This is a genomic window from Catenuloplanes japonicus (assembly GCF_000717135.1).
Taxonomy (GTDB): Bacteria; Actinomycetota; Actinomycetes; order Mycobacteriales; family Micromonosporaceae; genus Catenuloplanes; species Catenuloplanes japonicus.
This window is the reverse complement of the sequence record NZ_JNXY01000010.1, coordinates 113,430-166,717: the sequence shown is the minus strand read 5'-3', so window position 1 is coordinate 166,717 and position 53,288 is coordinate 113,430. Positions and strand designations below refer to the sequence as shown.

General features: G+C 71.6%; 43 protein-coding genes, 1 tRNA gene and 1 pseudogene (1 of these 45 only partly in view). 23 read left to right on the top strand and 22 right to left on the bottom strand.

The genetic code is table 11. The annotated features are described in order from the left end of the window. Nucleotides 1–21: 21 nt before the first annotated feature. The 3 genes from OP04_RS17955 to OP04_RS17945 all read right to left on the bottom strand — a co-directional run bounded on the left by OP04_RS17955 (nt 22) and on the right by OP04_RS17945 (nt 4,356). A tRNA-Met gene (locus tag OP04_RS17955) sits at nt 22–95 on the bottom strand. Nucleotides 96–180: 85 nt separating this feature from the next. Next, nucleotides 181–3,150, bottom strand: coding sequence for a UPF0182 family membrane protein (locus OP04_RS17950; RefSeq protein WP_232323632.1), 2,970 nt, complete (start codon nt 3,148–3,150; stop codon nt 181–183). A gap of 198 nt (nt 3,151–3,348) precedes the next feature. Next, nucleotides 3,349–4,356 carry a YlbL family protein gene (locus OP04_RS17945; protein WP_033340850.1) on the bottom strand — a complete coding sequence of 336 codons (1,008 nt, stop codon included), beginning with the start codon at nt 4,354–4,356 and terminating at the stop codon, nt 3,349–3,351. 119 nt (nt 4,357–4,475) lie between these two features. Here OP04_RS17945 and OP04_RS17940 point away from each other — a divergent pair, with 119 nt between their 5' ends. Continuing rightward, nucleotides 4,476–5,798, top strand: a complete 1,323-nt coding sequence (locus OP04_RS17940; RefSeq protein ID WP_033340887.1) for a zinc-dependent metalloprotease — start codon at nt 4,476–4,478, stop codon at nt 5,796–5,798. 185 nt (nt 5,799–5,983) lie between these two features. On the opposite strand, the gene OP04_RS17935 is transcribed toward OP04_RS17940, so the two are convergent. Further along, a complete protein-coding gene (locus OP04_RS17935) occupies nt 5,984–6,583 on the bottom strand; it encodes a hypothetical protein (protein ID WP_033340849.1) in 600 nt (199 codons plus the stop codon). A gap of 629 nt (nt 6,584–7,212) precedes the next feature. Beyond that, entirely contained in the window at nt 7,213–7,743 is a 531-nt protein-coding gene (locus OP04_RS17930; protein WP_033340848.1) for a M48 metallopeptidase family protein, read from the bottom strand. A 446-nt stretch (nt 7,744–8,189) separates the two neighbouring features. On the opposite strand from OP04_RS17930, the gene OP04_RS55675 reads away from it, so the two are divergent. The 3 genes from OP04_RS55675 to OP04_RS17920 all read left to right on the top strand — a co-directional run bounded on the left by OP04_RS55675 (nt 8,190) and on the right by OP04_RS17920 (nt 11,037). Next, nucleotides 8,190–8,360: a DUF5679 domain-containing protein gene (locus tag OP04_RS55675; protein ID WP_232323633.1), complete on the top strand. Its 171-nt coding sequence runs from the start codon at nt 8,190–8,192 to the stop codon at nt 8,358–8,360. Between the two features lie 213 nt (nt 8,361–8,573). Continuing rightward, nucleotides 8,574–9,680 carry a hypothetical protein gene (locus tag OP04_RS17925; protein ID WP_033340847.1) on the top strand — a complete coding sequence of 369 codons (1,107 nt, stop codon included), beginning with the start codon at nt 8,574–8,576 and terminating at the stop codon, nt 9,678–9,680. Nucleotides 9,681–9,684: 4 nt separating this feature from the next. Continuing rightward, complete coding sequence (locus tag OP04_RS17920) at nt 9,685–11,037, top strand: ABC1 kinase family protein (RefSeq protein WP_033340846.1); 1,353 nt, start codon at nt 9,685–9,687, stop codon at nt 11,035–11,037. Between the two features lie 294 nt (nt 11,038–11,331). Here OP04_RS17920 and OP04_RS17915 read toward each other — a convergent pair whose 3' ends face one another. The 3 genes from OP04_RS17915 to OP04_RS17905 form a co-directional block, all read right to left on the bottom strand. Further along, entirely contained in the window at nt 11,332–11,697 is a 366-nt protein-coding gene (locus OP04_RS17915; RefSeq protein ID WP_033340845.1) for a WhiB family transcriptional regulator, read from the bottom strand. 164 nt (nt 11,698–11,861) lie between these two features. Further along, complete coding sequence (locus OP04_RS17910; protein WP_033340844.1) at nt 11,862–12,242, bottom strand: hypothetical protein; 381 nt, start codon at nt 12,240–12,242, stop codon at nt 11,862–11,864. 129 nt (nt 12,243–12,371) lie between these two features. Next, complete coding sequence (locus OP04_RS17905; protein ID WP_033340843.1) at nt 12,372–14,519, bottom strand: ATP-dependent DNA helicase UvrD2; 2,148 nt, start codon at nt 14,517–14,519, stop codon at nt 12,372–12,374. Between the two features lie 124 nt (nt 14,520–14,643). Between OP04_RS17905 and OP04_RS17900 the strand changes: the two genes are divergently transcribed. The 3 genes from OP04_RS17900 to OP04_RS17890 all read left to right on the top strand — a co-directional run bounded on the left by OP04_RS17900 (nt 14,644) and on the right by OP04_RS17890 (nt 16,720). Further along, the gene (locus tag OP04_RS17900) at nt 14,644–14,886 is read left to right on the top strand and encodes a mycoredoxin (RefSeq protein ID WP_033340842.1); all 243 of its coding nucleotides are present in this window, start codon (nt 14,644–14,646) and stop codon (nt 14,884–14,886) included. 207 nt (nt 14,887–15,093) lie between these two features. Next, the gene (locus tag OP04_RS17895) at nt 15,094–16,032 is read left to right on the top strand and encodes a helix-turn-helix domain-containing protein (RefSeq protein ID WP_051798201.1); all 939 of its coding nucleotides are present in this window, start codon (nt 15,094–15,096) and stop codon (nt 16,030–16,032) included. Between the two features lie 409 nt (nt 16,033–16,441). Continuing rightward, a complete protein-coding gene (locus tag OP04_RS17890) occupies nt 16,442–16,720 on the top strand; it encodes a hypothetical protein (protein WP_033340841.1) in 279 nt (92 codons plus the stop codon). Nucleotides 16,721–17,887: 1,167 nt separating this feature from the next. Here the strand turns inward: OP04_RS17890 and nudC are convergent. The 4 genes from nudC to OP04_RS17870 are packed head-to-tail and all read right to left on the bottom strand — an operon-like array spanning nt 17,888 to nt 22,572. Continuing rightward, nucleotides 17,888–18,820 (bottom strand): NAD(+) diphosphatase, encoded by a 933-nt coding sequence (gene nudC / locus OP04_RS17885; protein WP_033340840.1) that lies wholly within the window; start codon nt 18,818–18,820, stop codon nt 17,888–17,890. Further along, on the bottom strand, nt 18,817–20,163 hold the full coding sequence (locus OP04_RS17880) for a M16 family metallopeptidase (RefSeq protein WP_033340839.1): 1,347 nt from the start codon (nt 20,161–20,163) through the stop codon (nt 18,817–18,819). Before OP04_RS17880 ends, nudC begins: the two co-directional genes overlap by 4 nt. Next, entirely contained in the window at nt 20,160–21,470 is a 1,311-nt protein-coding gene (locus OP04_RS17875; RefSeq protein WP_085066549.1) for a M16 family metallopeptidase, read from the bottom strand. Before OP04_RS17875 ends, OP04_RS17880 begins: the two co-directional genes overlap by 4 nt. 13 nt (nt 21,471–21,483) lie before the next feature. Further along, the gene (locus OP04_RS17870) at nt 21,484–22,572 is read right to left on the bottom strand and encodes an LLM class flavin-dependent oxidoreductase (protein WP_033340837.1); all 1,089 of its coding nucleotides are present in this window, start codon (nt 22,570–22,572) and stop codon (nt 21,484–21,486) included. Between the two features lie 145 nt (nt 22,573–22,717). Between OP04_RS17870 and OP04_RS17865 the strand changes: the two genes are divergently transcribed. The 4 genes from OP04_RS17865 to OP04_RS17850 all read left to right on the top strand — a co-directional run bounded on the left by OP04_RS17865 (nt 22,718) and on the right by OP04_RS17850 (nt 25,939). Continuing rightward, complete coding sequence (locus tag OP04_RS17865) at nt 22,718–23,773, top strand: ABC transporter substrate-binding protein (RefSeq protein WP_033340836.1); 1,056 nt, start codon at nt 22,718–22,720, stop codon at nt 23,771–23,773. 76 nt (nt 23,774–23,849) lie between these two features. Continuing rightward, the gene (locus OP04_RS17860; RefSeq protein WP_033340885.1) at nt 23,850–24,629 is read left to right on the top strand and encodes an ABC transporter ATP-binding protein; all 780 of its coding nucleotides are present in this window, start codon (nt 23,850–23,852) and stop codon (nt 24,627–24,629) included. Further along, nucleotides 24,619–25,500 carry an ABC transporter permease gene (locus tag OP04_RS17855; protein WP_033340835.1) on the top strand — a complete coding sequence of 294 codons (882 nt, stop codon included), beginning with the start codon at nt 24,619–24,621 and terminating at the stop codon, nt 25,498–25,500. Before OP04_RS17860 ends, OP04_RS17855 begins: the two co-directional genes overlap by 11 nt. 10 nt (nt 25,501–25,510) lie before the next feature. Continuing rightward, nucleotides 25,511–25,939 (top strand): RrF2 family transcriptional regulator, encoded by a 429-nt coding sequence (locus OP04_RS17850; protein WP_033340834.1) that lies wholly within the window; start codon nt 25,511–25,513, stop codon nt 25,937–25,939. 36 nt (nt 25,940–25,975) lie between these two features. Here the strand turns inward: OP04_RS17850 and OP04_RS17845 are convergent, their stop codons facing one another. The 5 genes from OP04_RS17845 to OP04_RS17825 form a co-directional block, all read right to left on the bottom strand. After that, nucleotides 25,976–26,215: a hypothetical protein gene (locus OP04_RS17845; protein ID WP_157239961.1), complete on the bottom strand. Its 240-nt coding sequence runs from the start codon at nt 26,213–26,215 to the stop codon at nt 25,976–25,978. A 165-nt stretch (nt 26,216–26,380) separates the two neighbouring features. Further along, a complete protein-coding gene (locus tag OP04_RS17840) occupies nt 26,381–29,848 on the bottom strand; it encodes an ATP-dependent helicase (RefSeq protein WP_033340884.1) in 3,468 nt (1,155 codons plus the stop codon). Next, complete coding sequence (locus tag OP04_RS55670) at nt 29,845–34,311, bottom strand: UvrD-helicase domain-containing protein (RefSeq protein WP_085066548.1); 4,467 nt, start codon at nt 34,309–34,311, stop codon at nt 29,845–29,847. Before OP04_RS55670 ends, OP04_RS17840 begins: the two co-directional genes overlap by 4 nt. Before the next feature lie 418 nt (nt 34,312–34,729). Beyond that, nucleotides 34,730–35,275 (bottom strand): LOG family protein, encoded by a 546-nt coding sequence (locus tag OP04_RS17830; RefSeq protein ID WP_033340832.1) that lies wholly within the window; start codon nt 35,273–35,275, stop codon nt 34,730–34,732. Further along, nucleotides 35,275–36,072 (bottom strand): LOG family protein, encoded by a 798-nt coding sequence (locus OP04_RS17825; protein ID WP_033340831.1) that lies wholly within the window; start codon nt 36,070–36,072, stop codon nt 35,275–35,277. Before OP04_RS17825 ends, OP04_RS17830 begins: the two co-directional genes overlap by 1 nt. 273 nt (nt 36,073–36,345) lie before the next feature. Between OP04_RS17825 and OP04_RS53400 the strand changes: the two genes are divergently transcribed. After that, nucleotides 36,346–36,507 carry a hypothetical protein gene (locus tag OP04_RS53400; protein WP_157239959.1) on the top strand — a complete coding sequence of 54 codons (162 nt, stop codon included), beginning with the start codon at nt 36,346–36,348 and terminating at the stop codon, nt 36,505–36,507. 41 nt (nt 36,508–36,548) lie between these two features. Here OP04_RS53400 and dapE read toward each other — a convergent pair whose 3' ends face one another. Continuing rightward, nucleotides 36,549–37,619 (bottom strand): succinyl-diaminopimelate desuccinylase, encoded by a 1,071-nt coding sequence (gene dapE / locus OP04_RS17820; RefSeq protein WP_033340830.1) that lies wholly within the window; start codon nt 37,617–37,619, stop codon nt 36,549–36,551. 24 nt (nt 37,620–37,643) lie between these two features. Between dapE and dapD the strand changes: the two genes are divergently transcribed. The 5 genes and pseudogenes from dapD (at nt 37,644) to OP04_RS17795 (ending at nt 42,005) form a co-directional block, all read left to right on the top strand. After that, complete coding sequence (dapD, locus tag OP04_RS17815; protein ID WP_033340829.1) at nt 37,644–38,633, top strand: 2,3,4,5-tetrahydropyridine-2,6-dicarboxylate N-succinyltransferase; 990 nt, start codon at nt 37,644–37,646, stop codon at nt 38,631–38,633. A 76-nt stretch (nt 38,634–38,709) separates the two neighbouring features. After that, entirely contained in the window at nt 38,710–39,150 is a 441-nt protein-coding gene (locus OP04_RS17810; protein WP_033340828.1) for a phytochrome family protein, read from the top strand. Between the two features lie 201 nt (nt 39,151–39,351). Beyond that, entirely contained in the window at nt 39,352–40,140 is a 789-nt protein-coding gene (locus OP04_RS17805) for a SigB/SigF/SigG family RNA polymerase sigma factor (protein WP_033340827.1), read from the top strand. A 129-nt stretch (nt 40,141–40,269) separates the two neighbouring features. Next, nucleotides 40,270–41,225 (top strand): annotated as a pseudogene (locus tag OP04_RS17800) (LLM class flavin-dependent oxidoreductase). A 126-nt stretch (nt 41,226–41,351) separates the two neighbouring features. Then, nucleotides 41,352–42,005, top strand: a complete 654-nt coding sequence (locus tag OP04_RS17795; RefSeq protein WP_033340825.1) for a biliverdin-producing heme oxygenase — start codon at nt 41,352–41,354, stop codon at nt 42,003–42,005. Nucleotides 42,006–42,009: 4 nt separating this feature from the next. Here OP04_RS17795 and OP04_RS17790 read toward each other — a convergent pair whose 3' ends face one another. Next, on the bottom strand, nt 42,010–42,594 hold the full coding sequence (locus tag OP04_RS17790) for an LURP-one-related/scramblase family protein (RefSeq protein ID WP_033340824.1): 585 nt from the start codon (nt 42,592–42,594) through the stop codon (nt 42,010–42,012). A 233-nt stretch (nt 42,595–42,827) separates the two neighbouring features. Here OP04_RS17790 and OP04_RS17785 point away from each other — a divergent pair, with 233 nt between their 5' ends. Next, nucleotides 42,828–43,994 (top strand): hypothetical protein, encoded by a 1,167-nt coding sequence (locus OP04_RS17785; RefSeq protein ID WP_051798199.1) that lies wholly within the window; start codon nt 42,828–42,830, stop codon nt 43,992–43,994. Nucleotides 43,995–43,998: 4 nt separating this feature from the next. Here OP04_RS17785 and OP04_RS54655 read toward each other — a convergent pair whose 3' ends face one another. Further along, nucleotides 43,999–44,154, bottom strand: a complete 156-nt coding sequence (locus OP04_RS54655; protein ID WP_198153874.1) for a hypothetical protein — start codon at nt 44,152–44,154, stop codon at nt 43,999–44,001. Between the two features lie 63 nt (nt 44,155–44,217). Further along, entirely contained in the window at nt 44,218–44,994 is a 777-nt protein-coding gene (locus OP04_RS17780) for an SGNH/GDSL hydrolase family protein (protein WP_033340823.1), read from the bottom strand. Between the two features lie 152 nt (nt 44,995–45,146). Between OP04_RS17780 and OP04_RS17775 the strand changes: the two genes are divergently transcribed. From OP04_RS17775 to OP04_RS17765, 3 genes are all read left to right on the top strand, one after another. Further along, nucleotides 45,147–46,361 carry an MFS transporter gene (locus tag OP04_RS17775; protein WP_033340822.1) on the top strand — a complete coding sequence of 405 codons (1,215 nt, stop codon included), beginning with the start codon at nt 45,147–45,149 and terminating at the stop codon, nt 46,359–46,361. A gap of 33 nt (nt 46,362–46,394) precedes the next feature. Then, nucleotides 46,395–47,345 carry a serine/threonine-protein kinase gene (locus OP04_RS17770; protein WP_033340821.1) on the top strand — a complete coding sequence of 317 codons (951 nt, stop codon included), beginning with the start codon at nt 46,395–46,397 and terminating at the stop codon, nt 47,343–47,345. Nucleotides 47,346–47,494: 149 nt separating this feature from the next. Beyond that, a complete protein-coding gene (locus OP04_RS17765) occupies nt 47,495–48,316 on the top strand; it encodes a MerR family transcriptional regulator (protein WP_033340820.1) in 822 nt (273 codons plus the stop codon). A gap of 39 nt (nt 48,317–48,355) precedes the next feature. Here the strand turns inward: OP04_RS17765 and OP04_RS17760 are convergent, their stop codons facing one another. Continuing rightward, nucleotides 48,356–51,634, bottom strand: coding sequence for a galactose-binding domain-containing protein (locus OP04_RS17760; protein WP_033340819.1), 3,279 nt, complete (start codon nt 51,632–51,634; stop codon nt 48,356–48,358). Nucleotides 51,635–52,394: 760 nt separating this feature from the next. Between OP04_RS17760 and OP04_RS17755 the strand changes: the two genes are divergently transcribed. Both OP04_RS17755 and OP04_RS17750 read left to right on the top strand, forming a co-directional pair. Next, on the top strand, nt 52,395–52,883 hold the full coding sequence (locus OP04_RS17755; RefSeq protein ID WP_157239957.1) for a hypothetical protein: 489 nt from the start codon (nt 52,395–52,397) through the stop codon (nt 52,881–52,883). 177 nt (nt 52,884–53,060) lie between these two features. After that, nucleotides 53,061–53,288, top strand: the 5' portion of a protein-coding gene (locus tag OP04_RS17750) for a nucleoside/nucleotide kinase family protein (RefSeq protein WP_033340881.1). The gene runs 396 nt beyond the window's last position; the window shows 228 of its 624 coding nt (coding positions 1–228); the start codon lies at nt 53,061–53,063; its stop codon lies beyond the right edge, outside the window.

Here is a 53,288-nt window from a genome sequence, read left to right as displayed (position 1 = left end):
ACACAAGCCCTTCGACCTTCGTAGCGGGGGCCAGATTTGAACTGACGACCTCTGGGTTATGAGCCCAGCGAGCTACCGAGCTGCTCCACCCCGCGTCGCTCCTAAGACATTACATCAGGGGGTACGGGAGCGGCAAAACGGCCCCCGGCGACGCGCGCCGGGGGCCGTTGAGCAGCGGGATCAGCCTGCGGGGCTGGGGGTGCTGGCCGCTTTCTGGGCCGCGTCCCACTCCTTCATCGCGGCGTCGAGCGCGGTCAGTGCCCGCCCGTACCGGTCGAAGTCGCCGGACTGCTGGGCGGCCCGGACCTCGTTGATCGCGGCCTGGACCTTCTGCGCGGCCTGGTCCAGCGTGCCGGCCGTGGCCGGTGGGCTGGACGACGCGGACGGCGATGGTGTCGCGGATCCGCTGGGTGCCGGCGTGGGCGTTCCGCCACCGGGCTGTTCGGCCGGTGGTGGTGTCGTGGGTTGCCCCTTGGCCGCCGCGTCGACGAGCTGCGTGATGCCCTCGGTGATGCTGTTGGCGAAGACCGAGTAGTTGCCGTCGCCGAAGGAGAGCAGTACGCGTTGCAGCAACGGGTACGCGTTCTCGTTGTTGCCCTGTACGTAGATCGGCTGGACGTAGAGGATGCCGTCGCCGAACGGCAGGGACAGCAGGTTGCCGTACTTCAGCTGTGCCTTGCCGTCCGCGGTCAGCTGGCTGATCGCGGTACGCGCGTTACCTTCCGTCGTCATCCGCTGGAAGATCTGTTCCGGGCCGAGCACGGTCGTCGAGTCCGGTAGTTCCAGCAGTTGGAGCTTGGGATCGCCGCTCGCGTCGTAGTACCCGGAGATGATCGAGGCGAGGTTCTGCCGCCCGTTCGGGTTGAGCGCGGAGGTGAGCTGGAACGTCGGCGTGGTCTGGCCGCCGAGCGGCGTGTTCAGGTAGTACGGCGGCTGGCGTAGCGGCGCCTCGTTCTCCGGCTGGCCGGGCGTGTTCGGCACGGCCCAGAAGTCGTCGCCGGTGAAGAAGCCGCCCGGGTCGGTGACGTGGAACTTGGACAGCAGGTTGCGCTGCACCTTGAACATGTCGACCGGGTAGCGCAGGTGCTCCATCAGGGACGGGCTGATCTCCGCCTTCGGCTTGATCAGGTCGCCGCCGAACGCGTTGTTCCACGCCTTGAGCACCGGGTCCTTGGTGTCGAACTCGTAGAGCGTGACCGTGCCGTCGTACGCGTCGACGGTGGCCTTGACCGAGTTGCGCATGTAGTTGACGTCTTCGCGGGCGAGCTGGAACGTGCCCGCGTTGGTGGTGGCGTCCTGCGTCTCGGTCTGCAGGTTTATCCGCTGGGCGTAGGGATACGTCGCGGAGGTCGTGTAGCCGTCCAGGATCCAGACGATCTTGTCGTCGACCACGGCCGGGTACGGGTCGCCGTCGATGGTGAGGAACGGCGCGACCTTCTCCACCCGGGAGCGGGGGTCGCGTTCGTACATCAGCCGGGAGTTCTCGTTGACCGCGTCGGAGAGCAGGAAGTTCGTCTCCGCGTTCTTGATCGCGAAGAGCAGGCGCCGGGTCAGCGACCCGATCGGGATGCCGCCGGTGCCGGTGTACGTGTAGTACGTGTCGTTGTTCGAGCCGGGCCGGTCGAACTCGCGCTTCTTGTCCGCGGACTCGGAGCCGACGATCGCGTAGTCGTTCGCCACGTCGCGGGTCTGCTCGCCGTAGTAGACGCGCGGCTGGCCGACCTTGATCTCCTCCTCGGCGGAGGAGCAGCCCTGCCGCTGCTGCTGCGCCTGCTCGGGCGCGGCCTCGGAGAGGAAACCGGAGACGAAGTACGGCTGGCCGTTGCACTCCACGCGGTTCGCCGGCGCGGCCACCAGCCCGTACCCGTGGGTGTAGACGGTGTGGCGGTTGATCCAGTTGCTCTGCTGGTCGGTCAGCTCGCTGTAGTTGACCTCCCGGACGCCGACCACGTAGTCCTGGCTCTTGCCGTCGACCGTGTACCGGTCGATGTCGAGCTTCTCGCCGAAGTCGTAGAAGCCGCGGACCTGCTGGAGCTGTGTGAACGTGTCGGACACCAGTTGCGGGTCGAGGAGCCGGATGTTCGGCACCGTGCTCTGGTCACCGGCCAGTGTCGGCGGTGGCGTCAGCGTGCGCGAGTCGAACTTCGTGACCTCGCCGGTCGAGATGTTGAACGCGTCCCGCGTGGCGTTGATGCTCCGCTCGATGTACGTCGCCTCCTTGTCCCGGATGCTCGGGTTGACCTCGAAGGTCTGCACCGCCCACGGGTAGATGCCGCCGATCGAGGCCGCGGAGATGCCCAGCAGCGCCAGCGAGACGCCGGGCCAGGTCAGGTTCCGCATGAAGGCGTTGGAGAAGACGATGATCGCGATGGCGACCACGATGGAGATGTACGCCAGAATCTCCTTGGCCGGCAGCAACGCGTTGATGTCCGCGTAACCGGCGCCGTAGAGGTCCGTGCCGCTGTTGTAGTCGAGCAGCAGCGCCCGCCGGTCGAGCACGTAGGCCACGGCCTTGAGCAGCACGAACGCGGCGACGAGCGAGGTCAGGTGCGCGCGGGCGGCCGTGGTCATCCGGTCGCCGATGCCCTGCAGCCGGACGCCGCCGAAGACGTAGTGCACGGCCAGCGAGCCGATCACGGCCAGCACCACGGCCGTGAAGCCGACGCCGAGCACGTACCGCCAGAACGGGTACTCGAACACGTAGAAGCTGACGTCGATCTTGAACTCCGGGTCCTCGACGCCGAACGGCACCGAGTTGCGGAACAGCAGCCAGTCCTGCCAGTGGTTCTGCGCGGAGAGGCCGGCGAACAGGCCGACGATCACGGACAGCACCACGATCCAGGTGCCGACCCGCGGCGTCAGCACCATCCGGTACCGCTCCAGGGTGGCCTGTTCCGCCGACGGCGGCCGCAGCAGCGGGCGCAGCCGGAAGGCCAGGTAGAGATTCGCTCCTATGACCACGGCCATCGCCGCGCCGACCGCCACGAACAGAAGCAGCTGGGTCAGCAGCACGCCGGTGAAGACCTGTGTCTTGTCGACCTCGTCGAACCACAACCAGTCGGTCCAGGCATCGACGCCCCAGCCGAGCAGGGTGAAGAGGACGAACACCCCGATCAGGACGCCGATGGTCGCGCGGCCTCGCCGGCTCATCCTCGGTAGGGGACTGTTACGCACTACCACGGTTGGCTCTCCGCCCGCTATAGGTCCTGCGCCAGCCGGTGCCTTCCGGCCGGAGTTGTCTTCTTTACGAGCACAAGACTACGGCCTGTGGTCACAGGAGTCGTCACGCGCCTCGCTCACGTTCTGATCTCACAAACGTCCCACATACAGGAAAAACACAGGCTCGATTCAGCAGAGTTCGGGGGTACGGCCGGCACGCAGCGCGTCCAGCGCGGACAGCGCGTCATCGAGTGTCGCCACTTTGAACATGGGCAGGCCGTCGACCGCGTTCTGCTTCGCCTCCGCGCAGTTGCCCTCCGGCACCAGGAAGACCTCGGCACCGGCCCGCTTCGCGCCGACCAGCTTCTGCGGGATGCCACCGATCTCGCCCACGTTGCCGTCCGCGTCGATCGTGCCCGTACCCGCGATGATCTTTCCGCCTGTGAGGTCCTCGGGCTTGAGCTTGTCGATGATGCCGAGCGTGAACATCAGCCCGGCGCTCGGGCCGCCGATCTCGTCGAGCTTGATCTCCAGCGTGAACGGCGGCTTCTCCGCGATCTCCACGCCGATCCGCGGCTGCCCCTCGAGCTCCTGCGTGGTGATCGCCACGGTGAGCGCGGCGCCGGCCCGGGTGACACCGACGGTCCGCTCGGTCCCGGACGGCTTGGCCCGGACCAGCTCGGTCAGCCGCGGCGCGGTCCCGACCGGCTCGCCGTCCACCGAGGTGATCACGTCGCCGACCTGGAGCTTGCCCACGGACGGGCCGCCGTCGGTGACCTTCTCCACCGTGACGTGCACCGGCAGGCCCAGCTTGCGCAGCGCGGCGGTCTCCGCGCTGTTCTGCGACGCCTGGAACTCCTCGGCGTTGCGCTGGTCGACCTGCTCCTCGCTCTCGTCCGGCGGGTAGATCAGCTCGCGCGGCACGACCGCCTCGGTGCCGTCGAACCAGCCCAGGATCGCACTCACCAGGTTCGGCTCCGGCTGGACGCCGACCGTGGTCAGGCGCAGCTGGCCCGCGGAGGAGGAGACGTCGGTGCCGGAGATCTGGATGACCTCGGCGTCCTTGTCCTTGCCGAGCGTGTCGACGGTCGGGCCGGGCTTGAGGATCACATAGGGGATCGGGGCGTACACGGCCGCCATGGTCAGCACGAAGGTGATGAGCGCACCGACGAGAACCGTGAACCCACGACGTTTCATGTCGCTGAGCGTACCTACAGCGGCGTCACTGGTCGTTTCCTGTGTATCAGGTACCGATTCGCTATGAGCGCAAGGCCGGGACCCGCGCGAATGCGGTCGGCGCGCGTACCGTTGACGACGTGCCTGACATCCCGTTCGGTTTCGCCCTGCCGGGCGCGCAGCCGCCCGATCCCAACGACCCGCAGCAGATGCGGCAGTTCATGGCGCAGCTGCAGCAGCTCCTCGCCTCCCCTGGCACCGGCCCGGTGAACTGGGACCTGGCCAAGCAGGTGGCGCTGAGCCAGCTCGCCGCGAACGGGGATTCGTCCCTCACACCGTTCGAGCGCAGCTCCGTCGACGAGGCGCTGCGCCTCGCCGATCTGTGGCTGGAGCCCGCCTCCGCCCTCCCCTCCGGCATCCGCTCCGCCGTCGCGTGGAACCGGACCGAGTGGGTCAACCGGACGCTCGACGTCTGGAAGAAGCTCTGCGACCCGGTCGCCGGCCGCATGGTCTCCGCCATGGGCGACCTGGTGCCCGAGGAGGCCCGCGCCCAGCTCGGCCCGATGCAGTCGATGGTCGCCACGCTCGGCGGCGCGCTCTTCGGCGGCCAGCTCGGCCAGGCGCTCGGCTCGCTCGCGGCCGAGGTGCTCTCCGCCGGCGACATCGGCCTCCCGCTCGGCCCCGCCGGCATGGCCGCGATGGTCCCGGCGAACATCGCGCAGTACGGCAAGGGCCTCGAGCTCCCCGAGGACGAGGTCAGGCTCTACGTGGCGCTGCGCGAGGCCGCCCACCAGCGGCTCTTCGAGCACGTCCCGTGGCTGCGCAGCCACGTGCTCGGCGCCGTCGAGGCCTACGCGGCCGGCATCGTGGTCAACCGCGAGGCGATCGAGGAGGCGATGGGCCGCATCGACCCCGGCAACCCGGAGTCGATGCAGGCGATGGCGCTGGAGGGCATCTTCAGCCCCGAGGACACGCCGCAGCAGAAGGCCACGCTCAACCGGCTGGAGACCGCGCTCGCGCTGGTCGAGGGCTGGGTGTGCCACGTGGTCGACTCCGCGGTCGAGGAGCGTCTGCCCAACGTCGTCCGGCTCGGTGAGGCATTCCGCCGCCGCCGCGCCGCCGGCGGTCCCGCGGAGCAGACGTTCGCCGCGCTGGTCGGCCTGGAGCTCCGCCCGCGCCGCCTCCGCGAGGCAACCGCGCTGTGGGCCGCGCTCACCGAGCACCGCGGCGTCGCCGGCCGGGACGCGATCTGGTCCCACCCCGACCTGCTCCCCACCGACGACGACTTCGCCCACCCCGAGGTCTTCGCCCGCTCCCAGCTCGACTTCGACCTCGCCGAACTGGACAACCTGCCCAGCGTCGACGACCCGTCCGAGCCCGGCTCGACGGCGCCCGACGCGTCGGCGCCCGGCGACTCGGACAAGCCGGACGAGTCATCCGGCGACGGCCCCGCGAAGGCATAGCCAACCGGCATCTCACCGGTGATCGGGGCGTCCCCCACGTCGTTCCAGCGACATGGGGGACGCCCCGATCTGTGCGAGGGCGGCATCCGGTGAACGCTCGTGCCCGTCCACCGGCCGTATCTCACCCGCTCAGGAGCGCGCGGGTCACATCCCGGCTTCCGTTGCCGCGGGGCTGCCGCGGCATCTCACCCGCCGAGCAGCGCTCGGGTCACATCCCAGCCCTCCACGGCCGGGTCCAGCGCATGCAGGTCGTCCGGCGTCCGCAGCCGCCGCCACTCCGGCGCCGACCCGACGTGTTCCGGCCGTTCCGCCGCCTTCCGCAGCACCGCCGGGTCCCCCTCATCAAGATCAAAATCAGGCAGCCACAGGGGTACGGGTACCCGCGCCGCCACCCCCACGAGCCCTCCGCCGTCGCCGTCCGCCCGCGCGGTCGCCAGCGGCCGCGTCGTCAACGGCCGCAGCAGCTTCCCCACGGTGAGCCCCGGCAGGTTCGGCGCATCGCCCGCCACCAGCGCCACCTGCGCGAACCCGTCCGCCCCCGCCGCCGCGAAGATCTCCCCCGCGCTGAGCCGCCCCACCCGGTACACCGGCATCCCCGGCCAGGAGATCGCCTCCGCCAGCCCGAGATCCTCCTCGACACAGGCGATCCCGGCCTCCACCTCCGCCAGCCCGCGCAGCAGATCCACCACGTCCTCCGCCAGCGCAGCCCGCCACTTCCCGAGCTCCACCCCCGGCGGCGCCCACCTCACCGGCACCAGCACCGCCACCGCCACCCGCCTCGTCATCCCCTCACGCTATCCGCCCCCGAACGACAGCCACGCCGCGCGCCGCGCGGGGCCCGTCCGGATGGCAGCCGCACGGCTCCGTCCTGCGGGACCCCGTGCACCCGATCGGCGGGACGTTCACCGGACAGGCTCTCGGCGCGGCTGGCCGGCCGCGCCGAGAGCCGGCGCGGCCCGTCGCCGGGCAGGGGGCTCGGCACACCACCAGGCCCCGGAGCCAGCTTGACCATCGCCGGACAGAGCCTCAGCGCGTCGCCCGACGCCCGGAGCCGACTAGGCACGCGGCCTCGGCACGCCACCCGACGCTCGGAGCTGGTTCCGCCGAGAAGCGGCAGGCCGGGCGGGCGGGGGTGTGTAGGTGGCGACGGCGGCGGCCGCGTCCGGGCACTCTATGCCCGAAATTTCGGGAAAAGCAGCCCCGCGGTCGGCAATGTCTCGCGCTAATCCTCGACAAGTTCAGTGACTACGGACGAGTCGGGGGTCGACGCGGGAAGCTCGGCTACGGTCGGGCGGGTTTTCGGTGCCACGGCGGGACCGGCAGGGAGGAGCGCCAGCGACGACCGGTGCCCGCGGGAGCATGCGGACCGCCACCACGCCGGAAGCGGGAAATGGATTTTAAGGGTTTTGAGCGGTTAATCGTCCATGACCATGCCGGTGGCGGCCGAAATGCCTTCCAGGTAGCCGCGGGCGCGTTCGGTGCGGGGGTGGCGGCCGACGAGGTCCCAGAAGAGGGCGTTGTGGCTGGGGATGATGAGGTGGACGAGCTCGTGCAGGAGCACGTAGTCGATGACCCACTCGGGCATCTCCTGGATGCGGTGGGAGATGCGGATGGTGCGGTCGGCGGGGGTGCAGGAGCCCCAGCGGCCGTTCTGGTTGGTGACCCAGCGGACGCTTTCCGGGACGACCACGGTGCGGTAGTCGTCGAGGTAGCGGGCGATCAGGCGGCGCGCACGCGCGAGCAGCTCGGCGTCGGTGCGGCAGAGGCGTTCCTCACGGGCGGCGAGGCGGGCGAGCATCTTGTCGACCCACTCGGTCTCCTCGGCGCGGGAGAACTGGTCGGGGATGAGGACCACGACGCGCTCGCCGTCACGATAGGCGGACACCGTCCGGCGACGACGCTGACTGCGCCGCACCTCGACGACCGGCTTCCGCGTAGCAGCCATTACCGGCCCGCGGTGCCTCGGGTTCCGTTCACATCGGCACGCTAATCCCTAGTGACCAGGGGTTCGCAAGAGCCAACCGGGTGAACTGGGCCCAAAAAGTCCCCTTTTGGGCTTGGAGTCCGAAAAAAAGTTGTCGCGGCAGCGAGACTACCCGGCGGTTTCGGGGGTTGGACATGGGGGGTGGACTTTTTTGATCATCGAGGTGGACGACGGGGAAACCTTCTCCGGCGTGTCCGCACGAACCTGCCCAAAACAGGGCAATACGCCGGGCAGACTCCACCTCGACGCACGCACCGGACATGGAAGCGGCCGCCACTGGGTAGGGGTTCGCGGTGACCGCGACCCGCCGGCGGCGGTCGCGACGAACAGCCGGCGCCGAACACGAGGTCGCCGCGCCGGGAAACACCGCGGCGCGGCACGCCGGTCACCGAAACGAGGAGGGCACCGTGGCCACCAAGACCCAGACATACAACGGGTACTGCGTGAAGTGCAAGGAGAAGCGGGACTTCGAAGGCGAGGTCTCGGTCTCCAAGACGGGGATGAACATGGCGAAGGGCAAGTGCCCGGTCTGCGGCACCACCATGAACCGCATCCTCGGCAAAGCCCCCAAGGAATGACGCAGCGTGCTTGACAGGGGGCGGCCGCAGCCGCCCCCTCGGCTTTTCCGCCCGACATCCGTTACCGCGACGACTCAAACACGTTGAGTAAGTGCGGGCGCATGCACTCCCTGTGGATAACCCGCTTCGTTCTGTGGATAACACGGTGCACAGCCGTGCGGCCCTGTGGATAACCCGGGAGCCGGACGCCGCATCGGTGACACAGTGTCACCCATGAGCACGCCCACGCTGTACCGCCCGATGCTGATCCCCGGCCTGGCCCGGGTGTGGCGCGACCGGCACACGCTCCAGCTCGGCCTGGACCGGCGTCGCGCCGTGATCCTCCAACTGGCCGCCGGCACCGCCGGTGAGCTGCTCGACCTGGTCGACGGCACCCGGTCCGAGGGCACGATCCTGCAGCACGCCCGCCGTCTCGGCGTCCGCGACGAGGACGCGATCGGTCTCCTCCACGCGCTCCGGGCCGCCGGTCTCCTGCTCGGCGCCCACCATTTCCTCCCCAGCCGCCTGCCCGAGGAGGCCCGTTCGCGGCTGACCGGCGAGGCCGCCTCGATCGCGCTGGGTGATCATGGGGCTGTGGACAACCCGGCCCGTGTGCTGCGCCGCCGATATGCGGCCGACATCACCATCACCGGGCCGGGGCCGGCCGCCGGGCCGATCGCGGTCGCGCTGGCCCAAGCCGGGGTCGGCCGGATTCATGCCGACCTGTCCGGTCCGGTGCTGCCGTCCGACCGGGCCGGCGGCGCGCTGGCCCCACCGGCCGGCGAGGAGAGACGCGCCGCCGCCGTGGCCGCCGCGGTCCAGCGGGTCGCGCCGGACGTGCGGGTCAGCCCGGTGCCGCGCGGCCGGGCCGCGATCGTGGTCCAGCTGGGGCTGGACCGGCCGGCCCCGGTGATCGCGGCCGGGTTCGCCCAGCGCCGCCAGGCGCACCTGCTGGTCGGCGCGCGTGACGGCACCATGGTGGTCGGCCCGCTGGTCCCGGCGTCCGGCGTGCCGTGCCTGCGCTGCCTCGACCTGCACCGGCGTGACCGCGACCCGGCCTGGCCCGCGCTCGCGGCGCAGCTGCTCCCCCGGCCGGGCGCGGAGGGCGCGACCGGTGGCGCCGCGACCGTGCTGGCCGCGGCCGCGATCGTGGCCGAGCAGGTGCTGGCCTACCTCGACGGCGCGACGCCGGAGACGATCGGCGCGGCGGTGGAGGTGGACGGGCCGTCCCGGGTGCGCCGGCGGCGCTGGGCACAGCACCCGGTCTGCGACTGCGGGCGGCGGCATCGCCGATCTCCTCGCTTCCAGCCCGACACCCACCCGGTTCCCCAGGCACAATGATCTGGTGACCGATATCCCCCGACGGGCGGCCGCTCGCACTGCCAAGCTCGCCAGCCTGCCGCTCGGCTTCGCCGGGCGGACGGTGCTCGGGCTGGGGAAGCGCGTCACCGGCATCGCATCAGACGTCATCTCCGCGGAGATCCAGCAGCGCACCGCCGAGCAGCTCTTCAGCGTGCTGGGGCAGCTCAAGGGCGGTGCGATGAAGTTCGGGCAGGCGCTCTCGGTGTTCGAGGCCGCGCTGCCGGAGGAGCTCGCCGGGCCATATCGGCAGGCGCTCACCAAGCTGCAGGAGGCCGCTCCCCCGCTGCCCGCCGCCAGCGTGCACAAGGTGCTCGCGACCGAGCTGGGTGAGGACTGGCGGTCCTGCTTCGCGGAGTTCGAGGACGTGCCGGCCGCCGCGGCCAGCATCGGTCAGGTGCACCGCGCGGTGTGGCGTTCGCCACCTCCGGGCCGCGGCCGCAAACGCGTGCCGGACCGCACGGTCGCCGTGAAGATCCAGTACCCGGGCGCCGGGGACGCGCTGGTCGCGGACCTGAAGCAGCTGTCCCGGCTGGCCGGCATGTTCCGCGCGATCCAGCCCGGCATAGACGTGAAGCCGCTGATCGCGGAGCTGCGCGAGCGGATCGTCGAGGAGCTGGACTACGAGCTGGAGGCCGAGACCCAACGTGCCTTCCACGCGGGGTACGCGAAGGATCCGGACATCTACGTCCCCGAGGTGATCCGCGCGACACCACGCCTGCTGGTCACCGAGTGGATCGACGGCACGCCGCTCTCCGCGGTCATCGCGGACGGCACCCAGGAGGAGCGCGACGAGGCCGGCCGGCTCATGGCGGTGCTGCACTTCTCCGCGCCCCGGCGCTGCGGCCTGCTGCACGCGGACCCGCACCCGGGCAACTTCCGCATCCTGCCGGACGGCCGGCTCGGCGTGATCGACTTCGGCGCGGTGGCCCGGCTCCCCGAGGGCCTGCCCGAGCCGGTCGGCCGGCTGCTCTCACTGGCGCTGGCCGGCGACGCGGACGGCGTGATGGCCGGGCTGACCACCGAGGGCTTCGTCCGGGCCGGCGACACCAGGCTGGACGCGGCGGCGCTGCTGGACTTCCTGATGCCGATGCTGGCGCCGGTCGCGGAGGAGGAGTTCCAGTTCACCCGCGCCTGGCTGCGTGGCGAGGCGGTGCGGCTGAGCAGCCCGAAGTCCCCGGCGTACCAGTTGAGCCGGCACCTGAACCTCCCCCCGTCGTACCTGTTGCTGCACCGCGTCACGATGGGCTCGATCGGTGTGCTCTCCCAGCTGGAGGCCAGGGCGCACTACCGCGGCATCGTCGAGGAGTGGCTGCCGGGCTTCGGGACGGACGAGTAAAGAAGCCCCCGGCCCGGACGGGCCGAGGGCATCAGACGAATACCGACGGTGTGGTGTTATCCGCGCATTTCGCGAGCGGCCCGCTGACGGGCCTCCATCGCGACGCGACGGGCGGATCGAGGTGCCTCAGCGCTCCGGAGTGCGGCCTGAGGCTGTCGCATTCGTACCCTCGACAGCGCTTCGTGAAGTAGTTGCATCTTGCCGGCTCCATTCAGAGTCAGAGCAGTCGTTTCGGGGGTCATCTCGAGTACCGGAGCCGGTCGGTGACCGGCGTCGATGCTGATCGGGTGCATGTCAGGCCGCCAGCCGGACGTTGCTGCGGGTCTCGGCCAGCTCGTTGGCCGCCATCCGCGCCTCGACCTCGGTGCGGAGCTCCGCGTCACGCGCGGCGTCCTCCTTGCGCGGACGGCCACGGGGCCGCTTGCGCGGAACGACCGCGCCACGCTCGAAGATCTCGCCGCCCCAGACGCCCCAGGGCTCGGCACGGTCCACGGCACCGCTCAGGCAGGCAGCGCGCAGCGGGCAGTCCCCGCAGAGCGACTTCGCCAGCTCGAGCTCGGCCGGGACGTCCGAGAACCACAGGTCAGGGTCGAACTTCCGGCAGGGCAGGTTTGCCTCCAGCTCGACGTTCGTGTCAAGCACGGCAAGGGCCAGACTCATGCCCGGTCACCTCTCTCTCGCTTCGATCTCGTAGATCGCTTTCCGACGTGGTACGGGGGTCGGAGTCTTTCCGAACCCGGTGTGCGGGCTTCGAAAATGACGAAGGCCGCGGATCCCGGTAAGCGGGTTCCGCGGCCTCGAGGTGAGCCGGTTGGTCTGTTAACTCAGACCGGCCTTCCTCGAGGTGGAACACCGCGGGCACCGCCGAAGGCTCGCTCGGAGCCGACAGTCATGCCCTTGTTGCCCGTGATCCCCTTGAGTCCCGCAGAGCCATTGCGGCCCTGGAGAGACTCTTTGCTGCTGCTGACCAGAGAGACACCGGTCCTCTGGACCCGAATCGCGCCATCTGCCACCGGCTGATCCAGCACCAGTTCGGCCTGGGTGCGGACCTGGTCCACCTGCGGCATGACGGAGACGACCGACCGGTCGCGTTGCCACGACGGCGCATGCGCGCTCGCCGGGGAAACGGGCCGGACCGGACCGTCGACGGACAGCAGGAGGGCAGGGGACATCGATGGGATCTGCAGCATCGTGTAGATCTCCACTGGGGTCACCTTCTCTCTCCGCTAGCCGTTGACGAATACGGTTTCCAACCCCTCCGAGCAGCACGAAAGCGCGTGCTCGGTGAGGTGTGATCTGAGGCTATGCCCCTCCCACGCGAGGAGGCAAACGAATTAATCCGAGTTCTCAGAAGTTTTTTTGCCGGTGACTTCGTCGACCGTCGCGCCGCCGATCAGCGCCACCACCGGCTCGGCGTAGAGGCGCTGCTTGCGGGGCCCGATGCCGGCGATCTCGACCAGCTGTTCCGGCCGGCTCGGGCGGCGTTCGGCCAGCGCGACCAGCGTGGCGTCCGTGAAGACCACGTAAGCAGGAACTTTCTGCCCCGCGGCGACCCGGGCACGCCAGTCGGTCAGGCGCTCGTACAGCTCCTCGTCGAGGTCGCTGGGGCAGCTCGGGCAGCGGCCCAGCTTGCGGTCCACACCGGCCAGCAGCGTGGCCCCGCAGACCCGGCAGGACGCGATCGGCACGCGGCGCCGGTCAGGTTTCCGACTCTCCTCCTTCTGGAGAGAGCGGGTGCGGGCCGCGGGACGCTCGAAGCTGGGCAGGAACCGGCACGGGCGGCGCGGGCGGCCACCGGGCGACCGGCTCTGCGCGTAGGAGAGCCACAGCCAGTGCCGGGCCCTGGTCACGCCCACGTAGAGCAGCCGGCGCTCCTCCTCAAGGGCTTCAGGCGTGCGCGCGTACGTGGTGGGCAGCGTCCCCTCGGCCAGCCCGACCAGGAACACCGCGTCCCACTCCAGGCCCTTCGCGGAGTGCAGCGAGGCCAGCGTGACGCCCTCCAGCGCGGGCACATGCTGCTGCGCCGCCCGGCGGGCCAGCTCGTCGTTGAAGCCGCTCAGCGTGGCGTCGCGCTGCACGGCCGCGCCCTCGCCGATCGGCAGGATGTCCGGCACCGCCGCGAAGTCCACGGCCAGCTGCACGAGCGCGGCCAGCGCCTCCCACTTCTCGCGCGCGGCGCCGCCGGTCGGGGGCGTGTCCGGGGACCAGCCGGTGGCGGCGAGCGCCTCCACCACGGCCGCGCGCAGCGGTGTGCCGGACGGCGTGGACCGGGTGGCGGCGCGCAGCGCGACCATGGCCTGGCGGATCTCCGGGCGTTCGAAGAAGCGTTCGGCGCCCTGGATCACGTACGGCACGTGCGCCTCGGTGAACGCGGCCTCGTACGCGGCGGACTGCGCGTTCGTCCGGAACAGCACCGCGATCTCGCGCGCCGGCACGCCGGACCTGATCAGCTCGACGGCTCGGCGCGCCACCGCGGTCGCCTCGTCCGGCTCGTCACCGAAGATCCGCAGCTCCGGTTCGGGCCCCGGCGCGCGCTGCCCGACCAGCTCCAGCCGCAGCCGGGCCTCCGCGCCGCGCGCGGCCTGGATCACCGCGTTCGCCAGGCCGACCACCTGCGGCGTGGACCGGTAGTCGCGGGTCAGCCGCACCACGGTCGCGCCGCGGAACCGGCGGGAGAAGTCGATCAGGTAAGACGAGGTGGCGCCGGTGAACGAGTAGATGGTCTGGCTGGCGTCGCCGACCACGGTCAGGTCGTCCCGACCGCCGAGCCAGGCGTCGAGCAGCCGCTGCTGCAACGGGTTCACGTCCTGGTACTCGTCGACCACGAAGTGCCGGTACTGCGATCGGATCTCCTCGGCCACGTCCGGGTGCTCCTCGATGCCCCAGACGGCGGCACGCAGCATGTCCTCGAAGTCGATCACGCCCTGGGCACGCTTGATCCGCTCGTACTCCGTGAAGACCGCCGCGACGCGCTCCGGGGCCAGCGGCGGCTCACGCATCGCCTTGACCGCGGCGGCCGGGTAGTCCCCCGGCTCGACCAGCGACGACTTGGCCCACTCGATCTCGCTCGCCAGGTCGCGCGCGACGAGCCGGTCGGCGCGCACGTTCGCCCGGCCGGCCGCGAGCGTCACCAGCCGCGCCTTGCTCTCCAGCAGCTGCGGCATCTGCCGGCCGTCCAGGATCCGGGGCGCGAAGTAGCGCAACTGCCGGAGCGCGGCCGCGTGGAACGTGCGCGCCTGCACGCCGGGCACGCCGAGCGCGACCAGCCGCGCGCGCATCTCCGCGGCGGCGCGGGCCGTGAACGTGACCGCCAGCACGTGCCGGCCGGAGATCTCGCCGGAGACGACGCGGTGCGCGATGCGGTGGGTGACGGCCCGGGTCTTGCCGGTGCCGGCGCCGGCCAGGATGCAGACCGCGCCCGCGGGGGCGGTCACCGCCCGGAGCTGATCCGGGTCCAACCCGGCTATGACGCTGTCACCCACGGCGTTCGAGCCTAGGTCATCCCCGGTGCGACGGCCTCTCGCCGGGCCCGGGATTATCCGCACACCGTCCCTGGTTGAGGACGATGATCGGGTCACGAACGCCTGCCGAGGGAGAGAACCTGCCATGTTGACCATGTACTCGACGAGCTGGTGCGGATACTGCCACCGCCTCAAGACTCAGCTCGACCGCGAGGGCATCGGCTACGAGGTGGTGGACATCGAGGCGGACGAGGACGCCGCCTCGTTCGTGATGGGGGTCAACGGGGGCAACCAGACCGTACCCACGCTGCGTTTCGAGGACGGGTCCGCGCTTACCAACCCGTCGATCGTCGCGGTGAAGGCGCATCTCAAGGCGCTCGCCGCTTAAGCTCTCAGCAATATACGGCCGCCGATTGTGATCATTTACGATCGGCGGCCGTTTGGTTTGGGTTACAAGGTCCAGATTTCTATTAATCTGCGTCCTGGTATTTGACCAACATGCGACTCTTACGGTCCCACATCAGCGATGAAGCGGTTCATAATGGACGGCGGCGAACTGTTGATGCTCCCCGATAACTGACGTGTGGAGGTTTCGGTGTCTCCTGCGCCGAGCCCGATAGTCCGGCGACGCAGGCTCGGCCAAGAGCTGCGCCGTCTTCGTGAGGCCGCGGGCCTCACCGGCGACCAGGTCATCGAGCGGATCGGCTGGGCCTCCGCGTCCAAGCTCTCCCGCCTGGAGAACGGGCGCAGTCGCCCCGATCTCGGCGACGTGCTCGACCTGCTCGACCTCTACGGCGTGTCCGGGGCGCCCCGCGACGAGCTGATCGCGATCACGCGCGACGCCGGCAACACGCGGGCCTGGCTCCGGGCGTACCCGGTGATGACGCCGCAGCAGCGCGACTGGGCCGAGCTGGAGGCCGGCTGCGTCGACATCCGGGAGTACGCGCCGATGTTCGTCCCCGGCCTGATGCAGACGCCGGAATACGCCCGGTTGCGCCTGATCTCCGCGCGCCCGCTCGCACTCCCCACGCCGGACGGCCGCGGCCCGGAGAGCCTGGAGAACCAGGTCAACGCGCGGATCTCCCGCCAGGGCCTGCTCCGTCGGCCGGATGCGCCGCGGTACGACGCCGTGCTGGAGGAGACCGCGCTCATCGGCCGCGGCGGCCCGCCGGACATCCTGCGCGGCCAGGTCGGCCACCTCCGCCGGCTCGGCACGCTGCCCAACGTCACGATCCGCGTGCTGCCGCGCACCGCCACGGTGGCGAACTGGTACCTGGCACATACCAGCTTCTCGATCTACCGGTTCGCCGACCCGCAGGACCCGGAGACGGTCGCGGTGGAAACGCTCGAGCGTGACATGTTCGTCAACGAGGGCGACGAGGTCCGGCATTACGCCACGGTCTACGACTGGCTCCGCGACGCCGCGCTCTCGCCGGAGGATTCGATGGCGTGGCTCGCCGAGGTGGCCGACACCGTGCACCTCAACAGCCACGCGCCGATGCAGCGCCGCTCGCCGGACCAGCATTTCTCCTGACCGATCTTTCACCATTCCTCGAATGACCCGGCCGGTGGTGTCCACACGCCACTGTCGCCGTTTTCCTCGTGCGCCCCGGGCCTCCTCGGGGGCCCATGACCGGAATGTCGGTCGAGTCCGGCTGTCCATGATCTGAGAGGTACTGCGCGACAGCCCGGCACAGCGCAGACTGGGCGGCGCGGACGTCCCGCACAGAGAGCGCTTTCACTAGCCGAGCCGGGTCGGCCGCTCACTCACAGTGAGCGGCTTTCACTCGTTCGGGTGGCTCCGGCGCCGGAGGGAATCCTCGTGCTTGTCGGCTTCGAATGCCTGCCATAAACATGTCCGTGGTGGACGACTGCAACTTCCACTTTGGTGGGAAGTGCACGAAGCACCACCGAGCGTCACCGGCCGAGATTGGGAGTGGATCATGCGCTATCTGATCGTCCGCACCGATATCCGGCCCGTGGAACCACCCGCGATGGAGACGGTCTGGGCCGACGGCAAGTCCGTCCGCGACGAACGGACCACCCCCGAGCCCCGCCGCCAGACCGTCCTGGCTCAGGACCGCGCCGCAGCCCTCGACCTCGCCCGCGCACTGTCCGCAATGGGCGCGGTCCGCTCCGGTCGCCAACGCGTCAAGATCATCCGCGTCGGCGACCCCAAAGCCTGGCAGTCCCGCGACCTCGAACCCGTCCCCGACGCCTGACAACACTCCGTCACCGACGACAAACCCACGATCTCCTTTTCCCGTTTCGGCGTGGCCGCGGTCCGCATGCCCCCGTGGGCGCTCTGCCGGCCTGGGGCCGAGCCAACCTCCGACGTGCCGAAGACTCCGCTGGCGCTCCGCTTCGGCCCGCCGATCGGAGCCGGTTCCGCCGTGGTCACCGAAGACCAGGATTCATGCGGCTTTGCGGATCGCCGCCGGTTTGTGGCTACGTGGATCGGGCGCCGGCACGCCCGAAAATTCGGCAAGTAGAGAACCTGCTGCGCTTTCGGCGTCGAGGTCTGAGCGCCCACGGCGATCACCCGGGCACTGCGCGCCCGATATTTCGCGATATCGACGGCGGGAGATCTTCGTGATCATGGCGGTATGTACGTTCTCCACGCTTCGAGTGCCCGAGACCGTGGAGAACGTACATACCGCCATGATCACGATCGGAGGCCACGGTCGGCATGCGACCTGGAGCCGAAGGACGGGCCGGGCCCACCCCTTGGAGGCACACACGGTGAGCAAATCGAAAAGCCTTGCCATCGAACGGGAATGGCGGCGATCACCCAATTAGAGTTTTATATACGGAAATTTCGGGCGTAGGGTGCCCGGCCGCACGAGAGCGCGGGCGACCGAGACGGAGCTGCGGCGCGCACGTTGTCCTCGGGCGCTCCACGCCGAGATTCCGGGCGCCCTGCGCCCGAAAGCCTGCCACGTCGACCATCTGCTGGTGGCGTGGCATGGAAGCGCGGATGGGGTTTTGGGGAGCACGGCGAAACTGGCTCCTCGCGTCGTGCGGAGCGCCAGCGGAGCCCGACGCGAGGTTTGCCCGCGGGAGCAACGCTGCCGGACCACACCGGAAGCGGGCAAACAAGACCTTGATCTGAGGTTGCCGCCTCCCGACCGGCGCGCATCCCGGCGGCGAGGCGCACGGCCCAGCCATCGTGCCGGCGGGCTCGGGGTCTGGGGTCGCCCCCAGGCAAGATCGAGCGCCCGCGGGAGCAACGCTGCCGCACCACACCGGAAGCAGGCAAACAAGACCTTGATCTGAGGTTGCCGCCTCCCGACCGGCGCGCACCCCGGCGGCGAGACACGCGACCCAGCCACCGCGCCAGCGGGCTCGGGGTCCGGGGTCGCCCCCAGGCAGGCTTCTGCGGGGCGGGGTCAGGAGCCCAGCCAGGAGGCGATCAGGTAGTGGGCGATGGAGGCGCCCATGGGGAGACCGACCTTGAGGCCGTCGTGGGTGAGGACGTCGCCGCCGTCGATGATGGTGCGGATCTCGCGGCGGGTGAACCAGCGGGCCTCGACGATCTCCTCCGGGTCGACGGTGATCGGGAGCGTCGGGTCGGCGACCGCGTTGAAGCCCAGCATCAGGGACGCGGGGAACGGCCAGGGCTGGCTGGCGACGTAGCTGATCGGGCCGAGCGGGAGGCCGACCTCCTCCGCGACCTCGCGGACCACGGCGGCCTCGGCGGACTCGCCGGGCTCGACGTAGCCGGCCAGGCAGGAGAAGCGGCGGATGTCGGGGCTGCCGGACCAGGCCGCGTTGTTGCCGAGCAGGCAGCGGCCGTCGGGGCCGGCCACGCCGTCGTGGACGAGCACGATCATGGCGGGGTCGGTACGTGGCCAGACCTGCTTGCCGCCCTCGTCGACGCGGCTCCAGCCGGCCTCGTGGGTGCTGGTGCTGGTGCCGCTGGTCGGCGAGAACGTGTGGGCGGCGTGCCAGTTCGCCAGCGCGAGCGCGGTGGTCATCAGGCCGGCGTCGCGGTCGTCGAGCTGGTGGCCGACGTCGCGCAGGTTGACGGCCCGGGTGCCGGGGACCGAGGGCAGCGGCGCGTCGATCGCGAAGACCGGGCCGCCGTCCGGCTCCTCCCCGAGGAACATCCGGGCGGACGGGTCGACGACCGGCGCGGTCTCCGGGGTGAAGAGAACCAGTCCGGCGTCGGAGATGAGCGTGCGGCCGCCGGCGCGGGTGTCGAGCACGACCACCCGGGCCCGTTCCCAGGCGGCGGCCAGCCATTCGGCGTCACGCCGCCGGTGGGCGGAGCGGTCCAGCGTGGTGCGTGCCAGCGGCGGTCCCGGGCGTTCGTGCGTCACTGTTGTGCTTTCTCGATCGGTGTCAGGGCCGCGAGCGGGGCCTCGATCTTCTCGGCGTCGCCGAGCACGACCGTGACCGCGCGGGCCGGCGCGAGGTAGGTGGCGGCCGCGGCCGCGACGTCGTCCGCGGTGGCCGCCGCGAGCCGGGCCGAGTGTTCGGCCAGGTGGTCGAGGCGCAGGCCGAAGCCGGCGTACGTGGTGGCCAGGCCCGCGAGCCCGGCCTGGGTGGCGACGCCGAGGCGGAGCGTGCCGAGCGCGTACTGCCGGGCCTGCTCCAGCTCGTCCTCCTTGGGCGGGAGGCTCGCTATGCGGCCGAGCTCGTAGAGCGTCTCCAGCATGGCCGGGCCGGTGACCTCGGTCGCCACGTCCGCGGCGACGGTGAGGGAGGAGCCGGCGACCAGGTGCTCGATCGCGGAGTGCGGTCCGTACGTGTACCCCTTGTCCTCGCGGATGTTCTCCACCCAGCGGGACGAGAAGTAGCCGCCGAAGATCAGGTTGGCCAGTTGCAGCGCCGCGTGGTCCGGGTGGGTGCGCGGGACCGCGGGCAGCGCCATCCGCAGCGAGGACTGCACCGAGTCCGGCCGATGGAGGACGGAGAGCGGGGCGGGCACCAGCGCCGGTACGGGCGGGAGCGCCCACTTCGACGCGGGCACGTCGCCGCCGATCGCCCAGCCGCCGAGGATCTGCTCCGCGGCCTCGATCGCCTTCGCCGGCTGGATGTCGCCGACCAGCACCAGCGTGGCGCCGGCCGGGCGGATCCGCTCGGAGTGCAGCGCGCGCAGCTGGGCCGGGCGCACGGCCTTGACCTGCTCCGGCTCCGGCATCTGGACCGCGTACGGATGCTTGCCGTAGACGCGCTGGAGCAGCGCGGTGCGGGCCACGTGCGACGGCTGGCTCTGCGCGACCTGGATGTGGTCGACCAGGCGGGCGCGCTCGGTGGCGACCTCCTCGGCCGGGTACCGGGCCGCGGTCAGCACCTCCGCCATGATCTCCAGGATCCGCTCCAGGCCGCTGACCAGGCCGTTTCCGGCGAGCATCAGCCGGTCCGGGTCGACGCCGGCGCTCAGCGCGCCGCCGACGGTCTGCAGCTCGGCCGCGATCTCCACGGACGTCATCGTGTCCGTGCCGGAGAGCAGCGTCTGGGTGAGCATGGCCGCGCGGGCCGTGTGCGCCCGGCCGAACGGGATGCGCAGCCGGACCTCGACCAGCGGCACGGACGGCCGGCGGATCGCGATCACGGTCAGCCCGTTGGGCAGCGTCTGCTCGACCTCCGTCGGCAGCTGGAGCGTGGTCGTGGGGCCGAGGTCGGGAAGGGTGGTGACCGTCTTCACTGCTGGACTCACCGCGCCGCTCCCGGAATGACCTCGATGGTGGCCCGGCGCTGCGGCCGGAGGGTGGCGGCTGCGGCCCGGATCTGCTCCTCCGTGACCGCGCCGAGCAGCACGGGCAGCTCGTTGAGCAGGCCCGGCTCGCCGCGTTGCTGTTCCAGAACCGCCATCCGGAGGGTACGGCTGAGCACCGCGTCCGTGTCGCGGAGCAGGTGGGTGGCCATCCGGGCCTGGGTGCGGGCCAGCTCGCCCGCGGTCAGCCCGTCCTCGGCCAGCCGCTCCAGCTCCTCGTCGACGGTGCCGAGCAGCTTGTCCACGTCGCCGCCCGGGGGCAGGTGTGCCTGGAGCAGCAGCGCGGTGGGGTCGCGCACCTCGAACGGCTCGCCCATGAAGCCCAGGTAGCCGCCGATGCTGGTGACCGACCGGTCCTTCAGCACCAGGCGCTCGACCAGGCGGGACGCGTCACCGTCGGTGAGCACCTCGGCCAGCACCACGTAGGGCAGGTAGCCGGCGAAGTCGGCGATCGGGTCCGGCACTCGCCAGGCCGCGGCCACGGCGGGTAGCGGGGCGAGCCGGTCCGTGTACGACGTCCGCCGCTCCTCCGTCAGGTCCGGCTCGTCGAAGCCGGGGCGGACCGGGGCCAGCCGCGCGGCGACGCTGCCGAAGTGGCGTTCGACCAGCACGGTCGCCTCGGCCACGTCGAAGTCGCCGGCGACGGAGAGGACCGCGTTACCGGACGCGTAGTACTTCTCGAAGAACTCGGCCGCGTCCGGGACGGTGGCGCTCTCCAGGTCGGTGAACGAGCCGTAGCCGTCGTGCGCGTTCGGGAACGTGTCGAACATGACCGGCGGCAGCGTCAGCCAGGGGAAACCGCCGTACGGCTGGTTCAGCACGTTGACGCGGATCTCCTCCTTGACCACGTCGACCTGGTTGCGCAGGTTCTCCTCGGTGAGCCGGGGGCCACGCATCCGGTCCGCCTCGAGGAAGAGCGCGCGCTCGAGCGCGTTGCTCGGCAGGATCTCGAAGTAGTCCGTGTAGTCGAGGTGGGTGGAGCCGTTGAACGTGCCGCCGGAGCCCTGCACGTGCCGGAAGTGCGCCAGCTTCTCCAGGTTCGCCGAGCCCTGGAACATCAGGTGCTCGAAGAGATGGGCGAACCCGGTGCGTCCTTCCGGCTCGGATCGGATGCCCACGTCGTAGACGACGGCCACTCCGACCACGGGGGCGCTGCGGTCGGGGGCCAGGACGACGCGCAGTCCGTTGGCGAGCGTGAAACGCTCCACCGGGTACCGCGTCGCGGCTATTTTGTTGGATCTCCGAGCCACCACCCTGCCGACATTAGCGCTTCCCGGCGGAAACGGCCGCGAGCGCGCCCGCCCGGGTGCGCGGAAGCACGTGGCGGCCGACACGGGTGGCCTCCTCCAGGTGCGGCCAGGCGGAGAGGATGAACTCGTCGACGCCGGCCTCGGTGTACTCGTCGAGGCGGGCGGCGACCTCGTCGTACGACCCGACGAGCGCGGTGCCGGCGCCCTCCCGGACCAGACCCACGCCGGCCCACAGGTTGGGCGCGACGGTGAGGCCGTCGGCGGTGCCGCCGTGCAGCCGCGTCATCCGGGACTGGCCGACCGAGTCCATCCGGGCGAAGCGCGCCTGAGCCGCGGCGATCCGCTCCGGGCTCATGCCGGCCAGCAGGCGGGTGGCCTCGCCCCACGCCTCGTCCGCGGTCTCGCGGGCCAGGACGTGGATGCGCAGGCCGAACCGTACCGGCCGATCGGTGGTGGCCTTGAAACGCGCGATGCGGCCGGCGACCGCGGGCAGCGGCTCGCCCCACAGCAGGTACGCATCCGCGTGCGCGGCCGCGACCTGGACCGCGGCCGGGGAGGCGCCGCCGAGGTAGATCGGCACGGCCGGGTCGGCGGGCGCGCGCAGCCCGCCCCGCTCGACCCGGTAGTGCTCGCCGTGGAAGTCGAACGGGCCGCCGGCCAGCGCGCCGCGCAGCACCTGGAGGAACTCACCGGTGCGCGCGTAGCGGGCGTCGTGGTCGAGGAAGTCGCCGTAGGCGCGCTGCTCGGCCGGGTCGCCGCCGGTGACGATGTTGAGCGCGAGCCGGCCGCCGGAGATCGCCTGGAACGACTCGGCCTGCTGGGCGACGAGCGTGGGCAGCGCGAAGCCGGCGCGGACCGCGACCAGCAGCCCGAGCCGTGACGTGCGCTGGGCGACGGCGGCGCAGACGATCCACGGGTCCGGGCAGCCGGCGCCGACCGGGGTGAGCGCGGAGTGGAAGCCCGCTTCCTCGGCTGCGCGGCCGACCTCCGCGAGGTATTCCACGCCGGCGGCGCGCCGGTGCGGGGCGGCGCCGGCGGTGACCGTGGCGGCGCCGGCCTGGTCGCCGTCGCCGGACGTGGGGAGGAACCAGTGGAACGTCATCGCGTCAGGCTAGCCCATTCCCTAGTTCATCGCTAGGTTTAGAGGAGTAGGGCTATCCCATGATGTGGACATCACCTTGACCGGGAACCACTACTGAATCGATTGTTCCTATCAAACAAGTAGGCAATATCTGGATTGGATCTCGATGAGAGCTCTTCGGCTGCGAACCCTGGCCGCCGCCGTGGCACTTGCCACGGCCACCGTGGGCGCGCTCGCCGCCTGCGGTAGCGCAGGCGGGGCCGGCGACGAGACCGGCGGCCCGGTCACGCTGCGGCTCGGCTACTTCCCGAACATCACGCACGCCTCCGCCGTCGTGGGCGTGGAGAAGAACATCTTCAAGGACAAGCTCGGCACGAACGTCACGCTCGAGACCAAGACGTTCAACGCCGGCCCGGCCGCGATCGAGGCGCTGTTCTCGGACGCGATCGACGCCACCTACATCGGGCCGAACCCGACGGTGAACGCGCACTCCAAGTCCAAGGGCGAGGCGGTCCGCGTGATCTCCGGCTCCGCGTCCGGCGGTGTCGCGCTGGTGGTCAAGCCGGACATCAACTCCGCGGCCGACCTCAAGGGCAAGAAGATCGCGACGCCGCAGCTCGGCAACACGCAGGACGTGGCGTTCCGGTACTGGCTCAAGGAGCAGGGCCTCACCGCCACCAAGGAGGGCGGCGGCGACGTCTCCGTGGTCCCCCAGGAGAACGCGCAGACCGTGGAGACGTTCCACAGCGGCGCGATCCAGGGCGCGTGGGTGCCGGAGCCGTTCGTGTCCCGGCTGGTCAACGACGGCGGCAAGGTGCTCATCGACGAGCGCGACCTGTGGCCGGACAACAAGTTCGTCATCACGAACCTGATCGTCAGCACCAAGTTCCTCAAGGCCCACCCGGACGTGGTGAAGGCGCTGGTCGCGGGCCAGGTCGCGTCGAACGACTACCTGCACGAGAACGAGGCCGAGTCGCAGCAGGCGATCTCCGACCACATCGGCAAGATCACCGGCAAGCCGCTGGACCTGGACCTGATCGCGCAGGCCTGGAAGACGATCGAGTTCACCAACGATCCGATCCCGTCCTCGCTGAAGACCGGTCTGGATCACGCGGTCGAGGTCGGGCTGACCGAGCCGGTGGACCTGAACGGGCTCTACGACCTGTCGTACCTGAACGAGGCCCTGAAGTCCGCGGGCGAGCCCGAGGTCGCGCAGCCGTGACGACTCTGCTGATCCGGTCGACAGAACAGAGCGGCGATCCGTCAGGCCGCCCGCTCCGCTGCGCTCCGTGGACGTCATGACGGCCGCCACCCCCGTCAAGGAGAGCGCGACCGCCGCGGTCGCGCTCTCCGGGGTCACCAAGGTCTACGGTCGCGGCTCCGAGGCCGTCCTGGCACTGGACGGCCTCGACCTCACCGTCCGGCCCGGCGAGTTCGTCTGCCTGGTCGGCGCGTCCGGTTGTGGCAAGAGCACGTTGCTCAACCTGGTCGCCGGTCTGGACAAGCCGACCGGCGGCGCGATCGAGGTCGCCGGCGACGCCCGGCCCGGCCTGATGTTCCAGGAGTCCGCGCTCTTCCCCTGGCTGAGCGTCGGGGCGAACGTGGAACTGCCGCTGAAGCTGCGCGGCCTGAACAAGCAGCAGCGCCGGGACCGGGTCGCGGAGCTGCTGCGCACCGTGCACCTCGGCGACTTCGGCAAGCACCGGCCGCACCAGCTCTCCGGCGGCATGCGGCAGCGCGTCGCGCTGGCCCGCACGCTCGCGCTGGACACGCCGGTGCTGCTGATGGACGAGCCGTTCGGCGCGCTCGACGCGATGACCCGGGACATCCTGCACGACGAACTGGAGCGCATCTACCTGGAGCGCGAGCTGACCGTGCTGTTCGTGACGCACAACGTGCGCGAGGCGGCCCGGCTCGCGGACCGCATCGTGGTGCTCTCCAGCCGGCCCGGCCGGATCATCCACGAGACCACGGTGGACGCGCCCCGCCCTCGGCGCATCGACGCGCCCGAGGTCGCCGCGATCGCCGCCGACGTCACCGACCGGCTCCGCAAGGAGGTCATCCGCCATGGCCAGTGACACGATCGCCGCCAAGACCACGGAGACCGGCGCCATCTCCGGGCTCGACGCACTGGAGATCGCCGGGCGGGAGAAGGAACCGTCCCGGGCCCGCAAGCTCTGGTTCCAGACCTGGCCAAAGCTCACCGCCATCGCGCTGGCCATCCTGATCTGGCAGGCCGTGGTCTGGTCCGGCTGGAAGGACCCGTGGGCGCTGCCCGGCCCGGAGGCCGTCTTCCCGGACCTCTGGGAGTACGTGCAGACCGAGGCGTTCTGGTCCGGGCTCGGCACCACCGCACGCCGCGCCGGCGTCGGCTTCGCGACCGCGGTCGCGGCCGGTCTGGTGCTCGGCCTCGCGGTGGCCAGCAACAAGATCCTCCGGGCCGCGCTGGGCTCGATGATCACGGCGTTGCAGACCATGCCGTCGATCGCCTGGTTCCCGCTGGCCATCCTGCTCTTCCAGCTCAGCGAGCAGGCGATCTTCTTCGTGGTGGTGCTCGGCGCCGCGCCCTCGGTGGCGAACGGCGTGCTGCACGGCGTCGACTACGTCCCGCCGCTGCTCCGCCGCGCCGGGACCAACATCGGCGCACGCGGGTTCAACCTCTACCGGTACGTCATCGCGCCCGCCGCGCTGCCGGCCATCGTCGCCGGCCTCAAGCAGGGCTGGGCGTTCGCCTGGCGCAGCCTGATGGCCGGTGAGCTGCTCGTCGTCATCGCCACCAAGACGTCGATCGGCGCCCAGCTGCAGTACGCGCGTGAGCTCAGCGAGACCGAGCGGCTCATCTCGATCATGATCACGATCCTGGTACTCGGCCTGCTCGCGGACGCCGCGTTCGGCGCCGCCGACCGGGCCATCCGCCGCCGCTGGGGCCTGCTCGACCGCAACAACTAAGGAGATCCGCATGTACGTCTCGGCGCGCAGCGACTACGCCGTCCGCGCGATGCTGGCCCTCGCGGACTCGGATCGCAAGGACACGCGTGAGCTGGTGAAGGCCGCCACGCTGGCCGCCACGCAGGAGATTCCGCTCAGCTTCCTGCAGGGCATCCTGCTGGACCTGCGCCGGGCCGGGCTGCTGCACAGTCACCGAGGCGTCGAGGGCGGGTACGCGCTGGCCCGCCCCGCGGACGAGATCACGGTCGGCGACGTGCTGCGGGCGGTGAGCGGCTCGCTGACCACGGTCCGCGGCCTGCCCGCGGACGCGGCCGACTACCACGGTATCGCGGCCGGGCTGACCGACGTCTGGCTGGCCGTGCACGAGGCGATCGAGGAGGTCGTCGACACGGCCACGCTGGCGGACCTGCTGGCCAGGTCGCGCGCGAGCGCCACCTGAGCGAACGGGGCGGTCCATGACGGACCGCCCCTCGTCCTATCCCCCCGACCCCTGCTGCAGGCCGTGGGCCTGTTCCAGGCCCGGCGCCTCCTCCGAGACCTGGGTCGCCACCTCGGGCGGGTCGAAGAGTGGAATGTGGACGTCGACTATCGCGCTTTCCGCGCGGGCGGCGTCGTACCAGGGAGTGAACACGGCCAGCATGGCCAGACCCACTCCCAGCAGCGCCAACGTGAAGACCACCGTGATCTCCCGTATTCCGCCCTTTCCGTTGCTCACCGCAGAACCCCCGTTTGCGTTATTCCGACGACGAGTTGACATATCTCAACGTCTCGCCCGCACATAGCATGTCGTGTCAAGGGGCCGGGCGCAGTCACCCATCGGACCTTCCCCCTCAACCGAACATCGCCGGGCACCTGGCCGTAAGGACCTTTCTAGAGGTAGCTACGACGACGGCGGCGATTCGGACCACGAAACCGGCACGGAAACGACCAACTCCGCCAGCGCGTCCCGGTCGAGCAGGTCCGCGGGCCGGACCGTGACGTCGTCGCGCACGTAGTAGAAGGCGGCCCGCACCTCCTCCACCGGAACGCCGGCCAGCGCGGCCCAGGCCAGCCGGTACGCGGCCAGCTGCACCGCGGCCGCCTGCGCCGCCTCGCCCTCCGGTGGTGCGCCGGTCTTCCAGTCGACCACGTCGTACCGGCCGCCGAGCGCGGAGAAGACCGCGTCCATCCGCCCGCGGACCACCACGCCGCCGATCACGGTCGCGAACGGCACCTCCACCTCGATCGGCGTCCGGTCCGCCCACTCGCCGGCCAGGAAGCGCGCCTGCAGGTCCGCCAGCTCCGCGTCGCCGGCCGCGTGCTCGTCCGCGGCGCCGGGCAGCTCGTCCAGGTCGAGCAGCCGGTCCGCGCCGAAGCGCTGCTCCAGCCAGGCGTGGAACGCGGTGCCGCGCCGGGCGTGCGGCGCGGGCGCGGACGGCATCGGGCGGCGCAGCGAACGGGCCAGCGCCTGCGAGTCCTTCCGCAACGTGACCAGCTGCGACACGGAGAGATGGCCGGGCAGCGCGACCTCGATCGGGCCGTCGCGGCGGGCGTGCTCGGCACGCTCGGCCAGCAGCAGGTCGGCCTCCCGGCGCCAGGACGCGATCTCCGCCTCGTCGGCGGGGTCGGCGGGAGCACCCGGCTCTGCATCGGACGGTGCCGGCGGAGCGCCGAGCGCCTCCTCCAGCGGGCTGACCCGCACCGACGCAGCGTCCGGCACCGATTCCCGGTCCTGCCCCGGCGCCGGCTCCGAAACACCCGACGGCTCCGGAACACCCGACAGTTCCGGAGCACCCGACGGCCCCGGAGCGGCCAGCAGCGCCCGGACCAGGTCGGCCGCCTCCTCCAGCGCCGGGCGCCGCGCGCCGAGCGGATCGGCCGGCCACTCCGCCCGTACCGTCGACTCTGATCCTGGGTTTGCCACGCCCGGCTCCGGTGGCGGCTCCCAGACCGGAACGTCCCCATGACCGGCCGCACAGGTCGCGCGGATCTCCTCCAGGAACACGGACGGACCCCGCGGCTTCACCACGCGGTCGCCCCACCAGTAGCCGGAGCAGAGCAGCAGCCGCCGGGGCCGGGTCACCGCGACGTAGGCGAGCCGCCGCTCCTCCCGCTCGTCGTGCTCCTTCCAGAGCCGGGCGAACTCCTCCAGCGCACCGGCCGCGTCCTTCTGCGTCTCCGCCTCGGACAGGTCCAGCCGGGGCAGCCCGTCGCGGTCGCCGCGCAGCGGGAACGGCAGCACGCCGATGCCCGCGAGGTAGTGGTCGGAGCCGCGGACCGGCCCCGGCCAGACGTCCCTGGTCAGGCCCGCGACCGCGACCACGTCCCACTCCAGGCCCTTGGCCGCGTGCGCGGTGAGGATCTGCACCGCGCCCTCGACCACGTCGACCTGACCGGGCGCGAGACCGCGCTCCTCCTCCTCGGCCGCGGCCAGGAACGCCAGGAAACCGGAGAGCGTGCCGCCGTCCGCCTCGCCCGCGAACCGGGCGGCCACGTCGCCGAGCGCGTCCAGGTGGGCGCGAGCCAGTCCGGCGTCGCCGGCCGCGGACGCGCGCACCGCGACCTCCACGTCCAGGCCGATCGTGCGCTCCACGTCCGCGACCAGGTCCGGCAGCGGCTGGTCGAGGCGGTCGCGGAGCAGCGCGAGCTCGGCCGCGTACGCGTGCAGCCGGTGGTAGCCCTCCGCCGAGAACTGCTGCGGCAGGCCGAGGTCGGCCAGCGCCTCGATCAGCGTCGCCTCGTCGAGCGGGTCGGTCAGCGGGTCGTCCACGTCCGGCCGGCTCCGCTCCCGGGCGAGGTTCTGGGCACGGCGGTGCAGCGCCACCAGGTCACGCGGGCCGATCCGCCAGCGCGGGCCGGTGAGCAGCCGCAACGCGGACGCGCCGTCGGTCGGGTCGGCCAGCACCCGCAGCGTGCACACCACGTCACGCACCTCGGGAGTGTCGAGCAGACCCCCCAGGCCCACCACCTCCACGGGTACGCCGCGGGCGCGCAACGCGTCCTCGATCACCGGGATCTGGCTGCGCAGCCGCACCAGCACGGCCGTGGTCGGGCGCTTCTCGACCGGGATCTCCTCCGGCAGCGCGTCGTCGTCCCCGGCGGCCTTTCGCCAGGCGGTCAGCACCGCATCCGCGATCCAGTCCGCCTCCGCGTCGTGGGTGGACAGCAGCGCGGCCCGGACCGTGTGACCGCCCAGCGGCTCGTCCGCCCCCGGCGAGGGGCGCAGCGCCGCCACCCGGGCGCCCGCGCTGCGCAGCGGCAGCGACAGCGCGTTGGCCACCTGGAGGATCTCCGGCCGGTTCCGCCAGGACCGGGTCAGCGCCCGCGTCTCCGCCAATTTTCCGGATTTATGGGCAAAATCAGGGGGGAAACGGTCCAGCGTGCCCGCGCTCGCGCCGCGCCAGCCGTAGATGGACTGGCAGGGGTCGCCGACCGCGGTGACCGGGTGACCGTCGCCGAACAGCGCCCGCAGCATCACCACCTGGGCGTGGCTGGTGTCCTGGTACTCGTCCAGCAGCACCACCCGGAACCGGTCCCGCTCCACGCGGCCGACCTCCGGATGGTCGCGCGCCACCCGCGCGGCCCGCGCCATCTGGTCGCCGAAGTCCATCGCCTCCAGCTCGATCTTGCGCTGCTCGTACGCGCGGACCAGCGGCAGCACGCCGAGCCGGGCCTGCTGCCGGGCCAGCACGTCACGCACCGGGCGGCCCGCCGTGCCCGGCAGGCTGCGCACCTCGCCGATGAACCGGCCGGTCCAGCCGGCCAGCTCGTCCGTGGTGACCAGGTGCTCGGCCAGCTCGCCGGAGAGCGCCAGCACCGCGTCCGTGATCGTGCCCGGCGCGCGCCCGACCGCGCCCAGGTCACCCGGGAAGTTCCGGACCAGCATGTCGACCAGCTGCCAGCGGGACGCCTCGGTGAGCAGCCGGGTGGACGGCTCGTACCCGCCACGCAGGCCGTGCTCGGTGACCACCCGGGCCGCGTACGAGTGGTACGTCGCCACGGTCGGCTCGCCGGTCACCTCGCGGCCCAGCCGGCGGACCAGCTGGCCGAGCCGGGTGCGGACGCGGTGCGCCAGCTCGCCCGCGGCCTTGCGGGTGAACGTCAGGCCGAGGATCTGCTCGGGACGGGCGTACCCGTTCGCCACCAGCCACACCACGCGCGCGGCCATCGTCTCCGTCTTGCCCGACCCGGCGCCCGCGACCACCAGCAGCGGCTCGACCGGCGCGGAGATGATCGCGGCCTGCTCCGGCGTCGGCGGGTGCAGACGCAGCAGCCGCGCCAGCTCCGGCGGCGTGAACCGGGGGCCGGCGTCCGCTCTTGCCTGCCGGGGGCGATCGGGGGCGGTGAAGAGGGCGGGCTGTTCGGTCACGATCTCCTCTTCGGCGGTTCCACGACCTGCCGGCCGCGGCCGGAGACCGGGCAGGCGGTCTGCACCGGACACGTCCGGCACTTCTTGTTCACCACGGCGGAGAACGTGGACGCCGCCATCGTCTCCGCGGTGCGCCGGACCAGCTCACCGGCCCAGCCCGGGTCCGGGCTGTCCGCCAGCGCGGCCTGGCTCTGCTCGCGCGCCGCCTTCGTGTCCGTGCCCAGCTGCACCAGCGCGGCGCCGCCCGGCTCCGCGCCGAAGTCCGCGAAACCGCCCGCCTCCACCGCGGCCTGGTAGCCGGCCAGCTGCGGGTGCTCGGCCACGTCCGCCGTGGTCACCGCCGTGGAGCGGCCGGTCTTCAGGTCCACCACGACCAGCCGGCCCGCGTCGTCGATCTCCAGCCGATCCACGCGCCCGACCAGGTCGATCGGGCGGCGGGTGCCGTCGTCCAGCCGCACCGCGAACTCGTGCTCGATCGCCAGCAGCCGCCGCGGGTTCGCGGCCAGCCAGCGCAGCAGCTTGTCGACCATGCCCTCCGCCCGGGTCTGCTCCGGACCGGCCAGCCAGCGCGCGGCCAGCTCGATCATCGGGAAGCGGCCGGCCACGTACTCGATCAGCCGCTCCCGGTCCGCGTTCGCGTCCTCGGCCAGCATCGCGGCCGCGTGCACCAGGTTGCCGATCCCCTGCGCCGGACCGGCCGGCTGGTTGCCGCCGTGCCGTTCCAGCAGCCAGCGCAGGCTGCAGCGCAGCGCGCCCTCCATGGTGGACGGCGTCACGCGCACGGGCGCGCCGTCGTCGATCAGTGGCCGGTCGTCGGAGAGCGGCCGCAGACCCCACCACTCGTCCGGATGCGCGCCGGGCACGCCTGCGGCCGCCAGCCTCGCCAGCTCCCCGGCCGCGGCCCGCCTCCGGTGCGCGCTCGCCCGCGGATCGGTCAGCGCGGTCCGCAGCTCCGCCACCAGCGCGGCCAGCGTCAGCGCCCTCGGCAGCCGCCCACCCTGAAGATCAAAATCATCCGGGGGTACGTCGTCAGCGCTCCCGATCTCGTGCAGGAAACGACTGGGCTGCTCCTCGCCGTCCGCGCCGCCCACGGACGCGGACTCCACGGCCGTGACCAGCAACTGTGTCCGGGCGCGCGACGCGGCCACGTAGAACAGCCGGCGCTCCTCGTCCAGCAGCGCGGACGTCTGACCGGCCAGCGCGGCCGCCTCCGGCGCGGTCCGGCCGGAAAGCAGATCGACCAGGCGCTCGGAGCCGAGCAGGCTACCGCGCAGCCGCAGGTCCGGCCAGACGCCCTCCTGCACGCCCGCGATCGCCACCACGTCCCACTCCAGGCCCTTCGCCGCGTGCGCGGTGAGCAGGCGGACCGCGTCGCCCCGGTCCGCGGACGGCGCTATCGAGTCCGCCGGCAGATCCTGGCCGAGCACGTGGTCCAGGAACACCTCGGTGCGCGCGCCGGGCAGCCGATCCGCGAACCGGGCCGCGGCGTCGAACAGCACCAGCACCGCGTCCAGGTCCCGATCGGCCGCGTCCGCCCTGGCCTGCTCCACATGACCGGTCTCGCCCGCGCGCGGCGGCGTGCCGCGGACGCCGGCCGCGTACCAGCGATCCCCCAGACCGGTGGCCCGCCACAGCGCCCAGAGCACGTCCTCGACCGTGTTCCGCGGGTCGGCCGCGGCCGTGCGCACGGTCTCCAGCAGCGCGGCGACGGTCCTGGCCGGGCGTGCCCAGCGCCGGTCCACGTCCGCGAGCGGCGCCGGGTCGTGCAGCACCGCGACGATCAGCTCACCGGCCGACCGGCGGTCCTTCCGCTCCAGCGCCAGCGCGCGCAAGCCTTGCCGGAGACGCCGCTCGGCCAGCGGGTCCGCGCCGCCCAGCGGCGAGTGCAGCAGCGTGACCGCGGCGGCCTCGTCCAGCGCGTCCGGCTCCAGCGCGCACCGCAACAGAAGCAGCAGCGGCGCGACCGCGGGCTGCAGGTGCAGCGGCAGATCCTCGGCGTACGTCACGGTCGGCACACCGGCACCGTGCAGCGCCCGCTGCAACGGCGGCAGCTGCAACAACGTCGACCGCACGATCACCGCCATCCGCGACCAGGGCACGTCATGCAGCAGATGCGCCTCCCGCAACGCATGCGCCACATACGCCGACTCCGCGACCGCCGACCGGAACGTCCGCACCCGCAGCGCCGCGGTCTCCTCTTCACCGCTCGCGACCTCGGCACCATCGGCCTTGTCGCCATTGCCCTCGGCACCGTCGGTCCCGGCACCGTCGGTCTCGGCGGCACCGGTATCGGCGCCAAGGCCCTCAACGCCGTCGGTCCCGGGGGCACCGGTACCGGCGCTAACGGTCTCGACGCCGCCGGTGCCGGGGGCACCGCTCTCGGCGCTAACGGTCTCGACGCCGCCGGTACCGGGGGCACCGCTCTCGGAGGCGCCGCTCTCGGAGGGGGCCATCGCGTCGGCGTCTTCGTCGTTTGCCGGCTCGCTACTGCTATGCGGCAAGCCTCCGTCGACCCGCCCGGGATTCCCGCCGGCCACGGCGGCACCGCCATCAGGTCCGATCTCGTCGGCGCCGGTCGGCGTGGCAGCATCCGGGCCGCGGCCGGTGGCCGGCGCGGCGACGCTCGCGCCGTCGTCTGCTACCGCGGCGGCGTCGCCCTCGACCGCATCGGCGTCGCCTGCCCGGCCCACGGCATCGCCGTCTCCGGTGGTCCGGGCCGACCGGCTCGGCATGACGTTCGACGAGCCGGCCGGGACCGAGGGCCGGAGGCCGTCGACGTCCGGGTCCGGGCGGCCGTGGGCGATGGCGGTATCGGCGCTGGCAGCCTCCACCGTCCGTCCCGCGCCGGTGCCGGCCTCAGCGTCGCCTGCCGCCGCGACAGCAGCATCGGTGACGGTGGGCGGGGTCAGGTTGCGGTGGGCGATGGGGCCGCGGAGGCGGCGGGCGACGCGGCGGACCGCGGCCAGCAGGTCGGGGGCGGCGCGGTAGGAGATGGTGCGGGTCACCGTGGCCGCGGGTGCGCCGGAGGCGGTGCGGAAGCGGGCCGGGAACGTGGTCACGATCGCCGGATCGGCGCCGCGGAACCCGTAGACCGACGAGTCCGGATCGGCGAACGCGACCAGCGGCTTGCCGCCGCCGGCCACCAGGTCGAGCAGCGCGATCTGCGCCGGGTCGGTGTCGGCCAGCTCGTCGACGTAGACGTGGGAGATCCGGCGGCGCTCCGACTCCAGCAGACCCGGGTCGTCCAGGAGCAGCGTCATCGCGGCCCGGACCAGCTCGGCCGCGTCGTAGGCGGCAGCGGACCGCCCGGTGGTGTCCCGCAGCGCGAGGACCGCCGCGTACTCCCGGAGGAACCGCGCGGCAGCCGGCCAGTCGTCCCGGCCGAGCCGCTCGCCGAGCCGGGTCAGGTCCGCCGGACCGACCCCGCGCTCGACCGCGCGCAGCATCAGATCACGCAGCTGGGTCGCGAACGCCCTGGTCCGCAGCGCGGGACGCAGCCCGGTCGGCCAGCCGTAGGGGTCGTCGTCACTCGGCCCGGCAACCGGCTCCGGCTCCTCATGACCCGCGCTCCGCACACCGGTCCGGCGGCGGCCGTCACCCCGCCCGGCCGGGTCGTGGCCGTGCCTACCCGGCCCGGCTCCGACGGCGCGCATGCCGTCGCCGGTGCTGTGCGCGCCGGCATCAGTCTCGGCGCGGTGCGCGACAACGTCAGACTCTGCGCGATGCGCGACAGCCTCGGACTCGGTGCGGTGCGCGACAGCATCAGACTCGGCGCCGTGTGCGCCGGCATCGGACTCGGCGCGGTGCGCGACAGCATCAGGCTCGGCGCCGTGTGCGCCGGCATCGGACTCGGCGCGGTGCGCGTCGCCACGGATCTCAGCGTCGTGCTCGTCGTCGTCCTCGGCGCTCGGCGCCTGCACCGGGATGCGGTGGACGCGGTCCTCCGCGCCCGGCGCGGCGGAGTCGGCGAGCAGGCGGCGGGGCGGGGCCGGGGGCTGGGCGGGAGCGGGGTCAGGGTCGCCGACGATCTCCAGCAGTTCGCGGATGACCAGGTCCTGCTCGGGGCCGGTGAGCAGGCGCGGGGAGGGCTCGCCGCGCTCGGCGGCGGCGCGGCGGAGGAGGCTGTAGGCGTAGGCGTGGAAGGTGCGGACCGTGGGCTGGTGGACCACCTCGCGGTCGGCTAGGCCGGCGACGCGTGCCTCGATGCGCTCGCGGAGGGTCTGCGCGGCACGGCGGCCGAACGTGAGGACCAGGATGCGTTCCGGGTCGGTGCCGGCCACGACGCGCGCGGTGACCGCCTCGGCCAGCGTGGTGGTCTTGCCGGTGCCGGGGCCGCCGACCACCAGGAGCGGGCCGTCCGTGTGGGCGACGATCCGGTCGTGGACGGCGTCCGGCAGCAGCGGCGGGGCGACCGGCACGGGCCGTCGCACCAGCCGGTACGTCCGCCGGGGCACCACTGTCATCGCGCTATCTCACCACGACCCCCCGACACGCCACGTATCGCCTGGTCTCGCCTGTTATGCCGCCCGCCCTCCGCTCCCACCGGCCGCCGGCCGCATCGACGCGGACTCCACGCCACTATGTCGTGAAATTTCGGGCGCGGAGCGCTCGGACCGGACGCCGGACGCGCGGAGGCCCGCCGCGGGAGAGGCGCGGAGCACCCGGATCGGACGCCGGACGCGCGGAGGACCGCCGCGGGAGAGGCGCGGAGCACCCGGACCGGACGCCGGACGCGCGGAGATCCGCCGCGGGAGACGCGAGCAGAGCGGGAGACACGAGCAGATCAGCGCGGAATCGGCGGGCCGGGAACGGCCGCCGGAAACCGGCGGGCGGTGGACACGGGAGGGGTGGGGCGCGCGCACGGCGTACCCATGAAGGGATTTAGGGGATTTTGGGGGTTATGGCGGCGAAGGCGTCGTCGAGGGTATCGGCGATGATGAGGCCGGAGAGCGCGCGCTCGCGGACGAAGCGGGTGTCGGTGAGGGTACGGAGCCAGGCGAGCAGGCCGTCGTAGAAGCCGTCCGTGTTGACCAGCACCATGGGCTTGCGGTGGATGGCCAGCGAGCCGGTGGTCCAGACCTCGAACAGTTCGTCGAGCGTGCCCAGGCCGCCGGGGAGCGTGAGGAACGCGTCCGACTTCTCGATCATGAGGGCTTTGCGGGAGAGCATGCCGTCCGTGACCACCAGCTCGTCGCTGGCGGTGTCCGCGACCTCCATGTCGACCAGCGACTGCGGGATGATGCCGAGCGTGTAGGCCCCTGCGGCGCGCGCCCCGTCCGCGACCGCGCCCATCATGCCGACACAGCCGCCACCGGAGACCAGCGTGTGACCGCGCGCCCCGATCTGGCGGCCGGTCTCGGTGGCGAGGTCCATCCACCGCTGCTCTATGTCGTTCGCGGACGCGCAGAACACGCAGATCGCGGCCATCAGGACTCCTCCACGTCGCGCTTGAGGTCGCGGGTGGCGGCCTGCTCGGCGGCGAGCGCGGTGTCCGCCTCGACGATGTAGCGAACCGCCTCCTCGACGTCGTCGGTCAGGCAGATCAGGTCCAGGTCGTTCGGCCCGATCTTGCCGTCCGCGGCCATCGTGCCGCGCAGCCAGTCGATCAGGCCCTGCCAGTACGCCGTGCCCATCAGCACGACCGGGAAGCGCGTCACCTTGCCGGTCTGGACCAGCGTGAGCGCCTCGAACATCTCGTCCAGCGTGCCGAAACCACCGGGCAGCACGATGAACGCCTGCGCGTACTTCACGAACATGGTCTTGCGGGCGAAGAAGTAGCGGAAGTCGATGCCGACGTCGACCCACTCGTTGAGGCCCTGCTCGAAGGGCAGCTCGATGCCGAGGCCGATGGAGAGCCCGCCGGCCTCGCTGGCCCCCTTGTTCGCGGCCTCCATCACGCCGGGGCCGCCGCCGGTGATCACGGCGTAGCCGGCGCGGGCGAGCGCGGCGCCGACCTGCTCCGCGGTCTCGCACTCGGCGCTGTCCGGCTTGCTGCGGGCGGAGCCGAAGACGCTCACCGCGGGCGGCAGATCGGCGAGGCTGTCGAATCCCTCCACGAATTCGGAGAGAATCCGCAATGCCCGCCATGCGTCTTTCGTCTTCCACTCCGCGCGCTGGCGGGAGTCGAGCAGCTTCTGGTCCGCGGTGGACGGCTCGATGGCGTCGCGCCGCAGCGTGACCGGCCCCCGGTGCCGCTCCGGCGTGAGTCGTACGCGACCGCTCATGCCGTCTCCTCCGGCCGGCATGAGTTACGGCACTGCACCGATGATTCGCTCGCACGCTCGCTCATGGCATACCCCTCATGCGATCACCGTAATGCAACAGGCGGACGTCTTTCTGACCGTCCGGCCGACCCCGACCGGGGGGATCCCGCGAAAATTCGACAGAAACTAAGGAAGGCCGCAACCAAACTTAAGAAACGAACGTCTTTACTTCAATGAAGTGGGCAGCACGGCGCCCGGATACGTGTCCGGGCCACCTCGGGGGGAGGACCAACCGTGCTCAACAGAAACGAGATGATCCGGCACCGGCGACAGATGCAACGGCGCATCCGGGACGTGGTCGCCGAACGACGAATGGCTCTGCTGGCCGACGAGGACGCGGCCGAGGCCGTGGACGAGACGTCCGAGGACAAGTCCAAGCAGGACTGCGCAGCGTGAATGACGTCAGGGCCCCGCTCCACGCGGGGCCCTGACGTGTTTCAGGAGGCCAGCCAGCGGTGCAGCGTCGCCGCGCCGTCCCGGATCCGGCCGATCTCGACGTGCTCCTCCTGGGTGTGCGCCAGGTTCGGGTCGCCGGGGCCGAAGTTCAGCGCGGGGATGCCGAGCGCGGCGAAACGCGCCACGTCGGTCCAGCCCAGCTTCGCGGCCGGGCGCTCGCCGACCGCGGCCAGGAACTCGCGGGCCGGCGCCGCGGTCAGGCCGGGCAGCGCGGCCGGGGCGGAGTCGGTGATCTCCACGTCGTACCCGGTGAAGACCTCGCGCACGTGCGCCTCGGCCTCCTCGACGGACCGGTCCGGCGCGAACCGGTAGTTGACCTCGACCTCGCACCTGTCCGGGATCACGTTGCCGGCCACGCCGCCGAGGATCCGGACCGCGTTGAGCCCCTCCCGGTACGTGCAGTCGTCGATCGTGACCGACCGGGCCGGATAGTCCTGGAGGCGGCGCAGCACGTCACCGGCCGCGTGGATCGCGTTCACGCCGCGCCAGGACCGGGCCGAGTGCGCCCGCCGGCCGGTGGTCCGGACGACCGCGCGCATGGTGCCCTGGCAGCCCGCCTCGACCACGCCGTAGGTCGGCTCGAGCAGGACGGCGAAGTCCGCGGCCAGCCACTCCGGGTGGGCCTGGGCGACCAGGTTGAGCCCGTTGTACGCGGAGTCGATCTCCTCGGCCTCGTAGAAGAAGTACGTCACGTCGTACCGCGGGTCGGGCAGCGTGACCGCGATGTGCAGCGCCAGCGCGGTGCCGGCCTTCATGTCCGCGGTACCGCAGCCGTAGATCAGGTCGTCGACCATCCGGGACGGGAAGTTGTCGTTCAGCGGCACGGTGTCGATGTGCCCGGCCAGCACCACCCGCTGCTCCCGGCCGAGGTCGGTGCGGGCCATGATCGTGTTCTGGTGCCGCCGCACGGTGAGGTGCGGCGCGTCGTTCAGCACCAGCTCGATGCAGTCGGCGATCTCCTTCTCGTTCCGGGAGACGGACTCGATGTCGACCAGGGCGCGGGTGAGCGCCACCGGATCGGCCAGCGCATCGGGGGTCAGCGGGTTCGCCATGGGTGGCACGGTACCTTCTCACCTGTGAGTGACGTGTCTACCAGTGCAGCGTGGGGTATCGGTCTTGCGACGATCACGGCCGAGGGGCAGGTGCTCGACACCTGGTACCCGGCGGGCCGGCTCGGTCTCGGCGCGCCGCAGGCCGAGGATCTTCCCGCGAACACACCGCTGCCGGATTCCGACGGCGCCACGCTGCTCGGCCTTCCGCGCGGCGTGCTCGGCGAGAAACCGCTGACCGGCCTGCGCACGGTGGTGGTCCAGACGGTGATCGGCTCGCTGGCCGACGTGCCGAAGGACACCTACGACGTGTACCTGCGCCTGCACCTGCTCTCGCACCGCCTGGTCACGCCGAACTCGGTGAACCTGGACGGCATCTTCGGCCTGCTGGCGAACGTGGCCTGGACCTCGGCCGGCCCGTGCCCGGGGGACAGGATCTCCGAGCTGCAGGTCATCGAGCGCGCGGCCGGGCGGCACCTGACCGTCTACGGCGTGGACAAGTTCCCCCGGATGATCGACTACGTGGTCCCGTCCGGCGTCCGGATCGCGGACGCGGACCGGGTCCGGCTCGGCGCGCACCTGGCCGCCGGCACCACGGTCATGCACGAGGGCTTCGTGAACTTCAACGCGGGCACGCTCGGCAACTCGATGGTCGAGGGCCGGATCTCCGCGAGCGTCGTGGTCGGCGAGGGCTCGGACGTCGGCGGCGGCGCCTCGATCATGGGCACGCTGTCCGGCGGCGGCAAGGAGCGGATCCGGATCGGCGAGCGCTGCCTGATCGGGGCGAACGCGGGCATCGGCATCTCGCTGGGCGACGACTGCGTGGTCGAGGCCGGGACGTACATCACGGCCGGGTCGAAGGTGCTGCTGCCGTCCGGCGAGGCGGTCAAGGCGGTCTCGCTCTCCGGCGCGGACAACATCCTGTTCTGGCGGAACTCGCTGACCGGCGCGCTGGAGGCACGGCCGCGCAAGGGTACGGGCATCGTGCTGAACAGCGCGCTTCACACCAACGACTGATTCACCGACGCGTCGGGCCGGTTCACTCCCGGCCCGATCGCAGCGGCGGAGGCCCCCAGGCGATAGCGTCTTCGGTGTGACCGTCGCGTTGGTCGTCACGCTGATCCTGCTCGCCGCCGCCGCGGCCGGGCTGTATCTCATGCGTGCCCGCATATCGCTGCTCCGCGCCGAGATGCGCGCGGAGGCAGTGGCCGCCGAGGCGCTCCGGGACCGCATCGCCGGCCTGGAGCGGGACGTCGCGCGCCTGGAGCGCGACGTCACCGACGGCAACACGAAGGCGGACGGGCTGAATCAGGAGTTGTCCGGCCTGCGGGAGACGAACCGGAAGCTGGCCGAGGCGGCCGAGGCCACGGTCCACGACCTGCGCGCGCCGCTCGGCACCGTGCTCGAGTTCCTGGAGCCGCTGCAGAACCGGCGTTACTCGGAGCAGCTGGACTACCGCGGTAAGTCGTATGTCCGGTTCGCGCGGGACGCCGCGATGAAGCTGCGTGAGCTGATCGACGAGCGCACCGGCTGAGACCGGCGTTACAGAGCTCACTGAAGCGGCATTAGCTGGTCACTCTGCGCCTCGAATAAACCCGACATTTCCGTATTGGAAGACCAGCCGGGTAGCACACCGCTCACAGCAAAGGGCCAAAACGCTGGGACACCTCATCCTTTCGGCTACCAGCGGCCACCTCTTTAGGTTAGTGTCGAGACCCTAATGAGGGAGGACAGCATGACCGTTGCAGCAACCCGGGCGCGGCCCGACCACGAGGCCGCCGCAGCCGAAGGCGCTGAACTCATTAATGCCCTCGCCGCGCTTCCCGAAACCCACCCGTCGCGTGCTTCACTCCGCCGACGGACGATCGAGGCCTGGCTGCCGCTCGCGCGCCACCTCGCACTCCGCTTCTCCGGCCGCGGCGAGGCCATGGACGACCTGGTCCAGACCGCGATGATCGGCCTGATCAAGGCCGTCGACCGGTTCGACCCGTCGTTCGGCGTGGACTTCGCCGGTTACGCGATCCCCACCATCATCGGCGAGATCAAGCGCCACTTCCGCGACCGCACCTGGTCGGTCCGGGTGCCGCGCCGCCTGCAGGAGATGCGCCTGGCCATCTCCGAGGCGAACTCGACGCTCTCCCAGGACCTGGGCCGCTCCCCCACGGTCGCGGACATCGCGGCCCACCTGCGGGTCACCGAGGAGGAGGTGCTGGAGGGCCTGGAGGGCGCGCGGGCGTACACCGCGACCTCGCTCTCCACGCCGGTCACCGACGAGGGCGGCATGGAGCTGGGCGACACGCTCGGCGCCGAGGACCACGAGTACGAGCTGACCGAGCTGCGCGTCGCGCTCGGCCCGGCGATGGCCGCGCTCGACGAGCGTGAGCAGAAGATACTGACGTTGCGCTTCTACGGAAACCTGACGCAGTCGCAGATCGCGGACCAGATCGGCGTCAGCCAGATGCACGTGTCCCGCCTGCTGGCGAAGGCGCTGGTCAAGCTGCGCGGCCACCTCGCGGCCGACTAAGAACAAGATCAAAAGCTTGCGGGGGTACGCACGAGAGCTCCGCCCCCGCATTTCGTCAGGAGACCCGGCAACCGGTTCGGTGCCGGGTCTCCTGCATGTCCCGGCCCGGTCGCTCGATAGCGTGAGGTCATGCGTACCGGAATCGTGATCCTGCAGGACCGGCCGTGGCGGGAGTCGGAGCGGCGGTGGCGCCGGGCCGAGGAGATGGGCTTCGACCACGCCTGGACCTACGACCACATCGGCTGGCGCACGCTGGTCGACGGGCCGTGGTTCGACGCGGTGCCGACACTGACCGCGGCCGCGCTGGTCACCTCGCGGATCAAGCTGGGCACGCTGGTCGCGTCGCCGAACTTCCGGCATCCGGTCCCGTTCGCCCGGGAGGTCACCGCGCTGGACGACATCAGCGCCGGCCGGCTGCTGCTGGGCGTGGGCGCGGGCGGCACCGGTTTCGACTCGGCCGTGCTGGGTGAGCCGGAGCTGACGCCGAAGACCCGGTTCGACCGGTACGCGGAGTTCGTCACGCTGCTCGACCTGCTGCTCCGCGAGGACCACGTGACCTGGCGGGGCGCGCACTACGCGGCCGTCGACGCGCGGAACCTGCCCGGCTGCGTGCAGCGTCCCCGGGTCCCGCTGATCATGGCGGCGAACGGCCCGCGCGGCCTGCGCCTGGTCGCGCAGCACGGCCAGGGCTGGGTCACCACCGGCGGCCTGCCCGGCGCGTCGCTCGACCCGCCGTCCGGCGCGGAGCTGGTCGCGCAGCAGAACGCCTGGTGGAAGACGGTCGAGGAGGTGTCCGCGCGGCTCGATGACGCGCTGGACGCGGCCGGCCGGGACCGCGGCTCGCTGGACCGCTATCTGACGCTGGACGCGGCGCCGGTTTTCTCGCTGAGCAGCGTGGATGCGTTCGCGGACGCGCACGGCCGCGCCGCCGAGCTGGGCTTCACCGACATCGTCACGCACTGGCCTCGCGCGGAGGGCTGGTACGCCGGCGACGAGGCCGTGCTGGAGAAGGTCGCCGCCGAGTACCTGAGCTGAGGCGCACGACCGGCGATCCAGGCGTCATGTCGTTCGAGCAGCATGAATGACGCCTGGACCATCGGGCGCACGGCGTACCCGCGAAGATTTTGATCTTCTAGGGCTCAGGGGTGGCGCTGCCGGGGGTCAAGCCAGCACCATTGGACCCACCATCCCCGCCCGGCAGGAGCGCCAGCATGACCGCGACGCACACCGACCAGGACTTCTCGCTGCGGCTCCGGAAGGAGACCGGGCGGGCGCACCGCTCGGCCGAGGGCGCCGGATATCTGGCCTCGCTGACCGCCGGCGAGCTGGACCGGGAGGGATATGCGCTGCTGGTGGCGCAGCACTACTTCATATATGAGGTGCTGGAGTCGGCGGCGGAGGCGATGCGGGCGGACCCGGTGGCGGCCCCGTTCGCCGCGCGGGAGCTGACCCGGCTGCCCGAGCTCGCCGCGGACCTGGCGTTTCTGCTCGGTCCGGACTGGCGGGACCGGATCGAGGCGACGCCGGGCACCCGCGATTACACCGCGCGGATGACCGCGACCTGCTTCGACGACCCGGCCGCGTTCGTGGCGCACCACTACACGCGGTACCTCGGGGATCTGTCGGGCGGGTTCTACATCGGTGACGCGATCCGCGCCGGTTACGACCTCGACGTGGACGGCGTCCGCTTCTACCGCTTCGACGCGCTCGGCGACCCGGGCGAGTTCAAGACCCGGTACCGCGCGCTGCTGGACGCCGCGCCGTGGGACCGGGCGGTGCAGGATCGGCTGATCGACGAGGTCCTGATCGCGTACGACCTGAACAATCGCGTCTTCGCCGACCTGCACCGGCTCACGTCGAGCTGACCGGTCAGCGGCTCTGCAGCGCGTCCAGCGCCACGGCCATCGCGATGACGAGGCGACGGTCGATATACGGGTTCGGCACGGAGACCACGTACTTGTCGCGGAAGCCCCACTGCTTGACCACGGAGAAGACGACCTCGCCGGACGGCGTGACGAAATCGAAGTGGTACGGCAACCAGGAGAGCGAGTCGACGAAGCGGCGCAGGATCGCGACCGCCTGGCTGCGCTCCTGGCCGCGGACCGCGCCCACGCTCGGCTGCTCGACGATCCAGGTGGAGCGCAGCAGCGACGCCTTGAAGTCCTTGCGGAACAGGCCGATCGGCGCGCCGGACGGCTCGGTCACGTCGTAGGTCGCGCCGAGGTCGAGGACCTGGCGGGCCTTGAAGCCGAGCACCGGGACCTGCTTGCTGTCGTCCGTGTAGAGCGTGACCTGCTCCTTGAACGCCATCCGCTTCTGCTGCGCGAACGCGATCATCTCGCCCTCGGAGCCGTCCGGCTGCACGGCGCGAACCTCGTACTGATTAACCATGAGGCGCACACGCTGCCGCACGTGGAACTGCTGCGTCGCCTGGAGCCGCTGAAGGTCGGTCATGCTGTCTTTCCTCCCACAGGAATCGTCGGCCGCAGTCTGGCACACCCGTGCGACATTTCCTGTCCTCCATGAAGCCAGGGTGTAGCCGATCTTCGGCCAGCCCTCCCTCGATCGGCCATTTCGGACGTCGCGCCCGCATCCCAACGGGGGAAATAGCAGGTAAACCTAGTGACGCGCGTACGCGGAAAGCCTGGAATGAACGGATACATCCGTTAAGTACCAGGGGGCGATTCATGTCCGGAACGTTGCTGTTCGTGCACGGCACGGGCGCGCACCACATCGACGGTCAGCTGTCGAGGCTGCGCGACGGTCTCGCCGCCGAGCCCCGGCTGCGGGACGTCCAGGTGCGGGGTGTGGCGTGGGGCGGCACGGTCGGCCCGCCGGACCTGGACGTCACACCCGCGCTGCCGCCGCCGGCCGGATCCGGTCTGGAGTCGGCCGCCGAGTCCGCCACCCCCGCGGAGATCGCCGCCGCCGAGTGGGACCTGCTGCAGGCGGACCCGCTGCTGGAGCTGCGCATACTGGCCGAGCTGTTCGACCCGGGCCCGTCCAGCCCCGATGCGCTGGACAAACGCCTGGACTCGCTGTCGTCGTCACTGCCGGATCAGGCCCACGTGGACCGCGCCGCGCTGGACCGGGCGATCGCGGCGGTCCGGGACGCGCCGGAGACCGCGGACGCCGCGCTCGCGGTCGGCGACGCGGCCGATCCGGAGCTGTGCAGCGCGGTCGCGCGCGCGATCGTGGCGACCGCGCTGAACACCGCGCCGGACGCGCCGATCGCGCGGGACGGTGCGGCCCGGGACGCGCTGGCCACGCTGCTGGTCGCGGCGCTGGAGCCGGCGCCGGAGCTGACCGAGGGCTTCGCGGACACCATGGTCCGGCGGGTGATGCGCCCGCTGGCCGAGCGGCTGGCGACGCGGATGCTGGTGCGGCGGCGGGCCGGCTGGATGGACCCGTCCACCGACTTCGTCCGGGACGTGGCGTTCTACGTGCGCCGGGGCGGGGCGGTGCGGGAGCTGATCGCGGCCGAGGCCGCGCGGGCCGCGCCGCCGGTGGTGCTGCTCGGGCACAGCCTGGGCGGGATCGCGGCGGTCGACCTGCTCTCCGGCCCGGACCGGCCCGCGTCCGTGAAACTGCTGGTCACGGCCGGCTCACAGGCGCCGTACCTGTACCTGATGGATGCGCTGGACACGCTGCGCCCCGGCCGTCCGGGCGCCGCGTTCACGCCGTGGCTGAACGTCTACGACCGGTCCGACCTGCTGGCGTTCTGCGCCGCGCGCGTCTTCCCGGGCGCGGTGGACGAGGAGGTCGACGCGGGCGTGCCGTTCCCGGGCGCGCACAGCGCCTACTGGGACCAGCGCCGCTTCTACGCGCTCCTCGCCCACCACTGGCCGGTCTGAGCCCCTAGGCCTCCCCGCCGGTGATGACCGGCCAGGAGTAGGCCAGCAGCGCGAACGCGGCGCCGAGCAGCGACAGCGAGATGCCACGCGTGGTGATCGGCAGCGCGGCCACGACGAGCAGGATGATGGCGATGACGTAAAGGACGGCCTGGACCGACATGAGAGCCTCCGGGGGGTTTCGATACATCCGTGCGGCGCATCGATACCCCCCGCTCGGCGATCGCTAAACGCTTTCCAGCACCGGCAGGTAACCGCCGGCGTACCCGGCGTCATTGGGGTGGAACGTGGCGGTCAGGTTCGTCAGGTTGACCCGGTTGATCCACGGTGTGCCCGCGCAGACGCCGTGGCCGGCGAAGGCCGTGCGCGTGTCCGCCCAGGTCAGGCCGGCCGCCTGGGCACGTGCCCGGGTGACGGTGGCCAGGTCGTCGGCCGCGGCGTTCAGCGCCTGGCGCTTGACCAGGCTCAGGCCGCCGGGGCAGGCGCCGGTCTCGAAGAGCCGCGGGTAGCCGAGCACGACCACGCGGGCGGACGGCGCGCGCGCCTCGATCTCCGCGTAGAGCGCGTCGAGCTGGAACGGCAGCACGGTGCGGATGTACGCCCGGGACGCCTCCACCACGCCCAGGCAGAAGTCGTCGGCGCCCAGCACGCAGGAGATCGCGCCGGGTGCGAAGCCGGCGTCGTTGCCGCCGATCGTGATGGTGACCAAATCGGTACCGGTGCCGAGTGCGGAGACCTGGCTCGCCAGCACGTCCTGGGTGGTCGCGCCCGCGCAGGCGACGAACGCGAACGAGGACACCTCGTGCCGGTTCGCCCAGAGTTGCGGGTAGCCCTTGGCGCTGCGGGTGCAGGAGCCGGACGCACCGCTCGCGCCGGTCCCGGCGGAGTAGGAGTCGCCGAGCGCGACGTAGTCGACCGGCGCCGCAGCGGCGGCCGGGGTGGCCGGCGCGACCAGCACGGCGGCCAGCATGGTGACGGACAGCCCGAAAGCCCACTTGCCCATCCGAACCTCCTAGGGGGTGCGGCGAGCGTAAAACCGGCGTTACCAGCAAAGATAGACGGCGATTTTTCAGTAACCGGACGGTAACATGAACGGATTGCCCGCTGTGTCGGTCGTCCTATGAATGCAACGCGCCGGACTGGAACGATCCAGGTATGGGTGGGGAGATCACAACCGGGCGGGTCGGCATCGCGCTGACCGCGGTGGCGCTGGGCGGCTTCGGCATCGGCACCAGCGAGTTCGCGGCGATGGGGCTGCTGCCGGAGATGGCCGGCACGCTCGGCGTCTCCATCCCCACCATGGGGTACGGCATCAGCGCGTACGCGCTCGGCGTGGTCGTCGGCGCGCCGCTGATCACCGCGCTCACCGCGAAGACGGACCGCAAGCTGCTGCTGCTCGGCCTGATGGTCGCGTTCCTGGTCGGCAACGGCCTCTCCGCGGTCGCGCCGAACGCGCCGCTGGTCTTCCTGGCCCGGTTCATCGCGGGCCTGCCGCACGGCGCGTACTTCGGCATCGCCTCCGTGGTGGCCGCGCGCCTGGTCTCCCCGGAACGCCGTGGCCGCGCCGTCGCCGGCGTGATGATGGGCCTGACCGTCTCCAACATCGTGGGCGTGCCGGTGGCGACCGCGGTCGGCCAGCACCTGCACTGGCGCGCCGCGTACGGCATGATCGCCGCGATCGGCCTGCTCACCGTCCTGGCCGTGCACCTGCTGGTGCCGCTGGTCCCGGCCGCGGCGCACGCCACGATCAGGACGGAGCTCGGCGCGTTCCGCCGTCCGCAGGTCTGGTTCGCGCTGGTCACCGGCATCGTCGGATTCGGCGGCATGTTCGCGGTCTACAGCTACGTCTCCCCCACGCTCACCGAGGTCAGCGGCCTGCCGGCCAGTGGCGTCCCGTGGGTGCTGGCCGTGTTCGGCGTCGGCATGACCGTGGGCACGCTGCTCGGCGGCCGGCTCGCTGACCTGTCCATCATGGGCACGCTGCTCGGCGGCATGGTCGGCATGCTGGCCGTGCTGGTGCTGTTCGCGACCACGGCGCAGTACATCCCGTCGGCGGTCTTCCTGATCTTCCTGATCGGCGTGGCCTGCCAGGTCATCGGCACCGCGCTCACCATGCGGCTGATGGCGGTCTCGCCGGACGCGCCCGCGCTCGCGGCCAGCTCCAACCACTCCGCGCTCAACCTGGCCAACGCGGCCGGCGCCTGGCTCGGCGGGGTGGTGATCGCGGCGGGGTACGGATACCTGTCCACCGCGTGGGTCGGCGCGGTTCTCTCCGTCGCCGGACTGGTCGTCCTGTCCGTGTCACGGATGACCGAACGTGCGCAACCACCCCTCGCGGCGGGTTTGACCGGCGCGCAAACGGGTAGATGATCAAGGGTTACGTCTAGCCCCGAGGAGACCCCGATGCGCGTTCTGGGCGAGCGCTACCGCCTCGAACAACGCATCGGCGTGGGCGGGATGTCCGAGGTCTGGCGCGGGCACGACGACGTGCTGGACCGGCCGGTCGCGGTCAAGCTCATCGCACCGCACCTGATCGAGTCGTCCTCGGCCGTGGTGGAGCAGGTCCGCACCGAGGCCCGGTCCGCGGCCCGGCTCTCCCACCCGAACGTGGCCGGCGTGCACGACTTCGGCATGTCGTCGCTGCTGCCGGGGACACCGGCGCCGTACATCGTGATGGAGCTGGTCGAGGGCGAGACGCTCGCGGACCACCTGCGCGCCGGGCCGATCGACTGGCACATCGCCGTGCGGGTGTGTGCCGAGGTCGCGGCCGCGCTGGCCGCCGCGCACGTGCACGGGATCGTCCACCGCGACATCAAGCCCGCGAACATCATCCTCACCCCCGCCGGCGTCAAGGTGCTGGACTTCGGCATCGCGGCGATAGCCGGCGAGCCGGACTCCGCGGTCGACGGCACCATCGTCGGCACGCCGGCGTTCGTCGCGCCGGAGCGGCTGGAGGCGGACGGTGTCACGCCCGCCACGCCGGCGGCCGACGTCTACGCGCTCGGTGTCCTGCTCTACCTCTGCCTGGCCCGCACGCTGCCCTGGGAGCCGTCGAATCTGCCCGGCGTGCCGCCGAACGCGATCCCGCCCGGCGTCGAGGCCGCACCGCTCCCGCCGATCCCGGACCTCCCCGACGAGGTCGCGAAGCTCTGCCACCAGTGCATGTCCCGCGACCCCGAGGCCCGGCCCACCAGTTTCGCGGTGGCGCTGCTGCTGGCGGAGGCGGTCGACGCCCAGGTCTACGTGCCGCTGACCGGCTCCGCGCCGCTGGTCCGCGAGGTCTCCCCCGGCCAGTGGCGGGACGAGGCCACCGACGTCCTGGACTTTCCGGGCCGGCATCGCGCGGACCCGTAGGGTTTGCCCTTCGCCGGCCACGGACCCGGCAGGGAGGAGCGCCGGCGACGACCGGTGCCCGCGGGAGCATGCGGAAGGTGACCACGCCGGAAGCGGGAAGATCATGGTCTTGACTCTGACATCGTGTGAGGTCGGAGCCTTGGGGGGTCATGTTCAGTATCGGAGAGTTCGCCGTCCTGGGCCGCCTGTCGGTCCGCATGCTGCGCCACTACGACGCGATCGGGCTGTTGCGCCCGGCGCGCGTGGACGAGTTCAGCGGCTACCGCTTCTACAGCGCCACGCAGTTGTCGCGCCTCAATCGCATCTTCGCGCTGAAGGATCTCGGCTTCAGCCTTGAGCAGGTCCGCGGGATCCTGGACGACCAGGTCGGTCCCGCGGAGTTGCGGGGGATGCTGCGGCTGCGGCGGGCGGAGCTGGAGGAGCGGGTCAGCGCGGACCGGGCGCGGCTGGCCCGGGTGGAGGCGAGGCTCCGGCTCATCGAGAGCGAGGGTCTGATGGCCGTGGAAGAGGTTGTGCTGAAGGACGTGCCGGGCACGCGGGTGGCGCAGATGTCCGCGCCGATCGGCGGGTGGGGGCACGAGCACATCGGGCCGGTGCTGGGGCCGCTGTTCGAGGAGCTGTGCGCCCGGATCGAGCGGTCCGGGACGCGGTTCGCCGGGCCGGCGGTGGCGCACTACCTGACGAACGAGGCGGGCGAGGGGAGCACGGTGTTCGCCGCGATCCCGGTGCCGGCGGGTACGCCGGCGAGCCCGGACTTCGAGGTGACCGAGCTGCCGGCGCTACCGCTGGCCGCGACCGTGATCCACCGCGGCGCGGTGTCCGAGATGGAGCCGGCGTTCCAGGCGCTGGGCGCCTGGGTGGAGGAGAACGGATATCGGGCGACCGGTGCGCCGCGCGAGGTGAACCTGGAGGTGCCGGCGGACCGGGACGCCTGGGTGACCGAGATCCAGCTGCCGGTGGTCAGGGCGTAGCTCTCCGAGGGGCCGCCACCTGGGCGGCCCCTCGGCGCATCAGTTGACCGTTATCCGCAGCGGAGTGGTGTTGCGGATGTCCTGGGCGTTGTCCGCCAGGCGCAGGTTGTTGAACGTCACCGCGCCGACCGCCGGGCCCTGCCCCTGTTCCGGCAGCTCATTGGCCCAGATCCCGAAGCCGGACTTCGCGTCGAACGCGTCGCCGCTCTTCCGCGCGCCGGTGATCGAGACGTTGGTGAACACGGTGTCGGTGATCGGGTTGACCGGCTGGCCACCGATGTACTGCGTCTGGAACATGATGCCGCTGTAGGTCGGGTCGACGATGTCGACGTCGCTGACCCGGATGCCCTGGAAGACCTTCGAGGCGGAGAAGACCCAGATCGCGGGGAACGTCTGCTGTCCCCAGAAGTGGCCGCCGGCCCGGACGATCGAGATGTTCTCGAACCGGGTGGGCGGGTCCGCGCCGAAGCCGTTCATCGGGTACCCGAAGTCCAGCGAGCTGATCGTGATGCCGGAGTACACCAGCGTGTCCGCGATGTAGATGTTGCGGAACGTGTTGGCGTACCCGCCGTAGACCGCGAGACCGGCCGCGCGCCAGGTGAGCGTGCTGGTCAGGTTCTCGAAGACGTTGTCCTTCTCGTCCGCGCCGCCCGCGTCGATGGCGGAGAACAGCGCGAAGCTGTCGTCGCCGGTGGCGCGCGCGTCGTTGTTCGAGACCAGGTTGCCGGTGCTGCCGTTGGTCATGTTGACGCCGTCCGCGAACGTGTTCCGGATCCGCGCGTTCTTGATGACCATGTTGTCCGTGTTGGCGCCCCAGTAGAGGCAGATCATGTGCTCGGCCCAGACGTTGTCGATCGTCTGGTTCGCCAGGTTGGCGAAGTCGAACACCTTGCCGGGGCCGTCGATCCGCGACGTGTAGTTGCCGAAGTACGCGAATCCGGAGAACACCGAGCCGTTCGCGCCGGCCTCGGACCGGAAGCCGATGTCCGTGTTGTCCTGGCCGGCCGGCGCCTGGAACCGGGTGAACCACGGGCCGGCGCCGACGATCCGGACCGCCTTGCCGTAGACCTGGAACTTCGACGCGGTCTGGTAGTCACCGGCCGGCAGGTAGACGCCGATCAGGTTCGCGTCCTGCCGCGCCCGGTCCAGCGCGTCCTGCACGGCCTGGTGGGTGAAGCCGGTCGGCACGGCGTACCTGGCCGTGTCCGGGTTCGGCGCGGCCGTGACCTGCTCCAGGTTGACGAAGTCGATCGCGAACGTGCCACCGTTCGCCGCGTCCTTCTGCAGCTTGATCGTGCTGCCGGCCGGGACGGTCGTGCCGAGCAGCACGTTCGCCTCGTCGTAGATGTGCCGGGGCGCGCCGGACGACGGGTTGTTGTTCGGGCCGGCCTCGTCGCCGTAGAGCCACGCGTACCGCGAGGTCAGCGTGATCGCCTTGAGGAACGTGTTGTTGACGTAGATGTTGAGCGTGGACGTGGTGCCGCCGCCACCGGGTGCGTCCGGGATCGAGAACCGGGTGACCAGCGTGTTCGTGCTGCCCCGGGTGGTCCACTGGACGTAGGAACCGGTGCTGTTCAACGTGACCGCGCGCCGCCCGGACGCCTCGCCGGCCAGGTCGCCGACCGTCCGGTTCGGACCGATCACGGCCGCGCCGCCGCCGGTGGCGCCGTCCTCGGCCTCGTACATCTCGTAGGGCATGTTCGCGCCCCGGCCGACGAACAGCGGCGTCTCACCGGTGTTGTTGGCCCGCTTGACCGCGACCTCGTTGGCGTCGTCCGCGAGCACGACGCGGACCGTCCAACGGCCGTTGGCCGCGGCCCAGGTCCCGAGCGACACCGGAGCCGTGGTGGCGCCGGCGGCGATCACACCGTTGAAAGAGCCGCTGAGGGTACGGACGACCGCGCCCGACTCGTTGAGCAGCGTCAGCGTGATCGCGTGCGCGCCGGACGCGGACGCGATCGTGCCCTGGTTGCGGATCGACACCGTGAACGTGGCCGTGCTGCCCGCGGACGGGTTGCTCGGCGACCAGGACGTGACCGCGACCAGGTCCGAGCTGGGCACCGGGCTGACCGTGAGCGTGCCGGCCAGCGTGTTGTTCTGCTCGTTCAGCTCGACGATCGCGTTCGCCTCGTCGACGCGCGCGCTCACCTGCAGCACACCGGCCGGGCGGGCGCCCAGCGACGCGGTCACGGTGGCGGAGGCGCCGGCCGCGAGCGCGCCGAGCGTGGCGGTGCCGGCCGGCGTCGTACCCACGTAGAACCGGACGGTGCTGGCCGGGGACGCGGCGGTGCCGGCGTTGCGGACCACGGCGGACGCGGTGACCGGGTCCGTCTCGACCGGCGCGGCCGGCGCGAACGTCAGGCCGGTGACCGTGAGGTCCGGGTTCGGCGCGGCGGTGCCGAAGACCTGCAGCTCCGCGACCTGCGCGCCGGACGCGCCGGTGTTGGACGTGAAGCGCAGCTGCACCTCCGCGACCGTGGCCGTGACTCCGATGGTGACCGTGTTGCCGCTCGCCGGGTCGAACGCGCGGTTCGCGGCGCCGGCCAGCGTGGTGAAGCCGGTCGCGTTCTGCGCGCGGCCGAGCACCTCGATGTTCTGGGTGCGCGCGCCCCACGCCGCGTCCGGGTTGAGCTTGACCGCGACGGAGGTGAGCGACGCGTTCGCGCCGAGCGACACGGTCAGCGTGGCCGGGTACGCGCCCGCCGCGCTCTCCCAGTAGGTGGCGACGTTCCCGTCGTTCGCGTTGGTGGCCACGAACGAATGGATCGTCGACGAGCCGGTGATCGTCCTGCCCAGCGCCAGGTTGGGGTCCTGCGGCGTGGACGTCCCCTCGCCCCAGACCTCCAGCGTGGACAGTTGCCCGGCCGGCCAGGCCGTGTTCGCCGTGATGGCCAGTCGCAGGTAGCGGACGGTCGCGGTGAGCGGGACGGTGACCGTGTTCCCGCTGCCCGGGTTGAACGTGTATCCGGTGGCGCCGGTGATCGTGGCGCCGGTCGCGCCGTCCTGCACCGCGATCGTCTGGGTGCGGGTCTCCCAGCCGGCCGGCAGCTTCAGGACCGCGCTGGTCACGGCGGAGGCGGCGCCGAGGTCGACCTGGATCCACTGTGGCCAGGCGCCGTTCGCGCTCTCCCAGTAGGAGGCCTGGTCGCCGTCGCCCGCGTTGGCGGCGGTGTAGGAGGCGTTGCTGCTGCTCGCGGTGAAGGCCCGGCCCAGGGCCAGGTTCGCGGGTGCCGCGGCGGCGGGGGTCGTCGGTACGAACAGGACGGTCGAGGTGAGCGTGACGGCGGCGGCCACCAGCGTGGCCAGTCGTTTCCTCATGGCGGTCCTTCGGTGGAGAAGGGCGACTTCTACCCATATTTCGGGTGAGGGGAGCGTGCACTGCGCCGGTGTTCCGATGATCAGTCGGGTATCCGGCGGGCTGTTGTAGAGATTTTGCAGAAGGCTGCGCCAAATGTTGCAGACGCGCTACGGCCACGTCAACGGTCGGGGATACATCGACTTCCATGCCGCGTGGAATGTGTCAGATGTCCTTAATGGGCGGTACACCCTGTCGGTCAGAAGACACCGCACACCCGTCACCGGCAGAGCCGCGCGTAGTTGACAGCGTTGGGCCGGAAGTCCGGTCCATTCGCGGCTTTCCCGGGCACCGGCCGGGTACGGACGGGTATCGACGCCCGGCGTTAGCCCGATCGGGGTAGCCCGGACAGCCGTACCGCACGCTTGAGCGCTCAATCTTCCCGCACGGACAACGGATTTCCCGTTCTCTCGATATCCGGCAGATTCTTCGTCAGCGCCACTTCGGCGCGAAAGCCACCCTCATGGGCCCGCCGGGCGCCGCGATCAGCACCGTCGCCCGGCGGGCCGCCACCACGAAGGACAGACACGTGCACCAGTTCCCACCCGCGCGCAGGCACCGCCGGCGCACCGTCAACCGGTGCCGCCCGGCAGGCCGCGCGACACGGCGGGACACGCGGCGGCCACCGGGCGCGCCGGGTTCATGAACTACCGGTAGGGGCGGGCGATGGGCTGGGGAGACACCCGTCCGTCCCTACCGGTGACACCTCGGAGGTGAGCGCGGATGCGGCACATGTACCGCTGGCGCTGGGTAGCGATGTCGGTGGCGGCCGTGGCGATGACCGCGCTGGTGGGCGGGCTGTCGATGCGAGCGGACGCGGTGACGGTCGAGCAGCGGGCCGAGCCCGCGGCGAACGGGTTCCGGTTCAGCCTGCGCAGCGAGCCGGTCGACTCGCCGGCGCCGGGCAGCACCACGCCGCTGCGCGTGCGGCTGACCAATCCGCACGACGTCCGGATCCGCATCGACGCGCTGACCGGCCGCATCGGCGAGGTGTCCGCGCCGGACTGCGCCGCGACCGCCTCGGACGTCACGATCGGACCGCACGACGGCACGCCGCGGCTGCCGGTCACGCTGGCGCCGCACGAAAGCCTGGACGTGGGGACGATCCCGGTCTCCGTGCCGGCCACGGTCTCGGCCGCCTGCCGCACCGCGGTCTACCGCTTCGTCATCACCGGGGCGGGAGTTCGTCTTCCCGTGGCGGATTCCGCCTGAAGATTCTGCGGTCAAAGACGGTTTCGCGAGATAAAATTCCCTTCACTGCGTACTGTTGCCCACGCTCTGTTACCTGCCGACACTCCCGGTCACGGGATGCGGCAGTCGCTGGAGGTACGCCGTTACGGCTCCCCGCGCCGCGCGAGCGCACGGGGAGCCGTTTTTATGCTGGAGCCCATGCAGTGGACCGACCTCGTGGACCGCGCGACCCGCATGGCGGGCGGCGCACAACGACGCATCCTGGGCCTCGCCGGTCCGCCCGGTGCCGGCAAGTCGACCGTCGCCGCACGCCTCGCCGACGCGCTGACGGGGGCGGGGGCGGCGGTCACGGTCGTACCGATGGACGGTTTCCACCTCGCGGACGCGGAGCTGCGACGGATCGGCCGGCACGCGCGCAAGGGCGCG

Coding starts and splice junctions, on each gene's coding strand:
- OP04_RS17830 (WP_033340832.1), bottom strand. CDS start 35,275: ATGGCCGCGATCTGCGTGTTCTGCGCGTCCGCGAACGACATAGAGCAG.
- OP04_RS17870 (WP_033340837.1), bottom strand. CDS start 22,572: ATGACGTTCCACTGGTTCCTCCCCACGTCCGGCGACGGCGACCAGGCC.
- OP04_RS17755 (WP_157239957.1), top strand. CDS start 52,395: ATGCGGCACATGTACCGCTGGCGCTGGGTAGCGATGTCGGTGGCGGCC.
- OP04_RS17900 (WP_033340842.1), top strand. CDS start 14,644: ATGTTGACCATGTACTCGACGAGCTGGTGCGGATACTGCCACCGCCTC.
- OP04_RS54655 (WP_198153874.1), bottom strand. CDS start 44,154: ATGTCGGTCCAGGCCGTCCTTTACGTCATCGCCATCATCCTGCTCGTC.
- OP04_RS17795 (WP_033340825.1), top strand. CDS start 41,352: ATGACCGCGACGCACACCGACCAGGACTTCTCGCTGCGGCTCCGGAAG.
- OP04_RS17805 (WP_033340827.1), top strand. CDS start 39,352: ATGACCGTTGCAGCAACCCGGGCGCGGCCCGACCACGAGGCCGCCGCA.
- OP04_RS55670 (WP_085066548.1), bottom strand. CDS start 34,311: ATGACAGTGGTGCCCCGGCGGACGTACCGGCTGGTGCGACGGCCCGTG.
- OP04_RS17850 (WP_033340834.1), top strand. CDS start 25,511: ATGTACGTCTCGGCGCGCAGCGACTACGCCGTCCGCGCGATGCTGGCC.
- OP04_RS17915 (WP_033340845.1), bottom strand. CDS start 11,697: ATGAGTCTGGCCCTTGCCGTGCTTGACACGAACGTCGAGCTGGAGGCA.
- OP04_RS17935 (WP_033340849.1), bottom strand. CDS start 6,583: ATGACGAGGCGGGTGGCGGTGGCGGTGCTGGTGCCGGTGAGGTGGGCG.
- OP04_RS17930 (WP_033340848.1), bottom strand. CDS start 7,743: ATGGCTGCTACGCGGAAGCCGGTCGTCGAGGTGCGGCGCAGTCAGCGT.
- OP04_RS17950 (WP_232323632.1), bottom strand. CDS start 3,150: ATGAGCCGGCGAGGCCGCGCGACCATCGGCGTCCTGATCGGGGTGTTC.
- OP04_RS17775 (WP_033340822.1), top strand. CDS start 45,147: ATGGGTGGGGAGATCACAACCGGGCGGGTCGGCATCGCGCTGACCGCG.
- dapE (WP_033340830.1), bottom strand. CDS start 37,619: ATGGCGAACCCGCTGACCCCCGATGCGCTGGCCGATCCGGTGGCGCTC.
- OP04_RS17945 (WP_033340850.1), bottom strand. CDS start 4,356: ATGAAACGTCGTGGGTTCACGGTTCTCGTCGGTGCGCTCATCACCTTC.
- OP04_RS17790 (WP_033340824.1), bottom strand. CDS start 42,594: ATGACCGACCTTCAGCGGCTCCAGGCGACGCAGCAGTTCCACGTGCGG.
- OP04_RS17785 (WP_051798199.1), top strand. CDS start 42,828: ATGTCCGGAACGTTGCTGTTCGTGCACGGCACGGGCGCGCACCACATC.
- OP04_RS17825 (WP_033340831.1), bottom strand. CDS start 36,072: ATGAGCGGTCGCGTACGACTCACGCCGGAGCGGCACCGGGGGCCGGTC.
- OP04_RS17865 (WP_033340836.1), top strand. CDS start 22,718: ATGAGAGCTCTTCGGCTGCGAACCCTGGCCGCCGCCGTGGCACTTGCC.
- OP04_RS17860 (WP_033340885.1), top strand. CDS start 23,850: ATGACGGCCGCCACCCCCGTCAAGGAGAGCGCGACCGCCGCGGTCGCG.
- OP04_RS17855 (WP_033340835.1), top strand. CDS start 24,619: ATGGCCAGTGACACGATCGCCGCCAAGACCACGGAGACCGGCGCCATC.
- OP04_RS17770 (WP_033340821.1), top strand. CDS start 46,395: ATGCGCGTTCTGGGCGAGCGCTACCGCCTCGAACAACGCATCGGCGTG.
- OP04_RS17780 (WP_033340823.1), bottom strand. CDS start 44,994: ATGGGCAAGTGGGCTTTCGGGCTGTCCGTCACCATGCTGGCCGCCGTG.
- OP04_RS17890 (WP_033340841.1), top strand. CDS start 16,442: ATGCGCTATCTGATCGTCCGCACCGATATCCGGCCCGTGGAACCACCC.
- OP04_RS17760 (WP_033340819.1), bottom strand. CDS start 51,634: ATGAGGAAACGACTGGCCACGCTGGTGGCCGCCGCCGTCACGCTCACC.
- OP04_RS17765 (WP_033340820.1), top strand. CDS start 47,495: ATGTTCAGTATCGGAGAGTTCGCCGTCCTGGGCCGCCTGTCGGTCCGC.
- OP04_RS17925 (WP_033340847.1), top strand. CDS start 8,574: ATGAGCACGCCCACGCTGTACCGCCCGATGCTGATCCCCGGCCTGGCC.